Source organism: Stenotrophomonas sp. MMGLT7 (assembly GCF_021168555.1).
Taxonomy (GTDB): domain Bacteria; phylum Pseudomonadota; class Gammaproteobacteria; order Xanthomonadales; family Xanthomonadaceae; genus MMGLT7.
In genome coordinates this window covers 1-57,671 of sequence record NZ_JAJOZS010000001.1, presented here as the reverse complement: position 1 = coordinate 57,671, position 57,671 = coordinate 1, and the positions used below count along the sequence as shown (strand labels likewise).

Here is a 57,671-nt window from a genome sequence, read left to right as displayed (position 1 = left end):
CCCATGGATGTGCGGCGTTTTCCGACCGAGCCAGGATGGCGAGTCGGAAAATCCCGATAACCCCGCAGACGAAGGCTTTTGACCTTGCAGGGAAAGCGTTTTTCTTTGGTTCCGTTTCTTTTGGCGCTTTCCAAAAGAAATGAACCCGGCCGCGTCAGCGGACGGAAGCCTTTGCTCACGTGAAAAGAGCCAGGAAGCTTCGGCGAATCAGAACCGGTCAAGCCTCATCGCGACTGAAGTCGCTCCTACAAAAAGGCATAAAAAGGGCATCGGATGGCGGCCAGCACCCTGAAACGGCTCATCCCCACGCCCGCCACACCAGCTCCGCGCCCAGCAGCACCAGGCACAGCAGGAAGCCGCGCTTGAACGCCACCGCGCTGATCCGCTCGCGGATGCGGTTGCCCACGTACATGCCGGCCATCGCCGGCAGCACCAGCAGCGCCGAGGCCGCGGCGGTGCCGGTGCCCATCGCGCCGTGGCCGGCCAGCACCGTGCCCATGGCGACGGCGGATACGGTGAAGGACAACGCCAGTGCCTGCACCAGCGCATCGCGTTCCAGCCCCAGCGCCTGCAGGTACGGCACCGAAGGCACGATGAACACTCCGGTGGCGCCGCCGGCCACGCCGGTGAGCACGCCCACCAGCGGCGACAGCCAGCGCTCGGCTGCCGCCGGCACCTGCCAGGGGTGCCGGCGCAGGCCCTGCAGCGCATAGACCAGCAGTACCAGGCCCAGCCAGCCGCTGCTGATGCCCTGGCCGCTGCCGGCCAGCAGCGGCGCGGTGAGCAGCGTGCCGCAGGCGGTCAGCAGCAGCATCGGCCACAGCCGCCGCAGCAGCGGCATCACCCCCGCCCCGGTGGCCTGGCGCAGGTTGGTGACCAGCGTCGGCACCACCAGCAGCGCGGCGGCCAGCGGCGTCGGCAGCAGGCCGGCCATCAGCGCGATCGCCACCGTCGGCAGGCCCATGCCGGTGACGCCCTTGACCACGCCGGCGACCACGAAGATCGCCGCGCAGGCCGCCCATATCCCATATCCGCTCGTTTGCATCGGTGGATTCAACCCTGTCGCCGCGGCGGGCACAATGCGGCATTGTCCCCGCAGCCTTCGGCATTGCCGAAACCTCATGCACTTCGACCTGACCGACCTGCGCCTGTTCGTGCACGTGATCGAGGCCGGCAGCATCACCGCCGGCGCCACCCGCTCCCACCTCTCGCTGGCGGCCGCCAGCGAGCGCCTGCGCCGCATGGAGGACGCGGCCGGGCTGCCGCTGCTGCAGCGGCACGCGCGCGGCGTGTTCGCCACCGCGGCCGGCGAGTCGCTGGGCCACCACGCCCGGCTGATGCTGCGCCAGGACGAGCTGCTGCGCGGCGAACTGGACGACTTCGCCCGCGGCGCGCGGGGCCGCGTGCGGCTGCTGGCCAACACCGTGACCATCGCCGAACACCTGCCGGCGCCGCTGGCGGCATGGCTGGCCACGCACCCGGACGTGGAGGTGGAACTGAAGGAGCGCACCTCCAGCGTCACCCTGAAGATGCTGGCCGCCGGGCTGGCCGACCTGGGCATCGTCACCGATGCGCTGGATGCCGGCGGACTGCAGCTGCGGCCATTCGCGCTGGACCGGCTGCTGCTGGCAGTGCCGGCCGGCCACGCGCTGGCGGCGCGCCGGCGCCTGGCCTTCGCCGAGCTGGCGCACCAGGGCTTCGTCGGCCTGGGCGACGGCAGCGCCCTGCAGGACCACATCGACGAACACGCCGCGCAGGCCGGTTTCCGCCTGGACACGCGCATCCGCCTGCGCACCTTCGACGGCATGCTGCGGATGGTGGCCGCCGGCGTGGGCGTAGCCATCGTGCCGGCCGCCGCGACTCGCCGCATACGCATCGCCGGCGTGCGCTGCCTGCGGCTGGACGATGCCTGGACCGTGCGCCGGCTGTCGCTGTGCTTCCGCGACGAGGCCACGCTGCCGCCGCCGGCGCGCGACCTGCTGGCGCATCTGCAAGCCAAGGACACGACGACGTAGATCCCGCGCGGGCACGGTGACGACGCTCACCGCGCCATATCTGCGGAGGCGCGCTGCCATCACAGAGAACGCCGGACCGGGCGACTGCCGGCTGGAATCGCGCGGGCCGTGCCTGGGGAATCGAATCCGTCGTCCCCGCGCAGGCGCACCACTGTCCGGGGAAGTCTTACTGTCGGGTCGGCGAACGCTTGAGGCAGAAGCCTTGCGAGCTTGCTGGCACCGGCGGGACTTGGACCGTGGGCCGCCATCCATCTGCCCGTCGTCCCCGCGCAGGCAGGCACCCAGTGCCTGTGCCTTGAAAAGCGGAATCAACGGAGATTGCGTAGCTGATTGATTTCATCGCGCAGGTCACCGGGTCTCCACCTGCGCGGGGACGACGCGTTCACTCTTCCGAACGTGAGCCACGCCACTTCGGCCGACGACTGTCCGATCCTGAGTTTTCTTCGCACAGCAGTGCGCGCAGGCGGGACCCGGCGACTTCCACGGTGACCAATCGACTGCGGAATTGAACGGTCGGTCCGTCCTTGAAGGCACGGGCACTGGGTGCCCGCCTGCGCGGGGACGACGTGCCGACTCTTGCCCATGCCGAGGTCCCGGCCCCACCGATGCCCGCTCGCAAAATGCTCTAGGCTTGGCGCCTGCTCCCGCCGCTTCGCCGCCTGCCGACACCTCGCCTTGCGCACCGTCCACGCCACCCGCTACGTCTCCCCGCTGCGCGAAGGCGGCTCGCTGCCCGCCGTGGTCGAGGCCGACGACGACGGCATGTACGTGCTCAAGTTTCGCGGCGCCGGCCAGGGGCCGAAGGCGCTGGTGGCCGAACTGGTGGCCGGGGAACTGGCGCGCACGCTGGGCCTGCCGGTGCCGGAGATCGTCGAGGTGGGACTGGATGCGGAGTTCGCCCGCACCGAGCCGGACCCGGAGATCCAGGACCTGATCCGCGCCAGCGAAGGCCTGAACCTGGGGCTGGACTACCTGCCCGGGGCCTTCAACTACGATCCGGCGGCGATGGCGGTCGACGCCGACCTGGCCTCGCGCATCGTCTGGTTCGACGCCTGCGTCAGCAACGTCGACCGCACCGCGCGCAATCCCAACCTGATGGTCTGGCACCACGCGCTGTGGCTTATAGACCATGGTGCGGCGCTGTACTTCCACCACGACTGGGAGCATGCGCAGGAAGCCTGCCTGCGCCCGTTCGTGCAGATCCGCGACCACGTGCTGCTGCCCTTCGCCAGCCGCATCGCCGAGGTGGACGCCGCGCTGGCTGCGCGCATGGACGATGCCGCCATCGAGCGCATCGCCGCGCTGCTTCCGGACGACTGGCTGTCCGGCGAGCCGGTCTTCGCCGATGCCGCCGCGCACCGGCAGGCCTACGTCGACTACCTCGAGCGCCGCCGCGACCACCGCAAGGCATTCGTGCAGGAGGCCATCCGTGCCCACGCTGCACAGCTATGACTACGCCGTCATCCGCGTGGTGCCGCGGGTGGAACGCGAGGAGTTCATCAACGTCGGGGTGATCGTCTCCTGCCCCGGCGCGCGCCACCTGGCCGCGGCGATCGAGCTGGACGAGGCGCGGCTGCGCGCCTTCGCGCCGACACTGGAGATCGACACGCTGCGGCCATGGCTGGACGCCATCGTCGCCATCTGCGACGGCGATCCCGCCGGCGGCCCCATTGCCGCGCTGCCGCCGCGCGCCCGTTTCCACTTCCTCACCGCCCGGCGCAGTGCGGTGGTGCAGGTCTCGCCGACCCACGTCGGCCGCACCGCCCATCCCGAGCGCATCGTCGAGCACCTGCTCGACCGCATGGTGCGCGTGCCGCGCTGAGGCCCCCACCCACGCAAAGCCCGTCCACGATCTTCCGTAGGAGCGACTTCAGTCGCGATGAGGCTTTCCCGGGAAGGCCCCATCGCGACTGAAGTCGCTCCTACGGGTGGTTTGGCTGCATGTCGTCGCCGTGCCGCGGCAGGGCATACGCTGCGCCCATCCCCGGATCGCGGACGGATCCTCAGGGTGCCGCGAGCGGAAAATCCAGGCCGGGCGCCGGATCGGCGACGTCCTCGCGCAGCGGCTCCAGGGCCGCGTCGGCCTCGCCAGGCAGCCTTCCTTCGCGCAGGGCCCGGCCGAACACGCGCAGGGTCTCGGTCGCGGCCTGGTCCGCCGCCTCCACCACGCCGCCGAACTGCAGGAACCCATGCACCAGCGAGGAACGGTTGCGATAGCGCACCGGCACGCCGCATTCCTGCAGGCGGCGGGCGAACCCCGCGCCGACATCGCGCAGCACGTCGAAACCGGCCGTGTCCACGATCGTCGGCGGCAGGCCGGCCAGCGAGGGCGCCGAACGCGGGTCCACCAGCGCATCGAGCTTGTCCTTGCCCGGCACCAGCGTCGGCCATACCCGCGGGAACAGGTAGTTGATGAAGGCCGCATCCAGGCCGAACCCGCTGGCGAACAGTTGGAACGAGGGATCCTGCAGCGGCAGGCCGGCGGCCGGGTAGAACAGCAGCAGCATGGCCGGCGACGGCCGCTGCTCGAACACCTGGCGCTGGGCGACATTGATCGCGGCATGGCCGCCGGCGCTGTCGCCGCCGACCGCGATCCGCTCCGGATCGGCGCCCAGCGCGGCGGCATGCGCCCGCGCCCACAGGAACACGTCCTCGACGTCGTCGGCCGCGGCCGGGAACGGGTACTCGGGCGCCAGGCGGTAGTCCACCGACACCACGATCGCCTGCGCCTCGTTGGCCATCAGCCGCGCCACGCGGTCCATGGCGGCGACGCTGCCGGCGATGAAGCCGCCGCCATGGGCATACACCAACAGCGGCAGCGGCCCCTGGCCCTCGCTCTGCGGCCAGTAGATGCGCACGGAGACCCCGCCGCCGCGCCCCTGCACCACCAGGTCCAGGGTCCTGCGCATCGGTGCGCTCTGCTTGGAGAACACCAGCCAGCGCCGGTCGCCCAGAACCCGCAGGTAGCGGCGTCCGGCCGAGGTGGCGAACATCAGCCGGAACATGCGCCGGGCCGCGTCGCGCTCGGACCCAAGCTTCAGCAGGTGCTGGAACTTGGCATCCAGCATCTGCCCGTCGATGACCACCCGCCGGCGGTGCAGGTGGTACGCGAAGCGGGCCGCGGGCTGGCTGTAGAACCGCCGCAACCTGCGCTCGCGCTCGGTCTCCAGGAACGGCTCCAGCCGCGGCAGGCGGGGCAGACGCGGCACGCGCGGTCGCGCCGCCACGACCAGGCCGGTCACCACGACGCCGGCGACCGCCGTCCAGATCAGGGTGTTTCGCTTCATTGCTGCTTCCTTCCGCCGCCCAGCGGTCGCGTCATCGACCGTGCGGCACATGCGACGGCCGAAGGCTATCGACTTTTTCGCGACGAGCAAGTGACGGCGTCATGGGTCGGGTACGGGGCATTGCGCCCCGGGCGATCCTGGCCGCGCGAGCACACGTGCCGTCAAGCGCCTGCCGACCGCATGACGCGAGTGCCGCGCCGGGCGACCCGTTGGCAGCCCGGCCACATGCAGCCGACGCGCGGGACGACGGGCTTCGGTGCGCCTCGCACGCATGACCCGTCCTGCAGCGGCGCCACTCATCGAAGAAGCGGCGCCCGCGGGCGCCGCTTCTTCACCGCAATGCATCGCCCGACCCTGTCTACTGCGCAGGCGAGTACAGCGTGTTGAACACGAACTTGTAGGTGCCCTGCGACTGCCCGCGCCATTGCGGGCGGAAACCGTACAGGTAGACCCTGCCCTTGCCGTACTCCACTTCCAGCGCCGCGGCCTTGCCCTGGATGGCCTCCGGCCCCTTGAGCATGCCCGACAGCAGCGGGTTCTCGCCGGCCGGATAGCGCGCCAGCACGGTGCCGTTGAAGCCGTCCTTCGGCGCGAACGCCGGACCGTTCTCGACCATGCCGGTCGGGTTCGCCGGCAGGCCGGCGGTGGCCGGACCCGGTTGCACCTCCAGCTTGAGCAGCGCCCCCGAGCAGAAGAACTGCTCCGGGGTCAGCCCGGCCAGCACGTTGCTCACCGGCAGGTCGAACAGCTTGATCACCGCCTCGGAAGTCTTGTTGAACACCACCAGCGTGCCGCCGTCGGCGACGAAACGCTTGAGTGCCTCGATGCCGCTGGCGCCGATGCCGCCGGCGTAAGGCGCCGCCTGCTCCTCGGTCGACAGGCCATCCAGCAGGGACTTCTCGGCGGTGCCGCCGCGCCCGCCCATGTCCGGCAGGATCAGCACGTCGAACTTCGCCTTCAGGTCGCCCGCCTGCACATCCTGGTTGTAGACGCTGGTCGGCGCGTAGTGGTACTGCTCCAGCAGCCAGCGGGTCCAACCCTCGTCCATGTTGGAACCCCACTGCCGGTACAGGCCGACGCGGGCCAGGCGCATCGCCTCGGCCCGCGGCGGGGCCTGGGCGACCACGTCCGCACCGGTTTCGGCGGCGATCGCCTGCATCGCCTCGCGCGCGATGCCGGTCAGCACGAAGGCGCCGCTCTGCTCGCCGTTGACGGTCTTCACCGGCGCCTGCGCGATGCCGAGCCTGGCTCCCTGCCGCAGTGCCAGGTTGACCGCGGCGAAGCTGGCGTTGGCCTGGCGGCTGAGCGCGAACGCCTCGCCCTGCCCGCTCACGCCGCCCGCGTGCAGCGCCTCGCGCACCGGCGCCAGCGAGGCGGAAAGACCGGCCGGCAGCGGCGCGGCGATCGCCTCCGCGTCGACGCCGAACTGCAGCGGCAACGTCCAGCCGGTGGTGTCGTAGGGCAGCGGCGCGGCATTGCCGCCGGCGCCCATCAGCACCGCGTCGGGATATTTCTGCCGCTCGAACAGCTCCTGCACCAGGCCGGCGAACGGCTGGTTCATCGGGATCACCCAGGAACCGGCCGGATAGCGCTTCCCGCCCAGCGTCAGTGCCGTCCTGGCCTGCGATACCTCGATGCCCTGCAGCAGCATCTTCTGCGCCAGCAGCGCGGCAGCCGGCGCGTCGGCCTGGCCGGCCGGGATCACCCATGCGTACGGGCCGTCGCCGCCGCTGAAGCGGGCGATCGTCTCGCGCCCGGCCATGTAGCGGTTGAACAGGATCTGCTCGCGGTACTTGACCGCCGTCTCCAGCGTGGAGAGCGAGGCGGTCATCATGTAGTCCACCGAATCCTTGAGCCGCCACAGCCCGCCCTTCCACGGGTCCGGGTACATCACCAGCGCCTTCAGGTCCTGGAACGCCTTGGGGAACTCGTCCACCGAGTAGATGCGCGGCGTGGCCGAGTCGTGCGCGACCTCGGTGAAGTAGGAGATGGTGTGGCGGAACACCTGGGTGTAGTCCATGAACCCCGGGTACCAGTTGTCGAAGCGGGCCTCGGCAATGGCGCCCGGCTTACCCTCCAGGGCGAAGCGCGACATCATGTTGATGCCGATCTGGGTGGTGCCCTGGCGGACGCGCGCGTTGATGTTGCTGGAGATCGGGTCCGCGAACGGCGGCATCCAGATGCGTGCCGGGGCCGGCGCCACCTGGTGCTGCGAGTACCAGATCGCCGGCGAGATCTCCTGCTCGGCCGCGGACACGCTGCGGCTCTCGATCATGTTGAGCATGTAGCCGTCGCGGTTGTTGTCGTGGCCGACGTACTCCTGGTACAGCCACGGCATCGCTGGATCGCGGTTGGGCACCCTCCAGCGGCCATCGACCAGTTCCGCCTTGGCCGGACCGGCCTCCGGATCGGCGTGCTGGCGGTACCACTTGACGATCATCTCCTGCCCGTCCGGGTTCAGCGTCGGCCACAGCACCAGCACCACGTTGTCGAGGATGGCCTCGACCTCCGGGTCGTCCGGCCGCGACAGCAGGTGGTAGGCCAGCGCCAGCGGCAGCTGGTGGTCGGCGACCTCGCTGGCATGCATGCCGCCGTCGATATGGACGATGATCTTCGAGTCGGCAGCCAGTTTCCTGGCCTGCTCCGGGGTGAGCGAGCGCGAATCGGCCAGTCGTTTCGACACCGCCTTCCAGTGGTCGAAGCGCGCCAGGTTCTGCGGCGAGGAGATCACCGCGTATTCCATCGTGCGGCCCTGGGTGGTCTTGCCGGCGCTGAACATCCTGATCCGCTCCGGCGCGGCCGCCGCCAGCGCGTGGAAGTACTTGATCGAGTCGGTGTAGTCGGCCAGGTAGTAGTCGTCGCCCGGATCGTGGCCGAGCACCGAGCGCGGCGACGGCACGGCCGCGGCCGCGTTCGCCGCGGCGCAGGCGAAGCCGGCCGCCAGTGCCAGCACCAGCAGGCCGCGCCGCAGCGCAGGGCGTGTCTTCATGTGCGGAAGGGACATGGGATTCCTTTGGGAAGTCCGGGCAGGCCGGCTCAGAAGTTGAAGGAGACGTTCATGCCGACGGTGCGCGGGCGCAGGCTGGTGGCCGATCCGTAGGGCGGCGTCGAGGACAGCGTGTACTGGTTGAGCGCCACCTCGTCGGTGAGGTTCTGCACGTACAGGTAGGCGGCCCAGCGGTCGTCGCTGCTCTCCACCCCGGCGCGCAGGCCCACCGTGGTGTAGGAATCCTTCCACACGTTGTAGGTGCCGCTGAACAGCGAGTAGCTGCCGCCGACGTAGCTGCCGTCCACGCGCACCATGCCGTCCAGCCCGGCGCTGATCGGGAAGCGATACGCCGCGGCGAGCATGCCGCTGCTGCGCGGGATGTTGGGCACGCGGTCGCCGGCACGGCCTGCGCCGTTGATCACGTCGCTGACCTGGTCCTCGGTGAGCTTGGCGTCGACGTAGTTGAAGTTGGCCGACAGGTCCAGCCCGGCCAGCGGCCGCCAGATCGCCTCCAGTTCCGCGCCGCGCATGCGCGCCGCACCGGCGTTGGACAGGAACGAGAAAGCGCCGTTCAAGGTGCGGCCGCTCACCTGCATGTCGTCCCAGTCGATCTGGTACAGCGCGACGTTGACCAGCAGGCTGCGGTCCAGCCACGCACTCTTGGCGCCGATCTCGTAGTTCCACAGCTTGTCGGAACGGTAGGCGGTCAGCGCCTCGTCCAGGCCGATGACCTGGTTGGCGCCGCCCGGGCGGAAGCCGTCGGCGGCGGTGGCGTAGAGCATCACGCTGTCGCTGACGCTGTAGTCGACGGTGAACTTGCGCAGCCAGCCCCTCTCGCTGGCATCGACGCTGGTCAGCGGCTTGTAGGTGGCACCGATCATGTCCCAGGGGATGTCGGTGATGCCGGTGACGGTCTTGTCGTAGTCGTAGAAGCGCAGGCCGGCGGTGAGGTTGAGCCTGTCGGTGGCATGCCAGGTGGCCTCGCCGAACACCGCCTTCTGCTTGAGCTTGTCCCAGATCTGGCGGCGGTAGAACAGCTCCCACGGGGTGATGATCTCGCCGCTGGCGGCATCGGCGGGCGCGTCCTGGCTGGCGACGTAGTTGTCGCGGTTCTGGCTGAACACGCCCACGGTCCAGTCGATGAAGTCGCTGTCGGCCGAGGTCAGCCGCACCTCGGCGGTGCGGTCGCGGGTGATGCCGTCGTGGATCAGCGCCGCCGGCACCAGGCTGTTGACCTGGTCGTACCAGGACTGCAGCTGCCCGGCGTCGCAGGCCGCCCCCAGGTCGTTGGCGCAGGCCGTCGGCGTCAGGTAGGTCTGGATGTAGTAGCTGTCGTCGCTGATGTAGGTCGAGGCGCGGCGCTGGTAGGAGGTGTTGGCGGTCAGCGAGGCCCAGCCCAGGTCCCAGTCCAGCGTCAGCGAATCCATCTGGGTGTCGTCGTCGTAGGGCAGCTTCACCTGCGAAAGCTGCTTGTAGTCGCCCTGGCTGGGGTGCCAGGTGGACGAGAACGCATCGGTGCTGCCCTTGGACTGGCTGAAGTCGACCGTCACGTCCTCGGTGGGCGTGTAGCGCAGCTGCAGCCGGGCGCCCTTGGCATGGGCCGAGTTGATGTCGTCGATGCCGAGGAAGGTGTTGTCGACGTAGCCGCCGGTCTCGCGGTTGTAGGCGGTCAGGCGCGCGGCCAGCACGTCCTTGGCCAGCGGCACGTTGAGCATCAGGTTCTGGCTGCCGGAAGGATCGCCGCCGCGGGTGCCCTCGTAGCCGGCCTCGACCCTGCCCTCCAGCTCCTGCGTCGGCTTCTGGTAGAGGATGCGGATCGCGCCGCCCATCGAGCTGGCGCCGTACAGCGTGCCCTGCGGCCCGCGCAGCACTTCGATGCGGTCCACGTCGAACAGTTCCAGGTCCGGCGAGCGCCCGCCGGCATCGCTGCTGACGCCGGTCGAGCCCGCCACCGGCGTCTCGTCGTAGTACACACCCACCGTGGCCTCGCCTGAGGAATTGACCCCGCGCAGGCTGATGCGGTTGGCGCCGGGGCCGTTGTACTGGATGCGCAGGCCCGGCACCTGGGCGGCGTAGTCCTTGATGTCCACCGCGCCCAGCTCGTCGAGCTGTTCGGCGGTGATGGCGCTGATCGCCATCGGCGTCTTCTCGACCAGCGTGGTGCGCTTCGAGGCGGTGACCTTGACGCTGTCGAGCATCACCGGCGCCGAGCCGTCCGCCCCGGCCTGCTGGGCGAGCAGCGGAGATGCGGGGGCCGCCATCCCTGCGGCGAGTATGCACAGGTGGAGCTTGCGGGGCTTGGGATAACAGGAAGGACGACGACCGGGCAAGAGCGGGGCTTTCATGGCGGAGGTTCCTGGCTGGGAGTGGGGATACAGCGCTGGCCGTCGCCCTCCTTGGATTTCACGCCGCGCCTGTGGTGCCTGGATTGCGGTCCAGGCGAGTATGCATATACATACTGATCGCGGCGCGCAAGCTGGCATCCCGCACCATAGTGAGGCCCCTCCCTGGTGCATCGCACCCGGCAGCCGACGATGCCATTTGCAACGAATTTCCGGCATTGGGAAAACAGTGGTCCGGGACTCGCGCCGGCCTCGGCAGTTGCACGCGATCGCACCACCCCAGTGCATCCGGGCCAGTACGAGCACTGCAAAAAAGTCCACGCACGTGCATCCGCGTCGCGTGCAAGTGCGGCGAATGCGCAGACAGGCGCCCTACTCAGTGCAACACCGGGCCGGGCAGAATGCCGGAGCCATCCGCTGGCGACGGAAGTAGCGCAGTCCCCGGCCGGGAAAATCGAACTCGTCGTCCCGGCGCAGGCCCATCTATTGATCCCATATCGGGATCCCCGGATTTCCTGTTTCCCGCTTACGGGAGAAGGTGGCGCGTAGCGCCGGATCGGCCAGCTTTTGCGATCGCTTTCCCATGCTCCAGGCGGCCCCCCATCCGCCCTTCGGGCACCTTCCCCCGCACGCGGGAGAAGGAAACAGCCTGTTGCCGAGTTGTGATCAAGAGAGGGGCCTGCGCGGGGACGACGATTGCATGGAATGCCCTCGCCGTCCCCTCCCGTCACCTCTGCGGCAAGGCGTAGGCGATCACGTAGTCGCCCGCCGGTGTCTCCATGAAATGGTGCCCGCCCGCCATGATGACCAGGTACTGCCGCCCGCCGACCTCGTACACCATCGGGCTGGCCTGGCCGCCGGCCGGAAGCCTGGCGTGCCACAGCGTCTTGCCGGTCTCCAGGTCGATCGCGCGGATCAGGTCGTCGGTGGCCGCGGCGATGAAGATCAGGCCACCGGCCGTCACCACCGAGCCGCCGTTATTCGGTGTGCCGATCTCGATCGGCAGGCCCGAGCGGATGCCGAACGGACCATTGCCGCGGGCGCTGCCGAACGGGCGGTCCCACAACGTGCGGCCGGTCTTCAGCTCGATCGCGCGGATGCCGCCGTAGGGCGGCTGCTTGCACAGCAGCTGGGTGAACGGCAGGCGCCAGCCGGCATTGACGTTGATGGCGTACGGCGTGCCCACCTGCGGGTCGCCCGCGCCCTCGGCACCGCCCATGTCGCCGCGCACGTCGTCGCGCGGCGCCCACCCCATCGCGTCGGCCTTGGCGCGCGGCACCAGCAGGTTGTAGTTGGGCATGTCGTTGTAGTTGGCCACGATCACGCCGCGCTGCGGGTCCACCGCGACACCGCCCCAATCCGAGCCGCCGTTGTAGCCGGGGTACTCGATCGAATGGCGGCCGGCCTCCGGCGGCGTGTAGATGCCCTGGTAGCTGGCCTTGCGGAACTGGATGCGGCATACCAGCTGGTCGATCAGGGTGATGCCCCACATGTCGCGCTCGCTCAGGTCGGGCTTGCGCAGGGTGTGGTACAGCGAGAACGGCTGCGTCCTGGAACGCGTGTGCGGCTCCATGCCGCCGCCGGGAACCGGGCGCTCCTCGACGCCGACCAGCGGCTTGCCGCTGCGGCGGTCGAGCACGTAGATCTCGCCCTGCTTGCTCGGCAGGATCACCGCCGGCACGCTGCCGCCGTCCTGCGGGAAATCCACCAGCGTCGGCTGCGAGCCGAGGTCGTAGTCCCACACGTCGATATGCGTGGTCTGGAAGTTCCACACCGGCTTGCCGGTGGTCACGTCCAGCGCGACCAGCGAGGTCGCGTAGTGGTTTTCCGGCGCGGTGCGCGAGCTGCTCCAGTAGTCGGCCGACGAGTTGCCCATCGGCAGGTAGACGTAGCCGAGCTGCTCGTCCCCGGCCGCCACGGTCCACATGTTGGGCGTGCCGCGGGTCCAGCTCTGGCCCGGCGGCGGCGCGCCGTTCCAGTCCGGATGGGTCATGTCCCAGGCCCAGCGCAGCTGGCCGGTCACCGCGTCGAAGCCCTGGATCACCCCGGACGGCTCGTAGCGCATCTGCCCGTCGAGCACCTGGTGGCCGGTGACGATCACGCCGCGCACGATGGTCGGCGGCGAGTTGATCGACACGTAGCCCGGCGGCGTCTCGCCCATGCCGACGGTGATGTCGACCTGGCCGTCGTTGCCGAAATCGGCGCACGGCTTGCCGGTGGCGGCATCGACCGCGATCAGGCGGCCGTCGAGCGTGCCTTCGATCACCCGCGCACGGCAGGCGGAGGCATCGGCGGCCACGCCTGCGGCGCCTTCCGTGCCGGCGCCGGGCGCAGCCGCCGGGACCTCGTAGTACGACACGCCGCGGCAGGCGGCGGTATACGGGATGGCGTCGTCGGCGACCTTGGGGTCGTAGCGCCAGCGCTCCTTGCCGGTGCGCGCGTCCAGCGAGATCATCTGGTTGCGCGCACTGCACAGGTACAGGTTGTCGCCGATCTTGATCGGCGTGGTCTCCGCGCCCCAGCGCTTGGAGGGCGTATCGCCGGTACGGAACTCCCATGCCTCCTGCAGCTGCGCGACGTTGTCGCGGTCGATCTGCCGCAATGGCGAGTAGCGTTCGCCGGCGTTGTTGCGGCCGTACGCGGCCCAGTCGGCATCGGCGGGACGATCGGCCGGCGACAGCGAGGATGGCGCCGCGCCGGCCGCCGCCGTGACGGCGGCCGGGAACGCCCCTTCCGCCGCGGTGACGCCGTGCGGCACGAATGCCAATACGAACGCCGCGACGAACACGATCGCCAGCGCGCCGGCCAGCGTGCGCGACACTGAGCGCGAGAGCGGGCGTTCCAGCCTGGGCAGCAGCAGCGCCAGCACGAACCCCAGCACCACGATCAGCCCCAGGCGCGGCACCCAGCGCCAGTAATCGCCGCCCGATTCCCACCAGGTCCACAGCAGCGTGCCCACGAACACCAGCGCGAACCAGCCGGCGCCGGCATTGCGGCCGCGGAACAGCAGCACGCCCGATATCGCCAGGCCCACGCCGGCCAGCAGGTAGTACCAGGAACCACCGAGGGCCGCGAGCCAGCCACCGCCGGCCAGCAGCACCACGCCCAGCAGCGCGATCACGCTTCCAAGGACACGCAGCGCCCAATACACGCGCGGATAAGGACGAGCGGATATGGCCATCGTTGCATTCCTCTTTCGTCGCCAGGTGGCGGCAACGCGGGCGACGATCTCAGCGCCGCCGTGAACATCACGCGTTCTTTGCCGACAAACCGTGACACATCGAGGAAGCCGCCAGGAACGTGAAACTCGAGATCCGGCACGCGCGAACCGGCATCGCCGCCGCGGTGTAGACCGGACTCCGGATAGCCCTGCAGGCCAAGTGCACCGGGGCCAGCGGCCATCGAGAGTGCGCTCGCCGGCCCTGCCCGGAACCGGGATTTTCCCCTGCATGCCGGCAACACCAAGAAAAACGCCGGCTGAAGCCGGCGTTTTTCTTGCAACGTTCGGATCGAAGACGATCAGGCCTCGGCGGGAGGCGGCACATGATCGGCCGGGGTCGCGGCGATGTCGTCCGTCGGTTCCTCGCCCTCCTCGATCGAGGCATCCAGGCGTTCCACCGCCTGCAGCTTCTCGCCCTTGCCCAGCTTGATCAGGGTGACGCCCTGGGTGTTGCGGCTGACCCGCGAGATCTCCGAGGCACGGGTGCGCACCAGGGTGCCGCCATCGGAGATCAGCAGCACCTCGTCCTGGCGGCTCAGCAGCACCGCAGCCACCAGCTTGCCGTTGCGCTCGCTGGTCTGGATACCGATCACGCCCTGGGTGCCGCGGCCCTTGCGCGGGTACTCGGCCAGCGGCGTGCGCTTGCCGTAGCCGTGCTCGGTGGCGGTCAGGATGTAGGCATCCGGCTCGCCGTCCTCGCTGCCGGCCGGCGCGGCGATGGCCTCGCCCTCGACCTCGGCGGCCGCGATCTCGATGGCATCGTCCTCGCCCTCCTCGTCGCTGCCGCCGGCACGCTCGGCCACGATCAGGCTGACCACCTCCTCGCCCTTGGCCAGGCGGATGCCGCGCACGCCGGTGGCGGTACGGCCCATCGAGCGCACCCTGTCCTCGCCGAAGCGCACGGTCTTGCCGTTGGAGGCGAACATCAGCACGTCGCGTTCGCCGTCGGTCAGCGCCACCCCGACCAGGGCATCGCCCTCGTCCAGGTTGATGGCGATCTTGCCGCGCGCCAGGCGGAACGCGAACTCGCCCAGCGGGGTCTTCTTGACCGTGCCGTTGCGGGTGGCGAAGAACACGTACTGGCCCTCGGCATACTCGCGCACCGGCAGCACCGCCTGCACGCGCTCGCCGTTCTCCAGCGGGATCCAGTTGATGATCGGGCGGCCGCGGGCATTGGAACCGGCCTCCGGCAACTGGTGCACCGGCAGCCAGAACACCTTGCCGCTGCTGGTGAAGGTCAGCAGCGTGTCATGGGTGTTGACCAGCCACAGCTGGTCGATGAAATCCTCTTCCTTGGTCGCCGCCGCGCTGCGGCCGCGGCCGCCGCGCTTCTGCGCGCGATAGGCCGATACCGGCTGGCGCTTGGCATAGCCGGCGTGCGACAGCGTCACCACCACGTCCTCCGGCGCGATCAGGTCGAGGATGTCCAGGTCCTCCTCGCTCTGGCGGATCTCGGTGCGGCGGGCGTCGCCGTATTCCTCGCGGACGTTGACCAGCTCCTCGCGGATCACCTGCAGCAGCACGTCCGGGTTCTCCAGGATGCGGATCAGCCCGGCGATGGTGTCCAGCAGCAGCTTGTACTCCTCGGTGAGCTTCTCCTGCTCCAGGCCGGTCAGGCGATGCAGGCGCATCTCCAGGATCTGCTGCGCCTGCACGTCGGTGAGCTGGTAGAAGCCGTTGACCAGGCCGACGCCGGCCGGCAGGTCCTCCGGCTTGGAGGCCTCGGCGCCGGCGGCGCCCAGCAGCGCGCCGACCAGGCCCGGCTGCCAGGTCTTGGCCAGCATGCGCTCCTTGGCCTCCTGCGGGTTGGCCGAGGTCTTGATCAGCTCGATCATCTCGTCGATGTTGGCGAGCGCGACCGTCAGGCCTTCCAGGATGTGGGCGCGGGCGCGGGCCTTGCGCAGCTCGAAGATGGTGCGGCGGGTCACCACCTCGCGGCGGTGGCGCACGAACGCCTCCAGCATCTGCTTGAGGTTCATCAGCTGCGGGCGGCCATCGACCAGCGCCACCATGTTGATGCCGAACACCGACTCCATCTGGGTCTGCTGGTACAGGTTGTTCAGCACGACCTCGGCCGACTCCCCGCGCTTGACCTCGATGTAGATGCGCATGCCGTCCTTGTCGGACTCGTCGCGCAGCTCGCTGATGCCCTCGAGCTTCTTCTCCTTGACCAGCTCGGCGATCTTCTCGATCAGCCGCGCCTTGTTCACCTGGTACGGGATCTCGGTGACGATGATCGCTTCGCGGCCGCTGTCGTGGACCTCGACCTCGGCCTTGGCGCGGATGCGCACGCGGCCGCGACCGGTGCGGTAGCCGGCGATGATGCCGGCGGTGCCGTTGATGATGCCGGCGGTAGGGAAATCCGGTCCGGGGATGTACTCCATCAGCGCATCGACATCCAGCGACGGATCGTCGATCAGCGCGATGCAGGCGTTGATCGCCTCGGTCAGGTTGTGCGGCGGGATGTTGGTGGCCATGCCCACCGCGATGCCGGCCGAACCATTGACCAGCAGATTCGGGAACCGGGTCGGCATGACCGTCGGCTCCTGCTCCTTCTCATCGTAGTTGGGCTGGAAATCGACGGTTTCCTTGTCGATGTCGGCCATCATCTCGTGCGCCAGGCGCGACATGCGCGACTCGGTGTAGCGCATCGCCGCGGCGGAGTCGCCGTCGACCGAGCCGAAGTTGCCCTGGCCGTCGACCAGCAGGTAGCGCAGCGAGAACGGCTGCGCCATGCGCACCAGCGTGTCGTAGACCGACTGGTCGCCGTGCGGGTGGTACTTGCCGATGACGTCGCCGACGATGCGCGCCGACTTGAAATAGGCCTTGTTGCTGTGCGCGCCCAGCTCGTTCATCGCGAACAGGACGCGGCGATGCACGGGCTTGAGACCGTCGCGGGCGTCGGGGAGCGCTCGGCCCACGATCACGCTCATGGCGTAATCGAGGTAGCTCTTGCGCATCTCGTCTTCCAGGTTGACCTGGATGATTTCCTTGGCGGTTTCTGCCATTAGGGTTCCGTAGTCTGTTGGCGTCTCGAGCTGGATGCCAGGCCCCGCCGGGGAGCCGCGCTGGCCTTGCGGCAAGCCGATCCAGTCGATCTTTTGAACCGAACGATTCTACCACGGCGGCCCCGTCGATGCGGGCTTTTGACGGCCAGAAACAAGCACTTGTAGCGTGGTTGCCGCCTCCGCGGAGGCCAGGCGCGCGGCTTGCCGGCCACCGCCCCGCACACGCCCGGCCGGGATGCATGCCGCATCCGCCGATCGGCCGCCGTCGCGCCGCAGACCTCACACCAAAGCCCCCCGCAGGAGCGATTGCGGTCGCGTTGGGGCTTTATCGAGAAAGCCCCATCGCGACCGAAGTCGCTCCTACCGGAGATCGTCAGCCGAACGCGGCCCGCATCTTCGCCGCGTCGGGGCGCTCGATCACGCCGCGCTCGGTCACCAGCGCGTCGATCAGGTCCGCCGGGGTGACGTCGAACACCGGGTTCCAGGCCTGGATGCCCTCGGCCACCGTGCGGGTCCCGCCGATGCCGAACAGCTCGCCCGGATCGCGCTGCTCGATCTCGATCTGCTCGCCGCTGGCGGTGTCCATGTCCACCGTGGACGCGGGCGCCACCACCATGAACTTCACGCCGTGGTGGCGCGCGGCGATCGCCAGCTGGTAGGTGCCGATCTTGTTGGCGGTGTCGCCGTTGGCGCAGATGCGGTCGGCACCGACGATCACCCACTGCACCGCACCGGTCTTCATCAGGTGCGAGGCGGCCGAATCGGCGATCAGGGTGGCATCGATGCCGTCCTGCTGCAGTTCCCACACCGTGAGCCGCGCGCCCTGCAGCCACGGCCGCGTTTCGTCGGCGAACACGCGCGCGACATGGCCCTGCGCCACGCCGGCGCGGATCACGCCCAGCGCGGTACCGAAGCCGGCGGTGGCCAGCGAGCCGGTGTTGCAATGGGTGAGCACGCCGCTGCCCGCCCCGATCAATCCGGCGCCGAGGATGCCCATGCGGCGATTGGCGGCCAGGTCCTCCTCGGCGATCGCCTGCGCCTCGCGCTCGATCACCTCGCGCCAGTCGGCGCCGGCGGCGGCCAGTACCCTGCGCATGCGCGCCAGCGCCCAGGCCAGGTTGACCGCGGTCGGGCGCGCGGCGTTGAGCCGCTGCAGCGCCGGCTCCAGTTGCTGCAGGGCCTGAGCGCCGTCGCCGGCCTCGATGCCGCGGGCGGCCAGCACCACGCCCCAGGCGGCCGCGATGCCGATCGCCGGCGCACCGCGCACGGCCAGCGCGTGGATCGCCTGCGCCACCTCGTCGCTGCTGTGGCACTGCACGTGCTCGACCACGAACGGCAGCTTGCGCTGGTCCAGCAATTCGAGGGCCTGGCCGGTCCACAGGATCGGGCGGATACGGTCGTAACGGGCGTAGTCGATAGCGTGAGTTTCGTTCATCGCGGCATTGTAGCGGCCGTGCGGCGGCTCACCGCACGCTGAATTCCGCGCGGCAGCCCTTGTCCACCCAGACGCCGTTGCGGTTCCAGCCCCAGCTGCGGCCTTCCTCGCAGGGACTGCCCGACAGCTGCCGGGTCATCGCCGCCGAATGCTCGATCGAGGCGCCGCAGCTGCGGCGCTGGCGGCTCTTGGATTCGCATACCAGGATCCGCGGCGCATCGATGAAACCCGAGCCATCGCCGGCACCGATCTCGAACTCGCCGTCGCAGCCGCGCGAGACCCAGATCTCGTTGCGCCGCACGCCCCAGCTGCGGCCTTCGCGGCACGGCAGCGCCGACAGCTGTCGCAGCAGCCGCACCGGCGCTCCGCGCAGGTTCACCGGGCAGCTCTGCTGGCGGCCATCGGATTCGCAGCGCAGCACCCGGCGCGAATCGCCCAGCGCCGTGGCCGGCCTGCGGGCGACGAACTCGGCCCGGCAGCCCTGCGTGACCCAGACGCCTTCGCCGTACAGGCCCCACTGGCTGTTGCGGATGCAGACGCTGTCCGAAAGCTGGCGCGCCATCTCCACGCCGTTGCGCGTGTCCATCCGGCAGCGGGTCATGCCGCCGTCGCGGGACTCGCACCGCACCACGGCGGCGCCGTAGTCCTGGCCAGCCGCGGCCGACCGGTCGACGGCCAGCACCGCGAACGGCAGGCCGATCATGCACAACACGCCCGAACCCCACTTCATGCAATCCGCACCCCTGTCGCCTCGATGGAACCCACTGCGCCTTTCCAGCCGTCTGCACAAAGCTGCCACGAAGCATAGTGAAAATGGCGCTACAGAAGCGTTACGCCCGGGCGAAATCGAAGGCGAGCACGTCGGCGATGCGGTGGCGGCCGGTCATCGCCATCAATAGCCGGTCGATCCCCACGGCGACGCCGGCGCAGTCGGGCAAGGCCGGCAGCGCCTGCAGCAGCGGCTCGTCCAGCGGCGGAAGCTCCAGGCCGCGCGCGCGCCGCACCGCCAGGTCGTTCAGGAAGCGGCGGCGCTGCTCGGCTGCATCGTTCAGCTCGTGGTAGCCGTTGGCGATCTCGTACTGTCCCAGGTACAGCTCGAAGCGCTCGGCCAGCGGCGGCTCGCCCGGGCGCACCCTGGCCAGGGCGGCCTGGCTGGCCGGCCAGTCGTGCACCACCGTGACCACGTCGTCGGCGAACGCCGGCTGGATGCGATGGGTCATCAGCAGGTCCAGCCAGTCGTCGCGGGTCAGGCCGCACGGATCGATGCCGATGCCGGCCAGCGGCGCACGCAGCGCCTGCGCGTCCGCGTCGAACGGGTCCACGCCCGCATGCAGCCGGAACAGCTCGCGATAGCCCAGCACGCGCACGCTGGCCTGCCGCCCCACCAGCGCCAGCGCCTGCCCGACCAGCGCCACGGTCTCATCGATCAGGCGCAGGTGGTCCCAGCCGACGCGGTACCACTCGAGCATGGTGAACTCGGGATTGTGGCGCCCGCCGGCCTCGCCGTTGCGGAACACCCGGCCCAGCTCGTAGCAATCGCCGACGCCGGCCGCCAGCAGCCGCTTGAGCGGGTACTCGGGCGAGGTGCGCAGCCAGCGCAGCGGCGCGCCGGCATCGGCGTGGCCGCTGAAACGGGTGTGGAAGCTCTCGATGTTGGGCTCGGTATTGCCGGCCGCCGACAGGATCGGCGTTTCCACCTCGAGCACGCCCTGCGCGGCGAAATACGCGCGCAGCATGGCGTACAGGCGTGCGCGCAGGTGCAGCATCGCCATCATGCCGGCACGTCGCCCAGGTCGAGCGTGAGCAGGTCGCGCTGTTCGTCGGCATAGCCGGCGCGCAGGTACAGCCGGCGTGCGGCGGCGTTGTGGCGGTTGACCTCCAGCCGCAGCCGGGTCGCACCGCGCGCCTGCGCCCAGCGCCGCGCCAGTGCCAGCGCCTGCCCGCCCCAGCCGCGCCCGCGCGCCGACGGCCCCAGGTACAGCTCGTCCAGCAGCACGTGCCATCCGCCCTGCTCCAGGCTGAAGTTCATCGTCAGCACCGCATAGCCGACGACCTGCCCGTGCTCGTCCAGCCACAGCAGCGCCTGGCCGCAGGCGGGATCGGCCAGCAACTGCCGCAGGCCGCGGGCCACGCGCGCCTCGTCGAAGGCGATACGGTCCTCGGCGTAGAACTGGCGCATGAGCCGCAGCAGCAGCGGCAGGTCGTCCGCCTGCGCCGGCCTGGAGCGCAGGTCCGTCACCGGGTCCTCGGCGTGGTTCATCGATGCGACTCCAGGTACTGCAGCAAGCGCGCCTCGTCCCAGACCTCCACGCCCAGCGCCAGTGCCTTCTCCAGCTTGGAGCCGGCGGCCTCGCCGGCGACCACGAACGCGGTCTTCTTCGACACGCTGCCGGCGACCTTCGCCCCGAGCGCCTGCAGCCGCTCGCCGGCCTGCTCGCGGGTCAGCGACGACAGCGTGCCGGTCAGCACCACCGTCTGGCCCTCCAGCGGCCCGCTGGCCGCTGCATCGGCCTCGGGCAGGCGCTGCAGCAGCGTCTGCAGCGCCTCGCCGGCGCGCACCAGCAGGCCGCGATGGTCGTCGTCCTCCAGCCATGCCGCCAGCGAGCGCGCCGCTTCCTCCGGCAGGCCGGCGGCGACGAAGCGATCGGGTTGTTCGCCGGCGATCGCCTGCGCCGACGGGAAGGCCGCCGCCAGCTGATCGGCGCGGATGCGGGTGACCTTGGGGATCTCCAGGTCGGCCAGCAGCGCCGCCAGGCCGAGCTCGCCGCGCAGCCGTGCCGAAGGCGCGTGGGTATCGCCGATGCGCACGCCGCCGCGGCCGAGCAGCTCGTCGACGGCCCGCTGGTTGCCGGGCTGGTCGAAGAAGTGGCCGATCGCGCGCGCCACCTCGCCGCCGATGTCCGGCACCCGCTTGAACAGCGGCCACGGCATGTGCCGGATCAGCTCCAGGTCGCCGAACCAGGCCGCCAGCGCCTTGGCGGTGCTCTCGCCCACCTGCTCGATGCCGAGCGCATACAGGAAGCGCTCCAGCGTGGTGTCGCGCGAGCGCTCGATCGCCTCGACCAGGTTCTCGGCCCACTTGGTGGCGATCTTCTTCGGGTTCCACGCGAACGGCGGCACGCCCTCGCGCAGCAAGGCCACGCGCCAGGCCATGTCTTCGGCCGGACCGGCCGGCAACACGTCCACGCGCCGCAGCAGTGCGGCGTAGGCGTCGGCCGGCAGGTGATCGTGCGCTTCCGCCAGCAGGTCCGCGCGGGTGCCGGCATTGAGCACCATGCGCAGCCACAGCAGCTGGTCCAGGCCGAGCCGGTACAGGTCGGCCACACTGTGGACCATGCCGCCATCCACCAGCGCCTCGATGAACTTCTCGCCCAGCCCGTCGATATCCATCGCCCGCCGCGAGGCGAAGTGGAACAGCGCCTCCTTGCGCTGCGCCGGGCAGCTCAACTCGCCCGAGCAGCGCCAGGCTGCCTCGCCCTCCTCGCGCACGATCTCCGCGCCACAGACCGGGCAGCGGGCCGGCATCTGCCACGGCTCGGTGCCGGGCGGGCGCCGCTCCAGCACCACGCTGACCACCTCGGGGATGACGTCGCCGGCACGGCGCACGATCACCGTATCGCCCACGCGCACGTCGAGCCGGGCGATCTGGTCGGCGTTGTGCAAGGTGGCGTTGGTCACCATCACCCCGGCCACGTGCACCGGTGCCAGCCGCGCCACCGGGGTGGCGGCGCCGGTGCGGCCGATCTGGATCCCGATCGCCTCCACCGTGGTGGTCTGTTCCTGCGCCGGGAACTTGTGGGCGATGGCCCAGCGCGGCGCGCGCGCGACGAAGCCCATCTCGCGCTGGCCGGCGAGGTCGTCGAGCTTGTAGACCACCCCGTCGATGTCGAACGGCAGGCTGTCGCGGCGCGCGCCGATGCGCCGGTAGTAGTCCAGCAGGCCGTCGGCGCCGGTCACCTTCTGCACCAGGTCGCTGACCGGCAGGCCCCAGGCCTTGAGCTGCGCCAGGATCGCCGAATGGGTATCGGGCAGCTCGCCGCCACGCACCTCGCCCAGGCCGTAGGCATAGAACGCCAGCGGCCGCTGCGCGGTGATGCGCGGATCGAGCTGGCGCAGCGAGCCGGCCGCGCCGTTGCGCGGGTTGGCCAGCACCTTGCCGCCGTGAAGGCGCGCCTGCTCGTTGTATTTCTCGAAGCCGGCGCGCGGCATGTAGACCTCGCCGCGCACCTCCAGGACCTTGGGAATCGGGAATGGGGAATCGGGAATCGCAGAAGCAGTGCGGTTGCCGCCTTTCCCGATTCCCGCCCCCCGCAGCCGCAGCGGAATCGCCTTGACCGTGCGCAGGTTGGCGGTCACGTCCTCGCCGGTGCTGCCGTCGCCGCGGGTGGCGCCCTGCACCAGCACGCCGTCCTCGTAGCGCAGGCTGATCGCCAGCCCGTCCATCTTCGGCTCGGCCGAGAACACCGGCGCCTTGCGCTCCAGCCGCTCGCCGATGCGACGCACGAACTCGTGCACCTCCTCGTCGCTGAAGGCGTTGCCCAGCGACAGCATCGGCACCTTGTGCACCACCTCGGCGAACTTCGACGAGGGCATCGCGCCGACGCGCTGGGTGGGCGAATCGGGCGTGGCCAGATCGGGGTGCGCGGTCTCCAGCTCCTGCAGCTCGCGCAGCATGCGGTCGTAGTCGACATCGGGGATGTCGGGCTCGTCGAGCACGTGGTAGCGGTAGTTGGCGTCGTCGATGCGGCGGCGCAGCTCGGCGGCGCGTTCGGCGGGTGATTGGCTTGCGGTCATGCGGGAAACCGGGATTCGGGATCGGGGATTGGGGATTCGTGAAAGCGGGAAGCTGCTTCGGAAGGCGACCTGCCGCTCCTGCGAATCCCCGATCCCGAATCCCAGCTCTAACCCGAATCCCAGCTCTACCAGCGCGGCGGCTTGGTCAGCGGCGGCGCCTCGTGCTGGCGGTCGTAGGCGCGCAGCTCGTCGCGGATATGGGCGATGCGCTGGCGGCCGAGGGCGTTGCGGCTGTCGTCCAGCACCACGCCGTCGAGCAGCTCGCCCATGCGCTGCACCGTCGGCAGCATCTTCTCCCACGCGTCGAGCGCGGTCATCGGCGCCGGCAGGGTCAGGAAGAAGGCGATGGCCGGCGTCTCCATGTCGCGGATGTTGGCCATGTCGAAGCTGCCCGGCTTGAGGATGCTGGCCATGCTGAAGATCGGCCCGCGCTCCGGATGCCCCTCCACCAGGCGATGGAAGACGTTCATGTGGCCGAAGGTCAGCCCGGTCTTCTCGGCGGCGACCACGATGTCCTCGCCGCGCAACACCTGCTCGGCACGCGCGGCCACGTACAGGGAGATGATCTTGTCGAAATCCTGGCTGGGACGCTTGCCCAGGTCGGCGCCCGGCGCCGGCGCGGGTTCCAGCCCCAGCTCGGATTGCACGACCGCGTCGTCGCCGGCCTCGCCATCGGCTGCCGCCGCCACGTCGGCATCGTCGCCCAGCACCGGTTCGCGACGCTGCTTGCCCGTCGCCTCCGGGCCGTCGACGCGCCGTCCCTGCTTGGGCTTGCGCGGGCGCCCGAACAGCAGGATCGCCGCGATCAGCAGCAGGCCGGCAGCCAGGATGCCGATGCGAAGCAGGGCCATGTCGGACATCAACGGGTTCTCCAAGGATGTGTCATCAGTGACGCGATGTATTCCATCCGCATAAGGATGTCACGTAAAGGCACGCGAGGAAAACCGGAGCGCATGGCGCTGGAGCACGTCACGCCGCACCGGCGAGCCGTGCCGCCTCCTCCAGGTCCACGCTGACCAGGCGGCTGACGCCCGGCTCGCGCATGGTCACGCCGGAGAGCTGGTGCGCCGCTTCCATCGTCGCCTTGTTGTGGCTGACGAACAGGAACTGCACCTTCTCGCTCATCTCCCTGACCATGTTGGCCAGGCGGCCGACGTTGGCCTCGTCCAGCGGCGCGTCGACCTCGTCGAGCAGGCAGAACGGCGCCGGGTTGAGCTGGAAGATGGCGAACACCAGTGCCACCGCGGTCATCGCCTTCTCGCCGCCGGACAGCAGCGAGATGCTGGACACGCGCTTGCCCGGCGGGCGCGCCATGATCGCCACGCCGGTGTCGAGCAGGTCCTCGCCGGTCAGCTCCAGGTAGGCGTGGCCGCCGCCGAACAGGCGCGGGTACAGCGCCTGCACGCCGGAATTGACCCGGTCGAAGGTATCCTTGAAGCGGCCGCGGGTCTCGCGGTCGATCTTGCGGATGGCGTCCTCCAGCGTCTCCAGCGCGGTGGTCAGGTCCACGTTCTGCGCCTCCAGGTACTCGGCGCGCTGCGACGCCTCGCCATACTCGTTGATCGCCGCCAGGTTGACCGGCTCCAGCCGCCGCATGCGGGCGTCGATCTGCGCCACCGCCTGCTCCCACTCGCCGACGTCGGCGTGCTCGGGCAGCGTGTTGATCACGTCGTCGAGCACGAAGCCGGCCTTGACCACGGCCGCCGACAGCTGTTCGGCGTTGAGCACCAGCGCCTGCTGGTCGAGGCGGCGCTGGGCGATGCGCTCGCGCTGCGCCAGCGCCTGCTCGTCGCGCTGCTGGCGGGTCTGTTCCAGTCCGCGCAGCTCGTGGTCGATGCCGTCGACCAGGGTGCGCGCCTCGCCGAGCACGCGCTCGGTGCGCACGCGCTCGCCCAATGCGACCTGGCGCTGGTTCTCCAGTTCCTCAACCGGCGAATCGCCCTCGCTCAGCTGCAGCGACAGGTCGCCGAGGCGGTTCTCCAGCTGGCCGCGCTGGTGCAGCATGCGTTCCAGCGACTGGCTCAGCGAGGAAATCTGCGTGCGCTGCGATTCCAGCGTCAACGCCAGGGCGTGGGTGGCCTCGCGCACGCGGCGCGCGGCGTCGCGCGACAGATCGCGCGCCTCGGTGAGCTGGCGGCGCTCGCTTTCCAGCGCCTGCCGCTGCGTTTCCAGGTCGCCCATCTGGTCGACCGCGTCGGCCAGCCGTGAGCGCGCCTCGCGCGCCTGTTCGCGGCTGGCGTCCAGGGTTTCGGCCAGCTGCGCCAGCTCGGACTCGATGCGCTCGATGCGGCTGCGGGCCGAATCCAGCTTGCCCTGCTGGCTCTGCAGCTGGCCGGCCAGCTCGGACACGCTGCGGTGCGCCATGTACAGCTGGCGCTGGGCCTCCTCGCGCTGCTGCTCGGCCGCCAGCGCCTGGTCGCGCAGGCCGGCCAGCTGGTGCTCCAGTTCCGCCTCGCGTTCCTGCAGTTCCTCGATCTGCCCGCGTAGCGCCTGGATCTCGCGCTCGCGCAGCAGCGCGCCCTGCTTGGCCGCGCCCGAGCGCGACACCCGCACCCAGCCCTCGCCGAGGCGCTCTCCGCCGCGGGTGATGACCGAGTCGCCCTCGCCCAGGCTGCGCTGCAGCTCGCGCGCGGCGGCAAGGTCCTCGGCACCGTGCAGCCGCGCCAGCAGGCGGCGGATGGCGATCGGGCCGTGCACCCTGGCGGCCAGCGAGGTCGGCGCGAACCCGGCATCGCCCTGCTCCGCCGACACCAGCGCGATGCGGCCTTCGCCCAGTTCGCCCAATGCGTCGACCAGAGCTTCCGGCGCCTCGACCAGCACGCCCTCGATCAGCTGCCCCAGCGCGCTCTCGACCGCGTTCTCCCAGCCGGCCTCGACCTCGATGCGCTCGCCCACGCGCACGGACGAGTCCAGCCCGTGCGCCTTGAGCCAGGCCACCGCCGCGCCCTGCTCCTGGCCGAGCGCGGCCTGCTGCAGGGTCTCCAGCGAAGACAGTCGCCCGCGCGCGGTCTGCGCCTGCTTGCGCACCTCGGCCAGCTCCGACTGCGCGGCGCGCTGCTGTTCCTGCAATGCGGCTACCGCCTCCCTGCGCGCCTCGACCTGCTCGTTGAGGCCATCCAGCGCGGCCTTCTGCGTCTCGTGCTGCAGCTGCACCTGTTCGAAGCTCTCGGCCAGCGCCTCCAGGTCCAGCCCGGCGCGCTCGGCCTGCAATGCCTCGCGGCGGCGGTCGGCCTCCAGGACCTGCCGGTCCAGATAGTCCACGCGGGTGCGCTCGACCTCGCCCGCGCGCGAGGTCTCGGCGGTCCCGCGCGAGTGGTTCTCCCAGCGCTGCTGCCAGTCGGCCAGCCGCGCCTCGGCCTCGCGCAGCGCCTCCTGCTTGAATTCGTTGTCTTCCTGCAACTGCAGCAGCTGCGGCTCGGCGGCCTCCACCGATTCGCGCAGCGCCGCCAGCCGCGCCTCGTCGCCGCCGATGTCGCGCGCCAGCTCGCCCAGCTGCACCTGCGCCTCCTGGTGCGCCCTGTGCACGCGCTGCGACATCTCGTGCTGGTGCTGGATCTGCTGCTCGATGCGCGCCAGCGTGCTGCCGACCTGGTAGACCTCGGCCTGCGCCCTGGCCAGCGCCTCGGCCGCCTCGTCGCGGCGCACGCGCCCGGTCTCGATCCGGCTCTCGGCCTCGCGCTGCTCGGCGATCAGCTGCTGCAGCCGCGTCTCCTCCTGGCCCAGCGCCTGGCGCAACGACTGCAGCCGCCCGTCCAGGCCGCGGTACTCCAGCGCTTTCCACTCGGCGTCCTTGACCTTGCGCTCTTCCTGCAGCGCCTGGTACTGCTCGGCCTGCCTGGCCTGCCGCTGCAGGTGCGCCAGCTGCTTGGTGATCTCCTCGCGCAGGTCGTTGAGGCGGTCCAGGTTCTCGCGGGTGTGGCGGATGCGGGTCTCGGTCTCCCTGCGCCGCTCCTTGTACTTGGAGATGCCGGCCGCCTCCTCCAGGTACACCCGCAGGTCCTCCGGCCGCGCCTCGATGATCTGGCTGATCATGCCCTGCTCGATGATCGAGTAGCTGCGCGGGCCCAGGCCGGTGCCCAGGAACAGGTCGGTGATGTCGCGGCGGCGGCACTTGGTGCCGTTGAGGTAGTAGGCGCTGTTGCCGTCGCGGCTGACCATGCGCTTGACCGAGATCTCGTTGTAGGTCGCGTACTCGCCGCTGATGGTGTGGTCGGAGTTGTCGAAGATCAGCTCCACCGTGGCCTGCGACACCGGCTTGCGCGCCGAGGAACCGGAGAAGATCACGTCGGTCAGCGAGTCGCCACGCAGGCGGCTGGCCGAGCTCTCGCCCATCACCCAGCGCACCGCGTCGATGATGTTGGACTTGCCGCAGCCGTTGGGACCGACCACGCCGGTCATGTTGGTGGGCAGGTGCAGCGTGGTCGGATCGACGAACGACTTGAAACCGGACAGCTTGATCGTGGACAGGCGCATGTGGCGGGAAATTCCGGGCATTGCGACCCCGGGGGCCGGCACTGCCACTCATATGGAACAGGGCGAAGTATCAGCTACAAGTCATTGATTCGAATGGAATGAATGGCCGGCTGCAATTGGTCAGTGCTGAGTATAGCGGGGATGAGGCGAGCCGGCAGGACGGCTGCCGTTGCCGGCCCGCGCGAGGTCCCACCCGCGGCCTGGCCTGTCGCCGGCCGCAGCCGGCAAGCCCGTAGCCCGGGTGGCGCACCCGGCTACGCGATGCCGGTGGCAATCCGGCAGGCTCGGTCCAACGCCACCGCCGCAAACGCAACGGGCGCCTTCCGGCGCCCGTTGCTTGCGACTGCTTGCAGGACCCTCAGCGGTGGTCCGCTTCGACGATCACCTTGACGGTGGTCTCCACGTCGGCATGCAGGTGCAGGACCACCTCGTACTCGCCGATGTTGCGGAACGAACCCTCGCCCAGGATGACCTCGCTCTTGTTCAGCGGGTGGCCGGCGGCGGTGAAGGCCTCGGCGATGTCGCGCGGGCCGACCGAGCCGTACAGCTTGCCTTCGGTCGAGGCGTGCGCCGAGATGGTCACGCTGGCGCCGTCGAACTTGTCGGCGCGGCTCTGCGCCTCGTCGTGGATGCCCTTGGCCTTGGCCTCGTACTCGGCGCGCTTGGCCTCGAACTCGGCCAGGTTGGTGGCGGTGGCCGGGGCGGCCTTGCCCTGCGGCACCAGGTAGTTGCGGCCGTAGCCCGGCTTGACGGTGACCTTGTCGCCCAGGTTGCCCAGGTTGGTCACCTTCTGCAGAAGAATCAGATCCATCGTAGTGCTCCGTTATTCGTTAGCGACGGCACCAGGCCGCCGCAACGCATTGCTGTCCGAATAGGACGGGAAAGTGACAATCAGATGTCGTGGTTGTCCGTGTACGGGATCAGGGCCAGGAAACGGGCGCGCTTGACGGCCGTGGCCAGCTGGCGCTGGTACTTGGACTTGGTGCCGGTGACGCGGCTCGGCACGATCTTGCCGTTCTCGGTCAGGTACTGGCGCAGGGTGTTGAGATCCTTGTAGTCGATCTCCTTCACACCCTCGGCGGTGAACTTGCAGAACTTGCGGCGACGGAAGAACTTGGACATGGGTGTGCTCCTCAGGCGGCTTCGGCAGCGTCGGCGTTGTCGCCTTCGGCATTGGTTTCGGTGGCGGCGGGGGTCTCGCCTTCCTCGTCGTCGCGACGACGACGCTCACCGCGCTCGGGCTTGTCGGACTTCTCGTCCTTGCTCTTCATGATGAACGACTGCTCGGTATCCGGGCCGTCGCGCTTGATGACCAGGTGGCGCAGCACCGCGTCGTTGAAGCGGAAGCTTTCCACCAGCTCGCTCAGCACGGCCTGGTCGACCTCGATGTTGAGCAGCACGTAGTGCGCCTTGACCAGGTTCTGGATCGGATAGGCCAGCTGGCGGCGGCCCCAGTCTTCCAGGCGGTGGATCTTGCCGTTGCCGTTCTCGACCAGCGCCTTGTAGCGCTCGATCATCGCCGGGACCTGCTCGCTCTGGTCCGGATGGACCAGGAACACGATTTCGTAATGACGACTCATGTCTTTCTACCTTTCGGATGTGGCCCGCAAGGGCCGGACAGCCCCCCGCCAGCCCTGCGGCGGCGGTGGAGCAAGGGCCCCGCAGCGATGGCGCATGCGCGGGGAGCCGGAAATTATGGCAGCTCAATCACTTAGCCGCAACACCGCCTGCCCGGTGGCGCTGCGGCCCGGGACGCCGTCTGCCGCCCGGGCGGGCGTGAGCGCAGAAAGGCCCGGGCCCCTCGCCAGGACTGCGGGGTCCGGGCCGGTCCCGCCAGCCAGGCGTCAAGGCGCAGCCGGCTGCACGCCCAGGGTTCCGAACTCGGCGGCAACCTTCATGTAGAACACCTGCACCTGCTGCTGCTCCAGATGCGCGAACAGGCGCTGCAGTTCCTCGTCGCTGGCCACCAGCGTGACCTGGACCGGCTGGTCGGACACGTCGAACAGGTTGATGGCATGCACCGAACCGTCATGGCCCAGGCCCTGCAGGGCGCCACTCAGGGTCGCGCCGCGGACGCCCAGCCGCCGCGCCTCCTCGAGCAACCACTGTGCCAGCGGCGTCTGGCCGTGCATGCGGTCCTGCTGGGTGAAGAAGGTGACCTGATAGCCTTGCATGGCGCTCTCCAAGTAGTTGTAGGTCTGTTCCGGCTCACGTCTCGCGCTGCGCGCCGGTGGTGTCGATGCGGGGCTGGACCGACATGCCCACGCGCAACCGGCTCGCGGCGGGCTGGCCGGGATCGACGCTGATCCGCACCGGCAGGCGCTGGACGATCTTGGTGAAGTTGCCGGTGGCGTTGTGCGGCGGAAGCGCCGAGAAACTCACGCCGCTGGCCGGCCCCAGGCTCTCGACGCGGCCCTTCAGCACGGTACCCGGCAGGCCGTCGACCCTGATCTCCACGGACTGGCCGGGCCGCACGCGGGCCAGCTGCGTCTCGCGGAAGTTGGCCTCGACGTAGACGCGCTCCAGCGGCACCAGCACCAGCAGCGGCGTGCCGGTGCCCACGTACGCTCCCAGCCGCAGCGAACGCTGGGCAACGGTGCCGTCCACCGGGGCGACGATACGGGTGTAGGACAGGTTGAGTTCCGCCGCCGCCAGCGCCGCCTCGGCCTGGGCCAGGCCGGCCCGGGCCTTCTGCAGCTCGGCGCGCAGCACCTCGGTCTGCTGGTCGACCGACTCCAGCGCCGCCTGGTCCTTCTGCCGGGTGGCTTCGTGGATGTGCAGCTGCGCCTCGGCCTGCTGCAAGGCCTGCAATGTGCCCGAGCCGTCGGCGACCAGGTTCCGGAAGCGGCTGCGATCGGCGCGCGCCAGCACCAGGCCGGCATCGTCCGCGGCCACGGCGGCCCTGGCCTGGCGCCGGGCCGATGCCTGGCGGGCGATCTGCGCCTGCAGGCCCTGCACCGCCGCCTGCGCGGCGCCGACCTGCGCCCTTGCGGCGTCCACTGCCACGCGCGAGTCGCGGTCGTCGATCGTTGCCAGCAGCGCACCGGCCTTGACGGCCTGGTTGTCCTCGACCTCTACCCGCGCGATGCGACCCGCGATCTGCGGCGACACCACGGTCAGGTCGGCCTGCACGTAGGCATCGTCGGTGGACTGCACGGCCGCATCGGCTTCCGGGCGATTGAGCAGGAGGAATCCGCCTGCGGCGATCGCCAGCACGACGACGGCACTGGCGATGCGGGTGTTTCTGGAAAGGGCCATGGAGGTTCTATACGTTCGGGGACGAGGGGACGGTGGCGGCGGGTGTTGCCGGCACCCTGGCGACGGCGGCGATGGTCGGCGCGGGGATGTGCTGCAGGCGCAGCGCCAGCGGGATCAGCAGCAACGCCAGCACGGCGAGCACCCGGTAGCCGTCGGCCGTCGCCAGCACCAGCGATTGCTGCGGCACCAGCGTGGCGAGCGTCGCCGGATCGATGACCGCGGCCGGGGAACGGCCGGACAGGCCGGCCAGGTCGAGCAGCATCTCGGCATGGAAGCGTCCGCGCACGGCGACCAGCTGGCTGATCAGCGCGCCGCCGAGCAGCGTGCCCAGGGCGCGGAGGGCATTGACCGTGCCGGCCACGTAGGGGCCTTCCATCGGCTGCACCACGCTGGTGGCCAGGAACAGCAGCGACACCACCGCCATCGGCTGGCCCAGGCACTGCAGCACCTGCGCCCAGGCGAACTCGCCCCAGGTCCAGTCGGCGGTAAGCCGCGCCCCCAGCCAGCAGGCCAGTGCCATCAGCGCCAGCCCCAGCGCCATCAGCTTCCGCGCATCGACCCACTTGCGGTAGAGCAGCAGCGCCACGGCCGGCGCCACCAGCAGTTGCGGCAGGCCGACGATCAGGCCAAGCGGCGCGCTCTGCAGCGGCCGGTAGCCCTGCACCGCGCCCAGGTAGGCCGCCGGCAGCGCGGCGCTGGAAGCCATCACCACCAGCAGGCCGACGAATATCGTGAAGCCCAGCCACAGGTTGCGCCTTCGCAGCAGTTGCAGCTTGATGAACGGCGCCGGGTGCCACCACTCGGTGAACAGGTAGAGCGCCGTCAGCGCCAGCCCGCAAGCCAGCGCCCAGGCCACCAGCGGCGAGCGCAACCAGTCCAGCCGTACGCCCTGGTCCAGGCCGACCGTGAGCAGGCTCAGGCCGACCACCGCGCAGGCCATGCCGAACCAGTTGCCGCCCTTCCAGCGCGCCGGCGCCGGCGGCATCGCCGGTATGCCCCAGGCGACCAGCGGGACCGCCAGCAGCCCCAGCGGGACGATATGCCAGTAGATCAGGCGCCAGTCGTGCCACTGGTCGCTCCACTGCCCGGCCAGCCACACCGCCAGGTTGGGGGCGAAGGTGGCGGTCATCGAGTACAGCGCCAGCCCGTGCAGGCGGATCGGCGGCGGCAGGAAGCGCAGCGCGGCCATCATCAGCAGCGGGATCAGCGCGCCGCTGGCCACGCCCTGCAGCGCGCGCAGCGCCAGCAGCAGCGGCAGGTTGTGCACCAGCGGCAGCAGTAGTGCCAGGGCCAGCGAGGTACAGAGCATGGCCAGGTGGAAGCGGCGCAGCGACATGGTGATCGCGAACCAGGTTGCGAACGGCATCGCCACCAGCTCGCCGGCCGCATACGCGGTGCCCAGCCAGGACGCGTCGTCCTGGGCGAAGCCGAGCGCGCCGCGCACGTCCACCAGGCCCAGCCCGCCGACGCGATTGTTCAGCCCGGCCATCATCGCCGCCAGGAAGATGCCGAACAGGCCGGCCGCCAGCCGCGGCCCGAACACCGGTTGTGGCGGACTGCCCTTCGACGCGGCGCCCGGCGCTGCCGGCACCGCGCCGGCGGCGGCATGGCTCATTGCCGGCTCCGTGACGCCAGGCCGGCGACCGGCTCGGGCTGCGCCGCGGACGGGGCCGGCGCGGTGGACGGGGCTCCCAGCGCCGCCGGATCCCAGCCGCCGGCCAGCGCCTTGTAGAGGCCGACCAGGGCCAGGCCGGTGCCGGTGGCGCCATCGGCCAATGCCGACTGGCTCTCCAGCAGGTTGCGCTGGGCGACCAGCACCGACAGGTAGTCCGCCGTCCCCTCGCGGTAGGAGCGCTGCGACACTTCCAGCGCCAGCCGGTTCTGCTCCCAGGCCGTGCGCAGCTGTGCATGGCGCTGGACTTCGGCGGCGTAGGCGCCGAGCGCGCCGTCCACCTCGTGCCAGGCATTGAGCACGGTCTGCTGGTAGTCGATGGCCGCGGCCTGGGTGCGTGCCTCGGTCAGCGCCAGCGTCTGCCTGAGGCGGCCGCCCTGGAAGATCGGCAGGTACAGGGTCGGCCCGACGCTGAACTGGCGCGAGGACCAGTTGCCCATGTCGCTCGCGTCCAGGGCCTGCAGCCCGAGCGAGCCGCCCAGGCTGATGCGTGGATAGAAGTCCGCCTGGGCCGCGCCGATGTCGGCGGTGGCCGCCTGCAGGCGCGCCTGCGCCTGCAGGATGTCCGGGCGCCGCTGCGCCAGCTGCGAAGGCAGCCCCACCGGGATCTGCCGCGGCATCTCCGGCGCCGGCAGCGCCGGGCCGAGTTCCGCATCCAGTGCGCGCGGCGGCTCGCCCAGCAGCAATGCCAGCGCATTCATCGCGGCGTCGCGCTGGTGGGCGACCTGCGGCGCCATGGCCTCGGTGGTGGCCAGCTGTGCCCGCGCCGCGGCGGTGTCGAAACGCGTGGCCACGCCGTTGCGCTCGCGGCTCTCGGCGATCCGCAGCGCATGCCGGGCGATCTCCAGGTGCTGCCGGATGATGTCCAGCTGCGTCTGCCGGCCGCGCAGCAGCAGGTAGTTGCGCGCGACCTCGGCCGCGACCGCCACCCTCACCGCCTCGCGGCCGTACAGGCTGGCCTCGGCCGAGGCCGCGGCGCTCTCGCGCAGGCGCCGGGCATGGCCCCACAGGTCCAGTTCCCAACTGGCCTGGAAATCGCCTTGCCACAGCTCGTAGGGCCGGGAGGACGCCCCCAGCCTGGCCAGCACTCCGTTCTCGCTGACCCCGGCGCGGGAATAGTCCACGCCCACGCCCACGCTCGGCAGCAACGCTGCGCCGGCGATGCCCAGCTGGGCACGGCTCTGCTCGACCCGGGCCGAAGCGGCCTGGATGTCGAGATTGCGGCTGGCCGCCCGGCCCTGCAGCGAGCTCAGCAAGGCATCGTCGAACAGCGTCCACCATGCCGCCGGCACCGACGTGGGCGACAACCCGGCGGCCGGCAGGTCGCCTTCGCGCGGGATGAGAACGGCGTCTTGCAACGGATCGGCCGGACGCTGGAACGATGGGCCGGCGGCGCAGCCACCGAGCAGCGCACCCAGCACCACGGCTCCCAATGCGGAGCGGTCGGGAAAGCGAGGCATGGTTGGGAGTGTTTCCTTGGGGGTGATCGACCAGCGATGTACCGATCGGTACTGACAATATCGTTGCCCCGATGGGCTGTCAACACAATTCCTGCCCACGGATTTGCTTCGACAGCCTCGCCATACCGGTGCAAGAGCATTGACACGGGCGCCAGCATGTACACTGAAACCAAGGAACCGAACGGTACGGAGAAGGGCATGCCATCGACCGCCTTGCAGAGTGCGTCGCAGACGACGCCGGACTGCCCCGACGAGAAGACCCAGCGGGTGCTGAAAGCGGCCACCACGGTCTTCCTTGCGCATGGCTTCAGCGCGGCGACCACCGACATGATCCAGCGCGAGGCGGGCGTATCCAAGGCCACGGTCTACGCCTGCTACCCCAACAAGGAGGCCTTGTTCGTGGCGGTGGTGGAAAACGAATGCGCGGCCTTCACCCAGACCATCCGCGACATCCACTTCCAGCCGGGCGACCTGCACCGGACCCTCACCGTGCTGGGGCGAGCCTACCTGGAGGTCGTGCTCTCGCCCACCGGCCTGGCGCTGTACCGGGTGGCGGTCGCCGAGGCCCCCCGCTTTCCGCAGCTGGGCCGGACCTTCTACCTGGCCGGGCCGCGCGTGATCACCGCGATGCTGGCCGAACAGCTGGCGCAGGCGACGCGGGCCGGCGAGGTCGACGTGAGCACGGTCGGGCTGGAGGCCGCCGCCAGCCTGTTCGCCGGCCTGGTGCGCAACGAGGCGCAGATGCAGTGCCTGACCCATCCCGATGCCACGCCCTCGGCCGCGCAGATCGACCAGTGGGTGGACATGGCCGTCACCACCTTCCTGCGCGCGTTCGGCCACGTACCGCCTCCCCCGCTCGACCAGGACCGGCAATCACCATGAGCATCCAGGGCAGGACCATCGTCATCGTCGGCGGCAGTTCCGGCATCGGGCTTCATGTGGCGCGGCAGGCGCAGGCCGCCGGCGCGGGCCGGCTGATCCTGGCGGGGCGCGACGCGCAGCGGCTGCGGCAGGCGCACGACGAGCTGGCCGCGGCGGGCGGCGCGCAGGTCGACACCGCGCGGGTGGACGCGCACGACGAGGCCTCGCTGCAGGCCTTCTTCGACGCCCTGCCCGCCTTCGACCACCTGGTGTCGATGGTCGGCGACGCGATGGGCGGCGGCTTCCTGTCCGCCGACTACGCCACCATCCGCCACGTCATCGAGTCCAAGTTCTTCGCCAACGTGCGCATCGCGCGCCACGCAGCGGGAAAGATCAACCCGGGCGGCAGCCTGGTATTCACCTCCGGCACCGGCGGCCGCGCGCAGGACGCCTGCGCCAGCTACGTCGGCAATGCCGGCATCAACGCGCTGGTGGAGGCGCTGGGCGTCGAACTGGCGCCGAAAGCCCGCGCCAACTCGGTCTGCCCGACCTGGACCGTCACCCCCTTCTGGCGCGAGGTGCCCGCAGCGCAGGTCGAGGCCACGCGGCAGCACTTCAACCAGGCCATCCCGCTCGGGCGCACCGCGACCATGGACGAGGTCGCCTCGGCCTACGTGTTCCTGATGGCCAACGACTTCGTCAACGGCCAGCACCTGGGCGTCGATGGCGGCGTCATGCTCAAGGGGTGACGACCATGCGGATTTCCTTCCCTGCTCTTCCGGCCGCCCACGCCACCTTCCTCGCGCTGCTGGCGGCATCGGCCACCACACCCGCGTCCGCCGCCCCCCTCGCGGCACAGGAACAGGCCGCCACGTCCACCGCGGGCAGCGCCCCCGCCGCGACGCTGGTGCGGCGAACCCTCTCGCTGGCCGGCGCGCGCCAGGCGGTCGAGGCGGCCAAGGACGAGGCCGCGCGCAATGGCTGGCGCATCGCCGTGGCCGTGGTCGATGCCGCGGGCGAACTGGTGGCGCTGGAGAAGACCGACGGTGCCATCGGCATCAGCCCCGCGGTGGCGCAGGGCAAGGCGCGGACGGCGGCGCTGCTGCAGGCACCGTCCAAGGAGTTCGAGGACTTCGTCAACGGCGGCAAGCCCAGCTTCCTCTCCACGCCGGGGGTGACGCCGCTGGAAGGCGGCGTACCGATCGTCGTCGATGGACAGGTGGTCGGCGCGGTCGGCGTCAGCGGCGCGCATGGCGCCAACGACAGCCGGGTCGCCTGCGCCGCCGCGGCAGCGGTCGGCCGCTAGGCTGCCGCCAGGTCGCGACGCCAGCGTTTGCGGCAGCGCTGGCGGATCGACCACGAGGCGCCAGAACCCTCCGCTCCCTACGGGGATCCGCTGCGGGCTGCACGGCATGCTCACGCGCGCTCACCTCGGATTTACCGCACTGCGGCGAGCGTCGTGCTGGAACCCAACCAGCAGGAGTACAGCCATGCGCGCACTGACTTACCAGGGCTCGGGCGATGTTCGCGTCGAGTCCGTCGCCGATCCGTCGCTGCAGGCCCCGGACGACCTCATCCTGCGGGTCACGGCCACTGCCATCTGCGGTTCGGACCTGCATATCTTCCGGGGCAAGATCCCGGACATGCAGGACGGCGACATCCTCGGCCATGAATTCATGGGGATCGTCGAGGAGGTGGGGCCGGAAGTCACCTCGGTGGGCGTGGGCGACCGTGTCGTGATTCCTTTCGTCATCGCCTGCGGCCAGTGCTTCCATTGCCTGTTGAACGAGTTCGCGGCCTGCGAGACCACCAACACGGGCCGCGGCGCGATCCTCAATCGCAAGCGCATCAAGCCGCCGGCCGCGCTCTTCGGCTACAGCCACCTGTACGGCGGCGTGCCCGGCGGGCAGGCGGAGCTGGTGCGCGTGCCGAAGGCGAACGTCGGGCCGTTCGCGGTGCCTGACGCGCTGGCGGACGAGCAGGTGCTGTTCCTGTCCGACATCCTGCCGACCGGGTACCAGGCGGTGCTCAACGCCGGGGTCAAGCCCGGCAGCACCCTGGCGATCTTCGGTGCCGGCCCGGTCGGCTGCATGGCCGCTGCCTGCGCACGCATGCTCGGCGCGCAGACGATCTACATGATCGATCACAACGACTACCGGCTCGCGTTCGCGCGATCGGCCTACGGCGTGGTTCCGATCGACTTCGACGAACAGGACGACCCGGCCGCGCAGATCATCGAAGCCACGGCAGGCCGCGGCGTCGACGCCACGATCGACGCCGTCGGCTTCGAGGCCAAGGGCAGCACCACCGAGACGGTGCTGACGACGCTGAAGCTGGAGGGCTCCAGCGGCGCCGCCCTCCGCCAGTGCATCGCGGCCACCCGCCGCGGCGGCGTGGTCAGCGTGCCGGGCGTGTATGCCGGCTTCATCCACGGCTTCCTGTTCGGTGACGCCTTCGACAAGGGACTGACCTTCAAGATGGGCCAGACCCACGTGCAATCCCTGCTGCCGGAACTGCTGGAGTTCATCGGCGAGGGCAAGCTGGTGCCGGAGGAGATCATCACCCATCGCATGAAGCTGGCCGATGCGGCGAAGGGCTACGAGATCTTCAACGAGCGCAAGGAGGATTGCCGCAAGGTGGTGCTGACGCCTTGACCGGGCACGGCGGCCGGCCCGGGCGTGGCGCGCACGGGCCGATTTCGCTAAGGTGGCCGTTCCGGGGAGTTTTCCGATGGACGCATGAATTCGGACAGCGCTTGTCAGCCGGGCACTGCGGCCCAGGCGCTGGCGCGCCGGGAATGCCGGATCATTGCCCGTGCATTGGCGCGCAAGCGCAACGTGCATGCCGCGGTCCACAGCGCCCGCAAAGCCATCCGACGCCTGCGCTCGCTGCTGGCGCTGGTGAAGCACCGGTTCGACGAGGTCGCCCCGATCGACCGCCGTCTGCAGAAGCTGGGGGACGGCCTGTCGGCGTTGCGCGACGCGCACGTCACGGTCGATGTCGCCCAGGCCCTTGCGGCGAGGGACGGTACCGGCCGGTGGCAGCCGGCGATCGACTTCCTGGTCGAGCGGCGCGACCGCTCGATGGCCAGGGCCCTTGCCGCCGATCCGGGATTCCGGCGACGGCAGGCGATCGTCGAGCGCGTGGCCGCGGACCTGGAGGCGCTGGATTGGCGGCGGCTGAAGCGCTCCGACCTGCGCGCGGCGCTCAGGCTCGGCCAGGCCCGATTGGCCAAGGCGGAAAAGCGCGCCAGGCAGGATCCGTCGCCGCAGAATCTCCATCGCTTCCGGCGTCGCGTGCGGCGCCTGCGCATGCAGCGCGATGCGCTTGGCGTCATTGCGCCGGAGATCGCCGGCACGAGCGGCAAGCCGGCCGCGGACAAGCAGGCCAAAGCGCTTCGCAAGCTGAGCGATCGCCTGGGTTGGCTGCAGGACCTGCGATCCGTCCGCAACCTGCTGCGCCGTGCTCCCGGGATCCCGGACCGCGGTGCCCTGCTGCTGCAATTGCACCGCGAAATGGAGTCGAACGCCATGTTCGCCCCGCACCGATGACGCCCGGATGCGCGGCACGGGCGGCGGCCCGCCTCCCGCATCGACTCGACGCCGTCGCCGCCTGCTTGCGCGGCGCCGGCCGACAATCAATGACTTACGCCGCGCTCGGCTCCGTGGAGCGGTGAGTCTCGTCCACCGTGAAACTCTCGCCGCAGCCGCATTCGGCCACGGCGTTGGGATTCTCGAACACGAAGGTCTCGCTCAGCCCATGCTTGGCGAAGTCGATGCGGGTGCCGTCCACCAGCGGCAGGCTGGTCGGGTCGACATAGATGCGCACCCCGTCCTGCTCGAACACGGTATCGCCCTCGCGCTGTTCCTTGGCCAGCTCGGTGACGTGGCCCCAGCCGGAACAGCCGGTACGGGCGACGCCGAAGCGCAGGCCCAGCGCTTCGGGGGTCTTGGCGACGAACTGCTGGACGCGCTGCCAGGCAACGGGGGACAGGCTTACGGCCATGGCGGGAGACTCCGACGGATTGATGGCGATTATAGGGACGTGCGGCGATACGCACAGTAAACTTGCGCGTTCCATAGATCGAGTCGCTCCGGCGGGGAATCAAGTCATGACGGTGGTAAGCGTTGAACATGCGCTGGCGGGCAGGATCCCGGCCGGCGGCGAGGTGACGGTACGCGGCTGGGTGCGGACCCGGCGCGACTCCAAGGCGGGGCTGTCCTTCGTCAACGTCAGCGACGGTTCCTGCTTCGCCCCGATCCAGGTGGTGGCGCCGGCCGACCTGCCCAACTACGACGCGGAGATCAAGCGCCTGACCGCGGGCTGCTCGGTGATCGCCACCGGCACCCTGGTGCCGTCGCAGGGCCAGGGCCAGGCGTTCGAGATCCAGGCGCAGAACATCGAGGTGGTCGGCTGGGTCGAGGATCCGGAAACCTACCCGATCCAGCCCAAGGCGCACTCGCTGGAGTTCCTGCGCGAGGTCGCCCACCTGCGCCCGCGCACCAACCTGTTCGGCGCGGTGGCGCGCATCCGCAACTGCCTGGCGCAGGCGGTGCACCGCTTCTTCCACGAGAACGGCTACAACTGGATCAGCACGCCGATCATCACCACCTCCGACGCCGAGGGCGCCGGCGAGATGTTCCGCATCTCCACGCTGGACCTGGCCAACCTGCCGCGCGACGGCAAGGGCAACGTCGACTTCTCGCGCGACTTCTTCGGCAAGGAGACCTTCCTGACCGTGTCCGGCCAGCTCAACGTCGAGGCCTACTGCCTGGCGCTGAGCAAGGTCTACACCTTCGGCCCGACGTTCCGCGCCGAGAACAGCAACACCACCCGCCACCTGGCCGAGTTCTGGATGATCGAGCCGGAGATCGCCTTCGCCGACCTGGCCGAGGACGCGCGCGTGGCCGAGGCCTTCCTCAAGTACCTGTTCCGCGCCGTGCTGGACGAACGCGGCGACGACCTGGCGTTCATCGCCGAGCGCGTGGACAGGAACGCGATCAGCAAGCTGGAGGCCTTCATCAACGCGCCGTTCGAGCAGATCGACTACGGCGAGGCGATCCGGCTGCTGCAGCAGTCCGGCCGCAAGTTCGACTTCCCGGTCGAATGGGGCCTGGACCTGCAGACCGAGCACGAGCGCTGGCTGACCGAGGAACACGTCGGCCGCCCGGTGGTGGTGACCAACTACCCCGAGCACATCAAGGCCTTCTACATGCGCCTGAACGACGACGGCAGGACCGTCGCGGCGATGGACGTGCTGGCGCCGGGCATCGGCGAGATCATCGGCGGCAGCCAGCGCGAGGAGCGCCTGGACGTGCTCGACAAGCGCATGGCGCAGTTCGGCCTGGACGGCGAGCACTACGGCTGGTACCGCGACCTGCGCCGCTACGGCACGGTGCCGCACGCCGGCTTCGGCCTGGGCTTCGAGCGGCTGGTGGTGTACGTGTGCGGGCTGTCCAACATCCGCGACGCCATCCCCTACCCGCGCGCGCCCGGCAGCGCCGAGTTCTGAGGTGGGCGTGACCGTGCAACTGGTGCTGTGGACCCTGGCGCTGGCGGCGGCGATCGCCGGGCTGGCGCAGGTCTACCGGCTGCACAAGCGGCCGCGGGCGCCGGCGCCGCGTCCCTGGTGGGAGACCCCCGAGGGCGTGGCCGAGCTGTCGCGGGCGCTGCGTCCTCTGTGGTTCGCCGCCGCGCTGACCGTGCTTGGCGCGCTGGCGCCGCGGCTGTTCAGGCTGATCGGCGCGTGATCCTGTTCCTGGCGCTGTGTCTGGTCGGCGTGGCGGTGGCGGGCCTGAGCGCCTTCCTGATCTTCTGGCCGCTCACCCTGGTACACGTGCGCGACCGCCATCCGCGCATTGCCGAGGACTTCGGCCAGGGCGCCTTCCTCAGGCCCGCCGCCCTGGCCTGGCTGCTGCGGCGGCACTACCGCGACGCCGGCGACCCGGCGTTGTCCGGACTGGCGACGCCGGCGTGGCTGGCGCTGCTTACCCTTTTCGCCGGGCTCGGCATGGCCGCCGCGCTCGGCCTGCTTTCACAGGTGACACGATGAACGTACACGATCGAGGCTACGACCAATGGTGGCTCGCGAGCCTGGGCCGGATGCTGATCTGGGCGCGGCTGCGGGTGAAGGAGGCCGGCACCGCCGAGGTGCTGGGCAGCGACGGCCAGACGCTGGTGTACGAGAGCGAGGATGCCGCGCACGCCGCCCTGCTCGATGCCGAGTTCGTCGCCTTCGACGGCCTGGACGAGGACGACGCCCTGGCGCGCGGCTTCTCGCTGGACGAGGTGTCGCCGCCGCGCGCCGGCAGCGAGGCCGGGCTGCACGAGCAGATGGTGGTCAAGCTCGGCGGGCGCGCCTGAACCCGTGTACCTGCCCCGCGCCTTCGCCGAGACCGATCTCGCGCTGCTGGACGCGCTGATCGAGCGCGATGCCTTCGTGACCCTGGTGACCGTCGGCGACGACGGCCTGCCCTTCGCCAGCCAGTTGCCGGTGATCTATCGCCGCAGCGGCGGCGAAGTGGTCCTGGAGGGGCACTGGGCCCGGCCCGACCCGCAATGGCGCCATGCCGGCCAGGCGCTGGCGATCGTGCACGGCCCCCACGCCTACGTATCGGCCAGCTGGTACCCGGACAAGCAACAGGCCGGGCGCGTGCCCACCTGGAACTACGCCGCCGCGCACCTGCAGGGCCGGCTGCAGGTCTTCGACGACGAGGCGCGGCTGGCCGCGCTGGTGTCGGAGCTGAGCGACCTGCACGAGGCGCGCGTGGGCAGCGACTGGCGGTTCGATGCCGGCAGCGACGACGAGCGCCGCAAGCTGCGCGGCGTGGTCGGCTTCCGCCTGGTCGCCGAGCGCATCGAGCTCAAGGCCAAGCTGGGCCAGAATCATCCCCAGGCCAACATGCGCGCGGTCGCCGAGCGGCTGCAACGCCAGGGCGGGCGCGAGGCGGAAGTGGCGGCGATGATGTCCGCCAGGCTGCGCGACGCCCACGATGGCTGATCGCACCGCGCCGCCACCGCGCCCGCGCGCTACCCTTTTCCCCACCCCCAATGCGTCGCCACCGATGCCAGAACTCAAGCAACTCCTCAAGAACAATCTCGAATGGGCCGAGCGCGTCAGGCGCGAGGACCCGGACTTCTTCGAACGGCTGTCGCACCAGCAGTCGCCGATGTACCTGTGGATCGGCTGCTCCGATTCGCGCGTGCCGGCCAACCAGATCCTCGACCTGGACCCGGGCGAGGTGTTCGTCCACCGCAACGTCGCCAACGTGGTGGTGCATTCGGACCTGAACTGCCTGTCCACGGTGCAGTTCGCCATCGACGTGCTCAAGGTCAGGCACATCCTGGTGGTGGGCCACTACGGCTGCAGCGGCGTGCATGCCAGCATGACCGGCCAGCGCGTGGGCCTGGCCGACAACTGGCTGCGCCACGTCGGCGACGTTCGCGACAAGCATGCGGCGCGGTTGGCGCTGGCGCCGACCGACGAGCTGCGCCACGCGCGGCTGTGCGAACTCAACGCCATCGAGCAGGTGGTCAACCTGTGCCACACCACGGTGGTGCAGGACGCCTGGGCGCGCGGCCAGCGCCTGGTGCTGCATGCCTGGTGCTACAGTGTCTTCGATGGCCGCGTGCGCCAGCTGGGCATGGACGTGGATTCGCAGGAAAAGCTGCCCATCGCCTACGAACAGGCGCTGGCGGCCATGCCCACCAGCGGCAAGCGCGACGAATGACCCGGAGCCCGTCCATGCTGCCCATGCCGATCAACCTGCACGCCTGGATCGAGGAGCATCGCCACCTGCTCAAGCCGCCGGTCGGCAACAAGTGCATCCAGCAGGACGACTTCATCATCATGGTGGTCGGCGGCCCCAATGCGCGCACCGACTACCACTTCGACGAAGGCCCGGAGTGGTTCTACCAGATCGAGGGCGAGATGGTGCTCAAGGTGCAGGAGGATGGCGCGGTGCGCGACATCCCCATCCGTGCCGGCGAGATCTTCCTGCTGCCGCCGCGGGTGCCGCACTCGCCGCAGCGCATGCCCGACTCGGTGGGGCTGGTGGTCGAGCGCAAGCGCCTGCCCGGCGAGCAGGACGGGCTGATGTGGTTCTGCGAGGACTGCAACCACCCGCTGTACGAGGAATACTTCCCGCTGCACGACATCGAGACGGACCTGCCGCCGGTGTTCGACCGCTTCTATTCGTCGCGCCAGCTGCGCACCTGCGAGGCCTGCGGACACCTGCATCCTGCCCCGGCCCGCTACGCGCAGGCCTGACCCCCTGCTTCTTGCAGGAGCAATCTGTTGCAGGAGCGACCTGCAGGAGCGACTTCAGTCGCGATGGGCTCTACCGGTGAAGCCCCATCGCGACTGAACTCGCTCCTACGGAGAGCCCCGTCGAAAGCCCCGCCCAAAGCCCCGCAGAAAGCCCCACGCAGAACCCTACGGATCGTACTTGCCCCCCCACCACTCCCGCCGGATGCGGCCGCGGAACCGGCTGGGGTTAGACTGCGCAGCGCATCCACCACGGCATTTCCCGATGACCGAAACGCTGTCGCGCTCCCATGCCCTCACCCTCGACGCGGCCGATCCGCTGCGCCACCTGCGCGCCGAGTTCCTGTTCCCCCCGCATGGCGACGCCGACCAGACCTACTTCGTCGGCAACTCGCTGGGCCTGCAACCGTTGCGCGCCAAGGCGATGGTGCAGCAGGTGCTGGATCAGTGGGCCGGACTGGCGGTGGAAGGCCACTTCACCGGCCAGGCGCAGTGGATGACCTACCAGGAACTGGTCACCGAACCGCTGGCACGCGTGGTCGGCGCCCTGCCCTCCGAGGTGGTGGCGATGAACTCGCTGAGCGTGAACCTGCACCTGATGATGGTCGGCTTCTACCGCCCCACCCGCGAGCGCCCGGCGATCCTGATCGAGGCCGGCGCGTTCCCCTCCGACCGCCACGCGGTGGAGTCGCAGATCCGCTTCCACGGCTTCGACCCGGCGACCGACCTGATCGAGGTCGAACCCGACGAGGCGACCGGCAGCGTGTCGATGGCGGCGATCGAGCGCGCCATCGCCGAGCACGGCCCGCGCCTGGCGCTGGTGCTGTGGCCGGGCGTGCAGTACCGCACCGGGCAGGCCTTCGACCTGGGCGAAATCGTGCGCCTGGCGCATGCGCAGGGCGCGGCGGTCGGCCTGGACCTGGCCCACGCGGTCGGCAACCTGGAACTGTCGCTGCACGACGATGCGCCGGACTTCGCGGTCTGGTGCCACTACAAGTACCTCAACGCCGGGCCCGGCGCAGTGGCCGGCTGCTTCGTCCACGAGCGCCATGCGCGCGCCGACCTGCCGCGCTTCGCCGGCTGGTGGGGCCACGAGAAGCAGACCCGCTTCCGCATGGAGCCGCAGTTCGTGCCCACGCCGGGCGCCGAAGGCTGGCAGCTCAGCAATCCGCCGATCCTGAGCCTGGCGCCGCTGCGCGCCTCGCTGGAGCTGTTCGAGCAGGCCGGGATGCCGGCGCTGCGGCGCAAGTCCGTGCAGCTGACGGCGATGCTGCAGGCGCTGATCCAGGCGCGACTGGCGGACGTGCTGGAGCTGGTGACGCCGGCCGAGCCGGAGCGCCGCGGCAGCCAGCTGTCGCTGCGGGTGGCCGGCGGACGCGAGCGCGGCCGTGCGCTGTTCGAGCACCTGCGCGCGGCCGGCGTGCTCGGCGACTGGCGCGAGCCGGACGTGATCCGCATCGCCCCGGTGCCGATGTACAACCGCTTCGCCGAGCTGCACCGCTTCGTCGAGGAAACCGAAGCCTGGGCAGGACGCTCCTAGCATCGACCTACGGGATCTGCCGCAGGAGCAACCGTAGGAGCAGTTGTAGGAGCGGCTGTAGGAGCGGCTGTAGGAGCGACTTCAGTCGCGATGGGCCTTATCGGTAAAGCTTCATCGCGACTGAAGTCGCTCCTACAGTCCCCTACAGTTCCCGATAGTCCCCTACAGTCGGCCCGGCAAAAACCGCATCCCCTCGAATTTTCCGGAAGCTTGCTTGAACACCTCCACCAACCGCAGCATCACCATCATCGGCGCCGGCCTGGCCGGCTCGCTGCTGGCCATCCTGCTCGCGCGCCAGGGCCGGGACGTCGTCGTCTACGAGCGCCGCGGCGATCCGCGCATCAAGGGCTACGAGCGCGGCCGCTCGATCAACCTGGCGCTGGCCGAACGCGGCCGCAACGCGCTGCGCGCGGCCGGCGCCGAGGACGCGGTGATGGCGCATGCGGTGATGATGCGCGGACGCATGGTGCATGCGCTGGACGGCCGCCAGCAGCTGCTTCGCTATGGCCGCGACGACAGCGAGGTGATCTGGTCGGTGCACCGCGCCGACCTCAACGTGGTGCTGCTGGACCTGGCCGAGCGGGCCGGCGCGAGGATCCACTTCTACCGCCGCCTGCACACGGTCGATTTCGACGCCGGCCATGCCCGCTTCATCGACGACCGCGACGACCAGCCGCACGACATCCGCTTCTCGACCCTGATCGGCGCCGACGGCGCCGGCTCGGCGCTGCGCGCGGCGATGCAGCGGCGCGAACCGATCGACGAGATCACCGAGTTCCTCGACCATTCCTACAAGGAGCTGGAGATCCCGCCGGCCGCGGACGGCGGCTTCCGCATCGAGCCGCACGCGCTGCACATCTGGCCGCGCGGGCGCTACATGTGCATCGCCCTGCCCAACGGCGAGGGCACCTTCACCGTCACCCTGTTCCTGCCCAACGTTGCCGAAGGCGACGCGCCCAGCTTCGCCGCGGTCAACAGTGGCGCGGAGGCCGAGGCGCTGTTCGCGCGCGACTTTGCCGATGCGCTGCCGCTGATCCCGCGCCTGCGCCAGGACTGGGAGGAGCATCCGCCCGGCCTGCTCGGCACGCTGTACCTGGACCGCTGGCACCTGGACGGCCGCGCCGTGCTGCTGGGCGATGCCGCCCACGCGATGGTGCCGTTCCACGGCCAGGGCATGAACTGCGCGTTCGAGGACTGCGTGGCGCTGGCCACGCAGATGCAGGCCCATGCCGACCTGGGCGACGCCTTCGCCGCGTTCGAGGCGCAGCGGCTGCCGGACGCGCGCGCGATCCAGCAGATGGCGCTGGAGAACTACATCGAGATGCGCGACCTGGTGGACGATCCCGGCTTCCTGCTGCAGCGCGAGCTGGAACGCCTGCTGCAGGCGCGCCACCCCACCCGCTTCGTCCCGCACTACACCATGGTCACCTTCATGCTCACCCCGTATGCCGAGGCGCTGCGGCGCAGCGACATCCAGCGCGGGATCCTGGCCGAGGCGACGGCCGGCCGTTCTTCGCTGGACGGCATCGACTGGAAAGCGCTGGACCGCACCGTGTACGAGCAGTTGCAGCCGCTGCAGGGCGCGCACTGAATCATGCGCGGTCCCGTAGGAGCGGCGTAAGCCGCGAGGGCTTTACCGGAGAAGACCCTCGCGGCTTACGCCGCTCCTACGAAGGCCTCGCCGTAGAATGGGCGAATCCTCTCCGCCCGCTCAGACATGCCCGACACCTTCCTGTTCTACGACCTGGAGACCTTCGGCCAGGATCCGCGCAAGACCCGCATCGCCCAGTTCGCGGCGGTACGCACCGATGCCGAACTGAACGTGGTCGAGGAGCCGGTCAGCTTCTTCGTCAAGCCGGCCGACGACCTGCTGCCCTCTCCCTACGCCACCCTGGTCACCGGCATCACCCCGCAGCAGGCGCTGGCCGAGGGCGTGAGCGAAGCCGAGGCGTTCGCCCGCATCGCCGAGCAGATGGCACGGCCGCAGACCTGCACGCTGGGCTACAACTCGCTGCGCTTCGACGACGAGTTCATCCGCCACGGCCTGTTCCGCAACTTCTTCGATCCCTACGAGCGCGAATGGCGCGGCGGCAACTCGCGCTGGGACCTGCTGGACATGCTGCGGCTGGCGCACGCGCTGCGGCCGCAGGGCATCTCCTGGCCGCAGCGCGAGGACGGCGCCACCTCGTTCAAGCTGGAGCAGCTGGCCGAGGCCAACGGCGTGCGCGAGGGCGATGCCCACGAGGCGCTGTCGGACGTCTACGCCACCATCGGCATGGCACGGCTGCTGCGCCAGCACCAGCCACGGCTGTGGGAGTACGCACTCAAGCTGCGCGACAAGCGCTTCGCCGCCAACCTGCTGGACGTGGTGGCGATGCAGCCGGTGCTGCACGTCTCGCAGCGCTACCCGGCCGCGCGCCTGTGCGCCGCGCCGGTGCTGCCGCTGGCGCGGCATCCGCGCATCGACAACCGGGCGATCGTGTTCGACCTGGCGGGCGACGTGGAACCGCTGCTGCGGCTGGCCCCGGACGAGATCGCCGACCGCCTGTACGTGCCGGCCGCCGACCTGCCCGAGGGCGAGCAGCGCATCGCGCTGAAGGAAGTGCACCTGAACAAGGCGCCGGCGCTGGTGGCCTGGAACCACCTGCGCGATGCCGACCTGCAGCGGCTGGCGATCGACCGCGCCCTCGTCGAGGCCAATGCCGCGCGGCTGCGCGAGGCCGGCCCGGAGCTGGCCGAGAAGGTGCGCCGGGTGTTCGCCGGCGAGCGCCCGGCCACGCCATCGGACCCGGACGCCTCGCTGTACGACGGCTTCCTCGCCGACGGCGACCGCCGGCTGATGGCCCAGGTCCGCGCCACCCCGCCGCAGCAGCTGAACGAACTGGAAGGCCGTTTCCGCGATGCGCGGCTGCCGGAGCTGCTGTTCCGCTACCGTGCGCGCAACTGGCCGCAGACGCTTGGCTTCGACGAGCAGGCGCGCTGGGACGACTACCGCCGCCGGCGCCTGGGCCAGGACCTGGGCCTGTCCGAACTCACCTTCGAGCAGCTGTTCGCGCAGATCGACGAACTGCGGCTCGACCATCCCGACGACGCCGGCAAGCAGGTCCTGCTCGACCAGCTCGCCGCCTGGGGCCACGACCTGCAACGCAGCCTATGACCAGCTATTTCTCCGAAGCCAGCTTCAAGTTCCTGCGCGGCCTGGCCAGGCACAACGACAAGGCCTGGTTCAATGCGCACCGGGCGCAGTACGAGGAGCACGTGCGGCAGCCGTTCCTGCAGCTGATCGCCGACCTGCAGCCGGGCCTGGCCCGGGTCAGCGAGCACTTCCGCGCCGATCCACGCACCCAGGGCGGCTCGCTGTTCCGCATCTACCGCGATGCGCGCTTCTCGCACGACAAGTCGCCCTACAAGAGCTGGCAGGGCGCGCGGCTGTTCCACCAGCGCCGCCGCGAGGTGCCCGCCCCCTCGTTCTACATCCACCTGCAGCCGGGCGAGAGCTTCGTCGGCGCCGGCATCTGGCATCCGGAACCGGACGTGCAGCGCCGCATCCGCCAGTTCATCTTCGACAACCCGGCCAGCTGGAAGAACGCCGCGCACGCGCCGGCACTGCGCCGCCACTTCGACCTGGAGCAGGCCGAGAAGCTGGTGCGGCCGCCGCGCGGCTTCCCGGCCGAGTTCGAGTTCATCGACGACCTCAAGCACCGCAACTGGGTGATATGGCGCACGCTCGACGACGCCACGATGACCGGCCCGCGCCTGCGCTCGACTCTGGACAAGGACCTGGCGCGGCTGGGGCCGTTCGTCGACTACCTGTGCGCGGCGCTGGACCTGGAGTTCTGAGCACCGCCTGGAAGCTTCGATAGGCAGGGGCAGCCAACCAATCGCCGCGGCACGACCAGGCATTGAACTGGCTCCGGGCACGACCGCGGCCAGGCGTGTTCCAGTCAGGCCATCGGCCGGCATAAACGGCCAACACCGATGTGCGATAAGGTCCCGGCGACCGCCGGGCCGGCATTGCCGTGCCCGGCCCCCAGACCCAAACCGAGGCAATGGAGAACCATGGACCGAACAAGGAAATCCCACGGACGCCCGCTTGCCGTACTGGCCATGACCTGCCTGCTGGCTGCAATCGCCGCCGGTTGCTCGCGCAACCGGGACCAGGCCGCGACCGCACCCGCCGCCGCGGCCACGGCCGAAAACGCCGCGACGCCGGCCATCCAGGCCCTGCCGGTCGTCAAGCCGGTGCTGTCGTGCGAACAGCTGGCCGGGACCGAGCTGGCCGGTGCCGCCGATGCCGCGGTCAGCATCACCGAGGCCTCGTTGATCGATACCGCGCAGGGCCCGTTCTGCAAGGTCGTGGGCAACATCGAACCGACCATCGGCTTCGAGGTCGACCTGCCGGTCGAGCGCTGGACCCAGCGCTTCCTGCTGGGCGGCTGCGGCGGCCTGTGCGGCATGACCCGGGTCGGCATCAGCAATGCCAGCCGCTGCGCCCCGGCGCTGAACGGCGAGTTCGTCGTCGCCGGGACCGACATGGGCCACACCGGCTCGATGGGCGGCGACGACGAGGCCGCGTTCGGCGCCGATCCGCAGAAGCGGATCGATTTTGCCTACCGCGCCAACCACCAAACCACCCAGGTCGCCAAGGCGCTGATCAAGGCGTTCTACGGCCAGGAGCCCCGCTACTCCTACTTCGTCGGCTGCTCGGACGGCGGCCGCGAGGCGCTGATGGAGGCCCAGCGCTTCCCGGACGACTTCGACGGCATCTCCGCCGGCGCCCCGGCAGCGCTGTTCCAGGTGCAGAATTCGTTCTACCACGCCTGGAACGTGCTGGCGAACAAGCGCGCCGACGGCAGCAACATCCTCCTGCTCGACCGCCTGCCGATCCTGCACGCCGCCGCCCTTGCCCACTGCCCGACGCTGTCGGGCTTGCAGGATGGACTGCTGCAGGACCCGCGTGCCTGCGACTTCGACCCCGCCTCGGTGCAGTGTGCGCAAAGCGCCAGCGACACCTCCAAGTGCCTGACCGCCGAGGAAGTGGAGGTGGCGCGCAAGCTCTACGCAGGACCCGCCGACGCGCAGGGCCGCCGCTTCGCCATCGGCGGCGTCGAGCCCGGCTCGGAGGCGCAATGGATGCTGCCGGCCAGCGCCGACGCCACCTCAATGAGCGCCGGTATGGCCAGCCGCTCGCTGCAGTACGTCATCCTGCCCAGCGTGGACGCCCAGGCCGGCGACCTGAGCCGGTTCGCCTTCGACCGGGCCACGTTCGAGCGCGTGACCGAACTGGCGCCGCTGTACAACGCTGCCAACACCGACCTGGGCCCGTTCCAGCAGCGCGGCGGCAAGCTGATCCTGTGGCACGGCTGGTCCGACACCTCGATCACCCCGTCGGTCTCGATCGCCTACTACCAGGGCGTGCAGAAGCAGCTCGGCACCGAGGTCACCGACGGCTTCATGCGCCTGTTCCTGCTGCCGGGCGTGGGCCACTGCGGCGGCGGCGACGGCTACACCGACGTGGACGTGCTGACGCCGCTGATGCTGTGGACCGAACAGCAGCACGCCCCCGACCGCCTGCTCACCGCCAAGGTGGAACAGGCTTCCGGTGGTCCTGGCGGTCCTCCCGCCGGCGGTCCCGGACGCGGGCACGGGCCGGATGGCGCCTCACCCGCCGGTGGCCCGGGCGGCCCCGGATCCACGAAAGGCGAAGACGCGGCGGCCGGTCCCGCAGCCGGCGGTAACGGCGGACGCCTGCATGCGCCGGTGATGGCCAGCAGTCCCTTCGCCCAGCCCGCCGCCAAGGCGGGGGCCACGCGCCCGGTATTCGCCTACCCCAATATCGCGCGCTATACCGGCCAGGGCGACCCGAACGATGCCGCCAACTACGTGCCGGAGAAGTCCCCGGTGACGCTGCCGCAGGTCTTCGACAGCGAGGCGGCCGGGCTCATCGGCCCGGACAACCAGAAGTCCTATCGCGTGATGGACGGCAAGCTGGTGGCCGAATGAGCCTCGCCCCGCTGCGGCTGTCCCGACCAGCCGCAGCGGGGCTGCCCATGCCCGGGACAACCGAACCCGTCATCCCCCGCGAATGCAGGGGAAGTTTCGTCGCCGGGACGGCGAGTGCCGGGAACAAGGCTCTCGGTGTGCCTGAGCACTGCCGGGACCCGGATCGAGGCTCGCGCGCCGGACCTTGGTTCTCGTCGTCCCCGCGCAGGCGCACTGCTGTCGTCGTCCGCAGTGACGCGGTTCATGCTCGGAAAGATTGAAGTCGTCGTCCCCGCGAAAGCGGGGAGCCAGGGACTTCCGCAGTGAAATCAGCCAGCTACGAAGTCTCGGTAGCCTCGCCCTTCAAGGCACAGGCACTGGGTTTCCGCTTGGCCAGCCATGGCGCTGTGGAAAGCCGCGGGGTCGACGAGTACACGGATGCCGGCGCCAGGATCGACGTCTCGTCGTAGCCAAGCGACGTCGCAACGACGTTGCCGTAAACCATCGCTGGCAAGGCAGGAAGACTTCTCCGGACAGTAGTGCGCGCAGGCGGGAAACGCTTCTCGAGCAGCCGGACGGCTGATCATCCAGGGACTTTCGAGCGGATCGTGGCAACGTCCCTGGGCTCATGCCTGCGCGGGAGCGACGATCGGGTTTTCCCCGGACAGGTACACGGCAGGCGCGCAACGCTTTGCAGCAGCCCAAATGCTTCACCACAACCGAACGGCTGCTCACGGCTGGTCATCCGGCGACTTCAACAGTGAAATCCGTCAACTGCCGAGACGGCCATGGTGCCAGCGCGTATCCTGCGACCATCGCATCGACCGCAGGGCGGAAATGAGCAAGAAGTGGTGGTGGGCATTGCCGTTGCTGGCGGTGCTGGCGCTGGCCGGCTACGTCGCCGCCGGCCCGTACCTGGCCATCCGCGGCATCACCCAGGCGATCCAGCAGCAGGATACCGGGCGCCTGCAGCGCTACGTCGATTTCCCCGCGCTGCGGGTCAATCTCAAGGCCCAGCTGGACGACTACCTGGTGCGGCAGGCCGGGCCACAGCTGCAGTCCGGCCTGCTGGGGGCGTTCGCGTTGTCGATGGCCGGCGGCGTCACCGCTGCCGGCGTCGACGCCTTGGTCACGCCACTGGGCATCGGCGCGCTGCTGCAGGGCCGCAGCCTGTGGAAGCGCGCCAGCGGCGACACCGTCGGCGGCGACAGCTACGCCCGGCCGGTGCCGGCCGATCCGCTGAAGGAGGCCGAGCACCGCTTCGAATCGACCTCGCGCTTCACCGCCACCGTGCATGGCGAGGACGGCCAGCCGCTGGTGTTCGTGTTCGCCCGCGACGGCCTGCGCTGGAAACTGGTCGATATTCGCCTGCCGCTGCAGTGACCCGATGCGACGGCAGCGTGTTTTCCGCGGCTTTTGCCATTCGCGGCGCCTTCGGCGCCTCCCCCATCCGCCTTCGGCACCTTCCCCCGCAAGCGGGGGAAGGGAGAATCGGGCGTTCACGATCTGCCGCGACAAGGCGGCGTCTCGCGTGCAATGCCGGTTTCCCGGTCAGACCCCGGGCTTGCCGCCGCGGGCCTGCTCGCGCGCCGCGCGCAGGCGATCCAGCTTCTCCTTGAGCTTGATCTCCATCCCGCGCTCGACCGGGCGGTAGTAGACCCGCTCGCCCATCGCGTCCGGGAAGCCGGTCTGGTCCAGCGCGATGCCGCCCTCGACGTCGTGGTCGTACTGGTAGTCCTTGCCGTAGCCGAGGTTCTTCATCAGCTTGGTCGGCGCGTTGCGCAGGTGCAGCGGCACCTCCTGGGTGCCGGTCTCGCGCACCTCGGCCTTGGCCTGGTTGAAGGCGGCGTAGCCGGCATTGGACTTGGCGGTGCTGGCCAGGTACAGCACCAGCTGCGCGAACGCCAGCTCGCCCTCGGGGCTGCCCAGGCGCTCGTAGATGTCCCAGGCCTCCAGCGCCATGGTCTGCGCGCGCGGGTCGGCCAGGCCGATGTCCTCGATCGCCATGCGCGTGAGCCGCCGCGCCAGGTAGGCCGGGTCGCAGCCGCCGTCGAGCATGCGCGTGAGCCAGTACAGCGCCGCGTCCGGGTTGGAGCTGCGCACCGACTTGTGCAGCGCCGAGATCTGGTCGTAGAACTGCTCGCCGCCCTTGTCGAAGCGGCGGGTGCGGTCGGCCAGCACCTGCAGCAGGGTCTGCGGGGTGATCTCGCCGCCCTCGCCCAGCGCCAGTTCGGCGGCGATCTCCAGCAGGGTCAGGGCGCGGCGCACGTCGCCGTCGGCGGCGCTGGCGATCTCGTGCAGCGACTCGTCGGTGATGCGGATGCCCTGCCCGCCCAGGCCGCGCTCGCCGTCGTCCAGCGCCCGCCGCAGCGCCTCGACGATGTCCGCGGCCGACACTGCCTCCAGCACGTGCACGCGGCAGCGCGACAGCAGTGCCGAGTTCAGCTCGAACGAGGGATTCTCGGTGGTGGCGCCGACGAAGATGATGGTGCCGCGCTCGATGTGCGGCAGGAACGCGTCCTGCTGGGCCTTGTTGAAACGGTGCACCTCGTCGACGAACAGCACCGTGCGGCGGCCCTCGGCGAAGCGCTGAGCGGCCTCGGCCAGCACCTGGCGCACTTCCGGCAGCCCGGACAGCACCGCGGAGATGGCGCGGAACTCGGCATCGGCGTAGTGCGCCAGCAGCAGCGCCAGCGTGGTCTTGCCGCAGCCGGGCGGCCCCCACAGGATCATCGAGTGCACGCGCCCGGATTCGACCGCCCGCCGCAGCGCGGTGTCGGCGGCGAGCAGGCGCTTCTGCCCCACCATCTCGTCCAGGGTACGCGGGCGCATGCGCTCGGCCAGGGGCCGCATGTGCTCCTGGTCCACGCTCAGCAGGTCTTGCACCGGGAACGGCTGGGATCGGTTTCTGGCCACCGCGCCATTTTACCCGGCCCCGTCGCAGCCGGTGCGACGGGCTTGCGGCGCACCCGCGGCGCTTTCACCATGGCCCGGCCCCCCCACCGTCCGGCAGCGCCATGTCCCACCACGATTCCCTGCACGCCTTCAGCCACCGCCACGACTTCCTCGGCGAGCGGCACCAGCGCAATGCCCGGCGCACCTGGTGGGTGGTCGGGCTGACCGCGGCGATGATGGTCGGCGAGATCGTCGCCGGCTGGTGGACCGGCTCGATGGCGCTGCTGGCCGACGGCATGCACATGGCCACCCACGCCGGCGCGCTGTCGCTGACCGGCCTGGCCTACTGGTTCGCACGCCGGCACCGCGACGACCCGCGCTTCAGCTTCGGCACCGGCAAGGTCGGCGACCTGGCGGGCTTCGCCAGCGCGCTGGTGCTGGGGCTGGTCGCGCTCGGCATCGCGGTCGAATCGCTGCTGCGGCTGGCGCGGCCGGTGCCGATCGCCTTCGACGAGGCGCTGTGGGTCGCCTCGCTGGGCCTGGCGGTGAACCTGGCCAGCGCCTGGCTGCTGTCCGGCGAGCACCATCATCACGATCACGATCACGATCACGGCCACCGGCACGACACCGACGAGCATCACCACGATCACGACCATGCGCACGAGCACACGCATGCCGACGCGCACGCCCATACCGACCACAACCTGCGCTCGGCCTACCTGCACGTGCTGGCCGACGCGCTGACCTCGGTGCTGGCGATCGTCGCGCTGCTGCTGGCGCGCGGGATGGGCTGGCTGTGGGTGGACGCGCTGATCGGCGTGGTCGGCGCGGTGGTCATCGCGCGCTGGTCGGTGGGCCTGCTTCGCGATACCGGCGCGGTGCTGCTGGATGCCTCGGTCTCGCCGGCGCTACTGCAGCGCATCCGCGAGCGGATCGAGACCGGCGACGACCGCGTCGCCGACCTGCACGTGTGGCGGGTCGGGCCCGGCCACTACGCCGCGATCGTCTCGCTGGTGACGCACGAGCCGCAGCCGCTGCAGGCCTACCGCCGCCGGCTGCAGGGGCTGCACGGCCTGGAGCACGTCAGCATCGAGGTGCAGCAGTGCCCGGCCTGATCGCGCTTGCCCGTGGGAAACGCTGCAGGAGCGACTTCAGTCGCGATGGGGCCTTGCCAGTAAAGCCTCATCGCGACTGAAGTCGCTCCTACATGCCGCCTCCGCAAGGGGCGTGGACGTGGTCAGTGCTCCTCGCCGACCACGTCCACGCCCTTGGCCGGGATATAGCGGAAGGTGCCGGCGGCGAAAGACGGGTTGCGCTTCCAGCCGCTGAAGCTGATCACCGTGCGCTGGCCGGTGGCATCGACCACCTCCATGCGGCTGAGCCCGCCGTTGCCGAAGCCGAGGTTGGCGAACTGGAAGCCCGATTCGGTGCCCTGCTTGGGCGAGAGCGCCAGCCACTGCAGGCCGTCGCGCGGCGCGGCCTCCTCGCTGACGTCGAACTGGCGATCCAGGCGGCCGGGATCGACCAGCGCCGACAGCGGGCTGTTCTGCTCCTCCTCGCCCTGCGGGCGCACCGTGGCCTGCTGCAGGTCCGGATCGTAGACCCAGACCTTGCTGCCGTCGGCCACGATCAGCTGCTCGTAGGGCTTGACGTACTCCCAGCGGAACAGCCGCGGCGCCGACAGCGCGACGCGGCCGCTGGAGCTTTCCTTCAGCTTGCCGTTGCTGGTGTAGACCTGCTGGGTGAACTGGCCGTCCAGGCCCTTCAGCCCGGTGGTGAAGGCCTTGAGGTCGTCGCGGGGACCGGCCAGCGCGGTGGTGGACAGCAGCGCCGTGGCAAGGACGGCATGGCGGAAGGTGCGGCGCATCGGGGGCGTTTCCGTAGAGGGAATGGGCGGATTTTGAACGCATCGAGATGAATGGGCGAGTCACGCCATCCGCGCATTCAGACAGCGGCCGGGCAAGCCCGCTCCGTGGCGGGCCAGGCCAAGAGCGCGGGCGGCCGAAATGCTCGAGGCGAAAGGTTCGCTGTGCACGGCCGGAGCCGTGGCGATTCGCCGGCCTGTAGCCGCGCTAACAGGCCAGGAAGCGACGCGGATGGGGACCGCGCGGCGGGCCTCGCAGCCCGGACATTTCCTGCCGCCCGCGCTCCTAGGAGCCGTTGCCGACCTGCATCCGCTGCAGGTCGCCGTACAGCACCTGCCCGCGGAAACCGCGGCGCACCTGCTGCAGGAGCTGGCGGAAGGCCGGATAGTCCTGCGGCCGGCACAGCTGCTCGGCGCCGTGCACCGCGCGCCGGTGCAGCCGATGGGTCGCCACCACGGTCTGCCCGTCGCGCCTCCAGGTGGCGCTGTACTCGCCGGCGGCGTTGCCGAAGGCGGTATCGCGCGGTATCGCCAGGATCGGCACGCTGTCGGGGAACACCAGCGTGTAGGTTTCCTCGCGCAGGCTATCGTCGCAATAGAACGGAGTGAGATTGCTCTCGGCCGAGGCGGTGGCGTAGATGCCGCGCATCGAGTCGGCGCCGGGCATGTCCGGCAGCGCCATGCCGCCGACCACCGAGAAGTCCACGTAGTCCTCGGCCCGGTAGCGGTAGGCGTAGCCGAACGGCCGGTCCAGGTCCAGCGGATCGCCCAGCAGCACCAGTTCGCCGCTGCCCTGGAAGCCGGACTTGGCCAGGATCGATTCCTCGATGCGGGCGCGGTTCTGGGTATTGAGCTGGACGAAGGTGCCGCGCAGGCCGATCTCCCCGCTCTGGCCCGGATCGAGCCGGGTTTCCCCGGTCACGCTGCCGTCGGCGCCGAAACGGAAGTCGGCCTGGACCCGGTAGGCGTTGCGCCGCGCGTCGTCGGCCGGCGTGCGTGCCAGGCGGCCGTCGGCGGTATGCAGCACCGGCGCGCCAAGGTCGCTCTGCGGCAGCTGCCCGAAGCGGGCGTAGGCGCTGGTCGAGTCCAGGTACAGGTCGAACTCGGGGACGTAGGTGATGGCGTGGTTGAAGCGGCCCAGCACCGGCACCGGCGGCAGCGTCGGGCCGCCGCCGGCGCCGATCAGCACCGGCGTGCTGGCGATGCCCTTGGCCGCCAGCAGCGCCTCCAGGATCACCACGTGGTCCTTGCAGTCGCCGTAGTGGTTCTCGAGGATGTCGTCGGCAGGGTTCGGCTCCAGTCCGCCGTTGCCCAGGTACACCGCCACGTAGCGGATGTTCTTGCCTACCCATTCGTACAGGGCCGCGGCCTGGGCGCGGCGGTCGTCGATGCCGGCGGTGATGCGCTCGGCCAATGCCTGCACCCGGGGCGTGACCTGCGCCGCCTGCCCGCCCTTGACGTGGTAGGCCAGGCCCATGCGCGACCAGTCCGCGTAGGTGCTGGCCATGATGGTCGGGCTGAACTCCCAGGTGGCCGCGCTCCAGTTCTGGCTCTTCATCGGCTCGCTGCGGCGATAGCGCCACTCCCAGCGGGCCATCCCGTCCGCCGCCGCCGGCAGGGGGCCGCCTTCCACGCCGCGGGCATGCAGATGCATGGGCAGCGTGCGCGGCGCTGCCAGCGTCACCACCGCATCGTCGTACTGGGAGAACACGCTGAAGGTCTCCCACAGGCTGAAGTAGCCGGCGAAGTACGGGGTCTGCTGGGTGCGCCGCACGCGGTAGACGATGCGCGTGCCCGGCGCCAGGTTGGGGAACACCACCACCTTGACCTTGCGGTCGGCGTACATGGCCGCCGAGGCGCTGGAGTAGCTCTCCTGGGTGTAGATGCGGTCCTCCGGCACGTCGTGGCGCCGGCCGTCGGCGGTGAGCGAGTACGCCTCCAGCACCTCCAGCGTCTCCAGCTTCTCGGAATAGCTCATCCGTACCTGGCTGAAGCGGTCCACCGCCGACTTGGTCTTGAGCAGGATCTCGTACAGGTCGGTCTCGACGCTGCTGGCGTCCTCGCGCACCTCGTAGTCGGCGCGGTAGCGAACATAGCTGTAGTTGTTGTCGGCCTGCGGCGTGGCCTGGGCGGCTGCCAGGGCCGGGGCGAGCAGCAGGAGCAAGGCGGCGAGCAGGCGCATGGGGCGATCCATGGGTTTCGTGCTGGGGGTAAGACCGTGCTGGTCTGTTCTGTGTGTAGGAGCGACTCTACGTGGCCGCCGGGCCATCAGTCGCGATGAGGCCTCTCCCGGTAAAGCCTCATCGCGAC

At 70.2% G+C, this 57,671-nt stretch carries 47 protein-coding genes; 23 read left to right on the top strand and 24 right to left on the bottom strand.

The features are described 5' to 3' along the window. Positions 1 to 298: 298 nt before the first annotated feature. Complete coding sequence (locus LRX76_RS00235; protein ID WP_231800472.1) at positions 299 to 1,045, bottom strand: sulfite exporter TauE/SafE family protein; 747 nt, start codon at positions 1,043 to 1,045, stop codon at positions 299 to 301. 76 nt (positions 1,046 to 1,121) lie between these two features. Between LRX76_RS00235 and LRX76_RS00230 the strand changes: the two genes are divergently transcribed. From LRX76_RS00230 to LRX76_RS00220, 3 genes are all read left to right on the top strand, one after another. Next, the gene (locus LRX76_RS00230) at positions 1,122 to 2,015 is read left to right on the top strand and encodes a LysR family transcriptional regulator (protein WP_231800471.1); all 894 of its coding nucleotides are present in this window, start codon (positions 1,122 to 1,124) and stop codon (positions 2,013 to 2,015) included. Positions 2,016 to 2,690: 675 nt separating this feature from the next. Then, entirely contained in the window at positions 2,691 to 3,467 is a 777-nt protein-coding gene (locus LRX76_RS00225; RefSeq protein ID WP_231800470.1) for a HipA family kinase, read from the top strand. Further along, a complete protein-coding gene (locus LRX76_RS00220) occupies positions 3,445 to 3,837 on the top strand; it encodes a DUF3037 domain-containing protein (protein WP_231800469.1) in 393 nt (130 codons plus the stop codon). Before LRX76_RS00225 ends, LRX76_RS00220 begins: the two co-directional genes overlap by 23 nt. A 181-nt stretch (positions 3,838 to 4,018) precedes the next feature. Here LRX76_RS00220 and LRX76_RS00215 read toward each other — a convergent pair whose 3' ends face one another. From LRX76_RS00215 to LRX76_RS00125, 19 genes are all read right to left on the bottom strand, one after another. Continuing rightward, positions 4,019 to 5,302, bottom strand: a complete 1,284-nt coding sequence (locus tag LRX76_RS00215; protein WP_231800468.1) for an alpha/beta hydrolase — start codon at positions 5,300 to 5,302, stop codon at positions 4,019 to 4,021. A 358-nt stretch (positions 5,303 to 5,660) separates the two neighbouring features. Further along, complete coding sequence (locus LRX76_RS00210) at positions 5,661 to 8,291, bottom strand: M14 metallopeptidase family protein (RefSeq protein ID WP_231800467.1); 2,631 nt, start codon at positions 8,289 to 8,291, stop codon at positions 5,661 to 5,663. Between the two features lie 47 nt (positions 8,292 to 8,338). Next, positions 8,339 to 10,552: a TonB-dependent receptor gene (locus LRX76_RS00205; RefSeq protein ID WP_231800466.1), complete on the bottom strand. Its 2,214-nt coding sequence runs from the start codon at positions 10,550 to 10,552 to the stop codon at positions 8,339 to 8,341. An 808-nt stretch (positions 10,553 to 11,360) separates the two neighbouring features. Then, a complete protein-coding gene (locus tag LRX76_RS00200; RefSeq protein ID WP_231800465.1) occupies positions 11,361 to 13,814 on the bottom strand; it encodes a membrane-bound PQQ-dependent dehydrogenase, glucose/quinate/shikimate family in 2,454 nt (817 codons plus the stop codon). Positions 13,815 to 14,152: 338 nt separating this feature from the next. Continuing rightward, positions 14,153 to 16,861 (bottom strand): DNA gyrase subunit A, encoded by a 2,709-nt coding sequence (gene gyrA, locus LRX76_RS00195; RefSeq protein WP_231800463.1) that lies wholly within the window; start codon positions 16,859 to 16,861, stop codon positions 14,153 to 14,155. A gap of 373 nt (positions 16,862 to 17,234) precedes the next feature. Beyond that, on the bottom strand, positions 17,235 to 18,296 hold the full coding sequence (gene mtnA, locus LRX76_RS00190) for an S-methyl-5-thioribose-1-phosphate isomerase (RefSeq protein ID WP_231800461.1): 1,062 nt from the start codon (positions 18,294 to 18,296) through the stop codon (positions 17,235 to 17,237). Positions 18,297 to 18,324: 28 nt separating this feature from the next. Next, positions 18,325 to 19,026: a DUF3011 domain-containing protein gene (locus LRX76_RS00185; protein WP_231800455.1), complete on the bottom strand. Its 702-nt coding sequence runs from the start codon at positions 19,024 to 19,026 to the stop codon at positions 18,325 to 18,327. Between the two features lie 100 nt (positions 19,027 to 19,126). Then, a complete protein-coding gene (epmA, locus tag LRX76_RS00180; protein WP_231800454.1) occupies positions 19,127 to 20,071 on the bottom strand; it encodes an EF-P lysine aminoacylase EpmA in 945 nt (314 codons plus the stop codon). Beyond that, complete coding sequence (locus LRX76_RS00175; RefSeq protein WP_231800453.1) at positions 20,068 to 20,556, bottom strand: GNAT family N-acetyltransferase; 489 nt, start codon at positions 20,554 to 20,556, stop codon at positions 20,068 to 20,070. Before LRX76_RS00175 ends, epmA begins: the two co-directional genes overlap by 4 nt. Beyond that, positions 20,553 to 23,090: an NAD-dependent DNA ligase LigA gene (ligA, locus tag LRX76_RS00170; protein WP_231800451.1), complete on the bottom strand. Its 2,538-nt coding sequence runs from the start codon at positions 23,088 to 23,090 to the stop codon at positions 20,553 to 20,555. The genes LRX76_RS00175 and ligA overlap by 4 nt, the downstream gene beginning before the upstream one ends. A gap of 125 nt (positions 23,091 to 23,215) precedes the next feature. After that, positions 23,216 to 23,950, bottom strand: coding sequence for a cell division protein ZipA (gene zipA / locus LRX76_RS00165; RefSeq protein WP_231800449.1), 735 nt, complete (start codon positions 23,948 to 23,950; stop codon positions 23,216 to 23,218). A gap of 109 nt (positions 23,951 to 24,059) precedes the next feature. After that, the gene (gene smc, locus LRX76_RS00160) at positions 24,060 to 27,563 is read right to left on the bottom strand and encodes a chromosome segregation protein SMC (RefSeq protein ID WP_231800447.1); all 3,504 of its coding nucleotides are present in this window, start codon (positions 27,561 to 27,563) and stop codon (positions 24,060 to 24,062) included. Positions 27,564 to 27,921: 358 nt separating this feature from the next. After that, the gene (gene rplI / locus LRX76_RS00155; protein WP_231800446.1) at positions 27,922 to 28,374 is read right to left on the bottom strand and encodes a 50S ribosomal protein L9; all 453 of its coding nucleotides are present in this window, start codon (positions 28,372 to 28,374) and stop codon (positions 27,922 to 27,924) included. An 80-nt stretch (positions 28,375 to 28,454) separates the two neighbouring features. Next, complete coding sequence (rpsR, locus tag LRX76_RS00150; RefSeq protein ID WP_005926280.1) at positions 28,455 to 28,685, bottom strand: 30S ribosomal protein S18; 231 nt, start codon at positions 28,683 to 28,685, stop codon at positions 28,455 to 28,457. Between the two features lie 11 nt (positions 28,686 to 28,696). Next, the gene (gene rpsF / locus LRX76_RS00145) at positions 28,697 to 29,143 is read right to left on the bottom strand and encodes a 30S ribosomal protein S6 (RefSeq protein WP_231800445.1); all 447 of its coding nucleotides are present in this window, start codon (positions 29,141 to 29,143) and stop codon (positions 28,697 to 28,699) included. Between the two features lie 264 nt (positions 29,144 to 29,407). Further along, positions 29,408 to 29,737, bottom strand: a complete 330-nt coding sequence (locus LRX76_RS00140) for a DUF190 domain-containing protein (RefSeq protein ID WP_231800444.1) — start codon at positions 29,735 to 29,737, stop codon at positions 29,408 to 29,410. Positions 29,738 to 29,771: 34 nt separating this feature from the next. Continuing rightward, a complete protein-coding gene (locus LRX76_RS00135) occupies positions 29,772 to 30,821 on the bottom strand; it encodes an HlyD family secretion protein (RefSeq protein WP_231800443.1) in 1,050 nt (349 codons plus the stop codon). 7 nt (positions 30,822 to 30,828) lie between these two features. Continuing rightward, positions 30,829 to 32,436: an MFS transporter gene (locus LRX76_RS00130; RefSeq protein ID WP_231800442.1), complete on the bottom strand. Its 1,608-nt coding sequence runs from the start codon at positions 32,434 to 32,436 to the stop codon at positions 30,829 to 30,831. Then, positions 32,433 to 33,953: an efflux transporter outer membrane subunit gene (locus tag LRX76_RS00125; RefSeq protein ID WP_231800435.1), complete on the bottom strand. Its 1,521-nt coding sequence runs from the start codon at positions 33,951 to 33,953 to the stop codon at positions 32,433 to 32,435. Before LRX76_RS00125 ends, LRX76_RS00130 begins: the two co-directional genes overlap by 4 nt. Before the next feature lie 198 nt (positions 33,954 to 34,151). Here LRX76_RS00125 and LRX76_RS00120 point away from each other — a divergent pair, with 198 nt between their 5' ends. From LRX76_RS00120 to LRX76_RS00100, 5 genes are all read left to right on the top strand, one after another. Continuing rightward, positions 34,152 to 34,835 carry a TetR/AcrR family transcriptional regulator gene (locus LRX76_RS00120; RefSeq protein ID WP_231800433.1) on the top strand — a complete coding sequence of 228 codons (684 nt, stop codon included), beginning with the start codon at positions 34,152 to 34,154 and terminating at the stop codon, positions 34,833 to 34,835. Next, complete coding sequence (locus tag LRX76_RS00115; protein ID WP_231800431.1) at positions 34,832 to 35,563, top strand: SDR family oxidoreductase; 732 nt, start codon at positions 34,832 to 34,834, stop codon at positions 35,561 to 35,563. Before LRX76_RS00120 ends, LRX76_RS00115 begins: the two co-directional genes overlap by 4 nt. Before the next feature lie 5 nt (positions 35,564 to 35,568). Beyond that, positions 35,569 to 36,120, top strand: coding sequence for a heme-binding protein (locus LRX76_RS00110; RefSeq protein WP_231800429.1), 552 nt, complete (start codon positions 35,569 to 35,571; stop codon positions 36,118 to 36,120). Positions 36,121 to 36,304: 184 nt separating this feature from the next. Further along, entirely contained in the window at positions 36,305 to 37,468 is a 1,164-nt protein-coding gene (locus LRX76_RS00105) for a zinc-dependent alcohol dehydrogenase (RefSeq protein WP_231800428.1), read from the top strand. Between the two features lie 84 nt (positions 37,469 to 37,552). Further along, positions 37,553 to 38,365 carry a CHAD domain-containing protein gene (locus tag LRX76_RS00100; RefSeq protein ID WP_231800426.1) on the top strand — a complete coding sequence of 271 codons (813 nt, stop codon included), beginning with the start codon at positions 37,553 to 37,555 and terminating at the stop codon, positions 38,363 to 38,365. A gap of 94 nt (positions 38,366 to 38,459) precedes the next feature. Here LRX76_RS00100 and LRX76_RS00095 read toward each other — a convergent pair whose 3' ends face one another. Then, a complete protein-coding gene (locus LRX76_RS00095) occupies positions 38,460 to 38,819 on the bottom strand; it encodes an iron-sulfur cluster assembly accessory protein (protein WP_231800425.1) in 360 nt (119 codons plus the stop codon). A 106-nt stretch (positions 38,820 to 38,925) separates the two neighbouring features. Here LRX76_RS00095 and asnS point away from each other — a divergent pair, with 106 nt between their 5' ends. From asnS to LRX76_RS00025, 14 genes are all read left to right on the top strand, one after another. Next, positions 38,926 to 40,326: an asparagine--tRNA ligase gene (gene asnS, locus LRX76_RS00090; protein ID WP_231800424.1), complete on the top strand. Its 1,401-nt coding sequence runs from the start codon at positions 38,926 to 38,928 to the stop codon at positions 40,324 to 40,326. Between the two features lie 7 nt (positions 40,327 to 40,333). Then, positions 40,334 to 40,564, top strand: coding sequence for a hypothetical protein (locus LRX76_RS00085; RefSeq protein WP_231800423.1), 231 nt, complete (start codon positions 40,334 to 40,336; stop codon positions 40,562 to 40,564). Beyond that, complete coding sequence (locus tag LRX76_RS00080) at positions 40,561 to 40,866, top strand: hypothetical protein (RefSeq protein ID WP_231800422.1); 306 nt, start codon at positions 40,561 to 40,563, stop codon at positions 40,864 to 40,866. The genes LRX76_RS00085 and LRX76_RS00080 overlap by 4 nt, the downstream gene beginning before the upstream one ends. Continuing rightward, positions 40,863 to 41,177, top strand: coding sequence for a hypothetical protein (locus tag LRX76_RS00075; RefSeq protein ID WP_231800421.1), 315 nt, complete (start codon positions 40,863 to 40,865; stop codon positions 41,175 to 41,177). Before LRX76_RS00080 ends, LRX76_RS00075 begins: the two co-directional genes overlap by 4 nt. 4 nt (positions 41,178 to 41,181) lie before the next feature. Next, positions 41,182 to 41,814: an FMN-binding negative transcriptional regulator gene (locus tag LRX76_RS00070; protein ID WP_231800420.1), complete on the top strand. Its 633-nt coding sequence runs from the start codon at positions 41,182 to 41,184 to the stop codon at positions 41,812 to 41,814. Positions 41,815 to 41,878: 64 nt separating this feature from the next. Further along, a complete protein-coding gene (gene can / locus LRX76_RS00065) occupies positions 41,879 to 42,544 on the top strand; it encodes a carbonate dehydratase (RefSeq protein WP_231800419.1) in 666 nt (221 codons plus the stop codon). A gap of 14 nt (positions 42,545 to 42,558) precedes the next feature. Further along, a complete protein-coding gene (locus LRX76_RS00060; RefSeq protein WP_231800418.1) occupies positions 42,559 to 43,083 on the top strand; it encodes a 3-hydroxyanthranilate 3,4-dioxygenase in 525 nt (174 codons plus the stop codon). Between the two features lie 262 nt (positions 43,084 to 43,345). Further along, positions 43,346 to 44,620, top strand: a complete 1,275-nt coding sequence (kynU, locus tag LRX76_RS00055) for a kynureninase (RefSeq protein WP_231800417.1) — start codon at positions 43,346 to 43,348, stop codon at positions 44,618 to 44,620. A 214-nt stretch (positions 44,621 to 44,834) separates the two neighbouring features. Then, positions 44,835 to 46,211 carry an NAD(P)/FAD-dependent oxidoreductase gene (locus tag LRX76_RS00050; protein WP_231800415.1) on the top strand — a complete coding sequence of 459 codons (1,377 nt, stop codon included), beginning with the start codon at positions 44,835 to 44,837 and terminating at the stop codon, positions 46,209 to 46,211. 126 nt (positions 46,212 to 46,337) lie between these two features. Then, positions 46,338 to 47,777 carry an exodeoxyribonuclease I gene (gene sbcB / locus LRX76_RS00045; RefSeq protein WP_231800413.1) on the top strand — a complete coding sequence of 480 codons (1,440 nt, stop codon included), beginning with the start codon at positions 46,338 to 46,340 and terminating at the stop codon, positions 47,775 to 47,777. Continuing rightward, complete coding sequence (locus tag LRX76_RS00040; protein ID WP_231800411.1) at positions 47,774 to 48,460, top strand: DUF2461 domain-containing protein; 687 nt, start codon at positions 47,774 to 47,776, stop codon at positions 48,458 to 48,460. The genes sbcB and LRX76_RS00040 overlap by 4 nt, the downstream gene beginning before the upstream one ends. 267 nt (positions 48,461 to 48,727) lie before the next feature. Beyond that, positions 48,728 to 50,623 (top strand): tannase/feruloyl esterase family alpha/beta hydrolase, encoded by a 1,896-nt coding sequence (locus tag LRX76_RS00035; RefSeq protein ID WP_231800409.1) that lies wholly within the window; start codon positions 48,728 to 48,730, stop codon positions 50,621 to 50,623. Between the two features lie 302 nt (positions 50,624 to 50,925). Next, a complete protein-coding gene (locus tag LRX76_RS00030; protein ID WP_231800407.1) occupies positions 50,926 to 51,072 on the top strand; it encodes a hypothetical protein in 147 nt (48 codons plus the stop codon). Between the two features lie 367 nt (positions 51,073 to 51,439). Then, a complete protein-coding gene (locus LRX76_RS00025) occupies positions 51,440 to 51,985 on the top strand; it encodes a DUF2939 domain-containing protein (protein ID WP_231800405.1) in 546 nt (181 codons plus the stop codon). Between the two features lie 168 nt (positions 51,986 to 52,153). On the opposite strand, the gene LRX76_RS00020 is transcribed toward LRX76_RS00025, so the two are convergent. Further along, positions 52,154 to 53,455: a replication-associated recombination protein A gene (locus LRX76_RS00020; protein ID WP_231801724.1), complete on the bottom strand. Its 1,302-nt coding sequence runs from the start codon at positions 53,453 to 53,455 to the stop codon at positions 52,154 to 52,156. 164 nt (positions 53,456 to 53,619) lie between these two features. Between LRX76_RS00020 and dmeF the strand changes: the two genes are divergently transcribed. After that, on the top strand, positions 53,620 to 54,612 hold the full coding sequence (gene dmeF / locus LRX76_RS00015; RefSeq protein ID WP_231800403.1) for a CDF family Co(II)/Ni(II) efflux transporter DmeF: 993 nt from the start codon (positions 53,620 to 53,622) through the stop codon (positions 54,610 to 54,612). A 122-nt stretch (positions 54,613 to 54,734) separates the two neighbouring features. Here the strand turns inward: dmeF and lolA are convergent, their stop codons facing one another. Next, the gene (gene lolA / locus LRX76_RS00010; protein WP_231800391.1) at positions 54,735 to 55,364 is read right to left on the bottom strand and encodes an outer membrane lipoprotein chaperone LolA; all 630 of its coding nucleotides are present in this window, start codon (positions 55,362 to 55,364) and stop codon (positions 54,735 to 54,737) included. Positions 55,365 to 55,647: 283 nt separating this feature from the next. After that, on the bottom strand, positions 55,648 to 57,543 hold the full coding sequence (locus tag LRX76_RS00005) for a DUF3857 domain-containing protein (RefSeq protein ID WP_331716727.1): 1,896 nt from the start codon (positions 57,541 to 57,543) through the stop codon (positions 55,648 to 55,650). Positions 57,544 to 57,671 lie beyond the last annotated feature (128 nt).

Bases quoted from the DNA above. Each gene is read 5' to 3' on its own strand.
- LRX76_RS00110 (WP_231800429.1), top strand. From the start codon at position 35,569: ATGCGGATTTCCTTCCCTGCTCTTCCGGCCGCCCACGCCACCTTCCTC.
- LRX76_RS00230 (WP_231800471.1), top strand. From the start codon at position 1,122: ATGCACTTCGACCTGACCGACCTGCGCCTGTTCGTGCACGTGATCGAG.
- sbcB (WP_231800413.1), top strand. From the start codon at position 46,338: ATGCCCGACACCTTCCTGTTCTACGACCTGGAGACCTTCGGCCAGGAT.
- LRX76_RS00125 (WP_231800435.1), bottom strand. From the start codon at position 33,953: ATGCCTCGCTTTCCCGACCGCTCCGCATTGGGAGCCGTGGTGCTGGGT.
- rpsR (WP_005926280.1), bottom strand. From the start codon at position 28,685: ATGTCCAAGTTCTTCCGTCGCCGCAAGTTCTGCAAGTTCACCGCCGAG.
- LRX76_RS00185 (WP_231800455.1), bottom strand. From the start codon at position 19,026: ATGAAGTGGGGTTCGGGCGTGTTGTGCATGATCGGCCTGCCGTTCGCG.
- LRX76_RS00140 (WP_231800444.1), bottom strand. From the start codon at position 29,737: ATGCAAGGCTATCAGGTCACCTTCTTCACCCAGCAGGACCGCATGCAC.
- mtnA (WP_231800461.1), bottom strand. From the start codon at position 18,296: ATGAACGAAACTCACGCTATCGACTACGCCCGTTACGACCGTATCCGC.
- LRX76_RS00210 (WP_231800467.1), bottom strand. From the start codon at position 8,291: ATGAAGACACGCCCTGCGCTGCGGCGCGGCCTGCTGGTGCTGGCACTG.
- LRX76_RS00205 (WP_231800466.1), bottom strand. From the start codon at position 10,552: ATGGCGGCCCCCGCATCTCCGCTGCTCGCCCAGCAGGCCGGGGCGGAC.
- gyrA (WP_231800463.1), bottom strand. From the start codon at position 16,861: ATGGCAGAAACCGCCAAGGAAATCATCCAGGTCAACCTGGAAGACGAG.
- kynU (WP_231800417.1), top strand. From the start codon at position 43,346: ATGACCGAAACGCTGTCGCGCTCCCATGCCCTCACCCTCGACGCGGCC.
- LRX76_RS00130 (WP_231800442.1), bottom strand. From the start codon at position 32,436: ATGAGCCATGCCGCCGCCGGCGCGGTGCCGGCAGCGCCGGGCGCCGCG.
- LRX76_RS00060 (WP_231800418.1), top strand. From the start codon at position 42,559: ATGCTGCCCATGCCGATCAACCTGCACGCCTGGATCGAGGAGCATCGC.
- LRX76_RS00020 (WP_231801724.1), bottom strand. From the start codon at position 53,455: ATGCGGCCCCTGGCCGAGCGCATGCGCCCGCGTACCCTGGACGAGATG.
- LRX76_RS00035 (WP_231800409.1), top strand. From the start codon at position 48,728: ATGACCTGCCTGCTGGCTGCAATCGCCGCCGGTTGCTCGCGCAACCGG.
- asnS (WP_231800424.1), top strand. From the start codon at position 38,926: ATGACGGTGGTAAGCGTTGAACATGCGCTGGCGGGCAGGATCCCGGCC.
- LRX76_RS00120 (WP_231800433.1), top strand. From the start codon at position 34,152: ATGCCATCGACCGCCTTGCAGAGTGCGTCGCAGACGACGCCGGACTGC.
- LRX76_RS00105 (WP_231800428.1), top strand. From the start codon at position 36,305: ATGCGCGCACTGACTTACCAGGGCTCGGGCGATGTTCGCGTCGAGTCC.
- ligA (WP_231800451.1), bottom strand. From the start codon at position 23,090: ATGACCGCAAGCCAATCACCCGCCGAACGCGCCGCCGAGCTGCGCCGC.
- lolA (WP_231800391.1), bottom strand. From the start codon at position 55,364: ATGCGCCGCACCTTCCGCCATGCCGTCCTTGCCACGGCGCTGCTGTCC.
- LRX76_RS00175 (WP_231800453.1), bottom strand. From the start codon at position 20,556: ATGAACCACGCCGAGGACCCGGTGACGGACCTGCGCTCCAGGCCGGCG.
- epmA (WP_231800454.1), bottom strand. From the start codon at position 20,071: ATGATGGCGATGCTGCACCTGCGCGCACGCCTGTACGCCATGCTGCGC.
- LRX76_RS00115 (WP_231800431.1), top strand. From the start codon at position 34,832: ATGAGCATCCAGGGCAGGACCATCGTCATCGTCGGCGGCAGTTCCGGC.
- can (WP_231800419.1), top strand. From the start codon at position 41,879: ATGCCAGAACTCAAGCAACTCCTCAAGAACAATCTCGAATGGGCCGAG.
- dmeF (WP_231800403.1), top strand. From the start codon at position 53,620: ATGTCCCACCACGATTCCCTGCACGCCTTCAGCCACCGCCACGACTTC.
- LRX76_RS00235 (WP_231800472.1), bottom strand. From the start codon at position 1,045: ATGCAAACGAGCGGATATGGGATATGGGCGGCCTGCGCGGCGATCTTC.
- LRX76_RS00040 (WP_231800411.1), top strand. From the start codon at position 47,774: ATGACCAGCTATTTCTCCGAAGCCAGCTTCAAGTTCCTGCGCGGCCTG.
- rpsF (WP_231800445.1), bottom strand. From the start codon at position 29,143: ATGAGTCGTCATTACGAAATCGTGTTCCTGGTCCATCCGGACCAGAGC.
- zipA (WP_231800449.1), bottom strand. From the start codon at position 23,950: ATGTCCGACATGGCCCTGCTTCGCATCGGCATCCTGGCTGCCGGCCTG.
- LRX76_RS00135 (WP_231800443.1), bottom strand. From the start codon at position 30,821: ATGGCCCTTTCCAGAAACACCCGCATCGCCAGTGCCGTCGTCGTGCTG.
- LRX76_RS00005 (WP_331716727.1), bottom strand. From the start codon at position 57,543: ATGCGCCTGCTCGCCGCCTTGCTCCTGCTGCTCGCCCCGGCCCTGGCA.
- LRX76_RS00200 (WP_231800465.1), bottom strand. From the start codon at position 13,814: ATGGCCATATCCGCTCGTCCTTATCCGCGCGTGTATTGGGCGCTGCGT.
- LRX76_RS00215 (WP_231800468.1), bottom strand. From the start codon at position 5,302: ATGAAGCGAAACACCCTGATCTGGACGGCGGTCGCCGGCGTCGTGGTG.
- smc (WP_231800447.1), bottom strand. From the start codon at position 27,563: ATGCGCCTGTCCACGATCAAGCTGTCCGGTTTCAAGTCGTTCGTCGAT.
- LRX76_RS00075 (WP_231800421.1), top strand. From the start codon at position 40,863: ATGAACGTACACGATCGAGGCTACGACCAATGGTGGCTCGCGAGCCTG.
- LRX76_RS00025 (WP_231800405.1), top strand. From the start codon at position 51,440: ATGAGCAAGAAGTGGTGGTGGGCATTGCCGTTGCTGGCGGTGCTGGCG.
- rplI (WP_231800446.1), bottom strand. From the start codon at position 28,374: ATGGATCTGATTCTTCTGCAGAAGGTGACCAACCTGGGCAACCTGGGC.
- LRX76_RS00095 (WP_231800425.1), bottom strand. From the start codon at position 38,819: ATGGCCGTAAGCCTGTCCCCCGTTGCCTGGCAGCGCGTCCAGCAGTTC.
- LRX76_RS00100 (WP_231800426.1), top strand. From the start codon at position 37,553: ATGAATTCGGACAGCGCTTGTCAGCCGGGCACTGCGGCCCAGGCGCTG.